Origin of the sequence: Bradyrhizobium sp. 521_C7_N1_3, assembly GCF_052075975.1 — a bacterium.
In the GTDB taxonomy this organism is placed as follows: Bacteria; Pseudomonadota; Alphaproteobacteria; order Rhizobiales; family Xanthobacteraceae; genus Bradyrhizobium; species Bradyrhizobium japonicum.
The window spans coordinates 7828097-7883219 of sequence record NZ_CP197232.1 but is presented as its reverse complement, the minus strand read 5'-3'; the positions used below and the strand labels follow the sequence as shown (position 1 = coordinate 7883219).

60 protein-coding genes and 3 pseudogenes (1 of these 63 only partly in view) are annotated in these 55123 nt (G+C 59.6%); 29 read left to right on the top strand and 34 right to left on the bottom strand.

What is annotated here, in order from left to right; all coding sequences use genetic code 11:
- A protein-coding gene (locus tag AB7008_RS37145; protein WP_212455391.1) for a vanadium-dependent haloperoxidase crosses the window boundary here: on the top strand, positions 1 to 1360 show its 3' portion. The gene continues 428 nt to the left of window position 1, outside the view; the window shows 1360 of its 1788 coding nt (coding positions 429-1788); its start codon lies off the left edge, out of view; it ends in the stop codon at positions 1358 to 1360.
- 575 nt (positions 1361 to 1935) lie between these two features.
- Entirely contained in the window at positions 1936 to 2112 is a 177-nt protein-coding gene (locus tag AB7008_RS37140; protein WP_264621393.1) for a hypothetical protein, read from the top strand.
- Between the two features lie 1354 nt (positions 2113 to 3466).
- Here AB7008_RS37140 and AB7008_RS37135 read toward each other — a convergent pair.
- Complete coding sequence (locus AB7008_RS37135) at positions 3467 to 3652, bottom strand: DUF3551 domain-containing protein (protein ID WP_441261273.1); 186 nt, start codon at positions 3650 to 3652, stop codon at positions 3467 to 3469.
- Between the two features lie 7 nt (positions 3653 to 3659).
- On the bottom strand, positions 3660 to 3794 hold the full coding sequence (locus AB7008_RS37130; RefSeq protein WP_441261301.1) for a hypothetical protein: 135 nt from the start codon (positions 3792 to 3794) through the stop codon (positions 3660 to 3662).
- 66 nt (positions 3795 to 3860) lie between these two features.
- On the opposite strand from AB7008_RS37130, the gene AB7008_RS37125 reads away from it, so the two are divergent.
- From AB7008_RS37125 to AB7008_RS37105, 5 genes are all read left to right on the top strand, one after another.
- A complete protein-coding gene (locus AB7008_RS37125; protein WP_212455390.1) occupies positions 3861 to 4082 on the top strand; it encodes a hypothetical protein in 222 nt (73 codons plus the stop codon).
- Positions 4083 to 4282: 200 nt separating this feature from the next.
- A complete protein-coding gene (locus tag AB7008_RS37120) occupies positions 4283 to 4528 on the top strand; it encodes a hypothetical protein (RefSeq protein ID WP_141379572.1) in 246 nt (81 codons plus the stop codon).
- Between the two features lie 91 nt (positions 4529 to 4619).
- Positions 4620 to 4742 (top strand): hypothetical protein, encoded by a 123-nt coding sequence (locus AB7008_RS37115; RefSeq protein WP_259221610.1) that lies wholly within the window; start codon positions 4620 to 4622, stop codon positions 4740 to 4742.
- 166 nt (positions 4743 to 4908) lie between these two features.
- On the top strand, positions 4909 to 5103 hold the full coding sequence (locus tag AB7008_RS37110) for a hypothetical protein (protein WP_014493341.1): 195 nt from the start codon (positions 4909 to 4911) through the stop codon (positions 5101 to 5103).
- 667 nt (positions 5104 to 5770) lie between these two features.
- Positions 5771 to 6271 carry a hypothetical protein gene (locus AB7008_RS37105; RefSeq protein WP_249156524.1) on the top strand — a complete coding sequence of 167 codons (501 nt, stop codon included), beginning with the start codon at positions 5771 to 5773 and terminating at the stop codon, positions 6269 to 6271.
- Between the two features lie 112 nt (positions 6272 to 6383).
- Here AB7008_RS37105 and AB7008_RS37100 read toward each other — a convergent pair whose 3' ends face one another.
- Positions 6384 to 6728, bottom strand: coding sequence for a hypothetical protein (locus tag AB7008_RS37100; protein ID WP_014493348.1), 345 nt, complete (start codon positions 6726 to 6728; stop codon positions 6384 to 6386).
- Between the two features lie 170 nt (positions 6729 to 6898).
- Complete coding sequence (locus AB7008_RS37095) at positions 6899 to 7912, bottom strand: AraC family transcriptional regulator (protein ID WP_441260399.1); 1014 nt, start codon at positions 7910 to 7912, stop codon at positions 6899 to 6901.
- Positions 7913 to 9075: 1163 nt separating this feature from the next.
- Between AB7008_RS37095 and AB7008_RS37090 the strand changes: the two genes are divergently transcribed.
- The 5 genes from AB7008_RS37090 (at position 9076) to AB7008_RS37070 (ending at position 14984) form a co-directional block, all read left to right on the top strand.
- On the top strand, positions 9076 to 9870 hold the full coding sequence (locus AB7008_RS37090; RefSeq protein WP_212097248.1) for a class I SAM-dependent methyltransferase: 795 nt from the start codon (positions 9076 to 9078) through the stop codon (positions 9868 to 9870).
- 251 nt (positions 9871 to 10121) lie between these two features.
- Positions 10122 to 10940 carry a BA14K family protein gene (locus AB7008_RS37085; RefSeq protein ID WP_212454132.1) on the top strand — a complete coding sequence of 273 codons (819 nt, stop codon included), beginning with the start codon at positions 10122 to 10124 and terminating at the stop codon, positions 10938 to 10940.
- 319 nt (positions 10941 to 11259) lie between these two features.
- Entirely contained in the window at positions 11260 to 11532 is a 273-nt protein-coding gene (locus tag AB7008_RS37080; protein ID WP_283840212.1) for a hypothetical protein, read from the top strand.
- A gap of 507 nt (positions 11533 to 12039) precedes the next feature.
- Complete coding sequence (locus AB7008_RS37075) at positions 12040 to 13785, top strand: adenylate/guanylate cyclase domain-containing protein (protein ID WP_312016794.1); 1746 nt, start codon at positions 12040 to 12042, stop codon at positions 13783 to 13785.
- Between the two features lie 224 nt (positions 13786 to 14009).
- A complete protein-coding gene (locus AB7008_RS37070) occupies positions 14010 to 14984 on the top strand; it encodes an ABC transporter substrate-binding protein (RefSeq protein ID WP_212454131.1) in 975 nt (324 codons plus the stop codon).
- A gap of 457 nt (positions 14985 to 15441) precedes the next feature.
- On the opposite strand, the gene AB7008_RS37065 is transcribed toward AB7008_RS37070, so the two are convergent.
- The 6 genes and pseudogenes from AB7008_RS37065 to AB7008_RS37040 all read right to left on the bottom strand — a co-directional run bounded on the left by AB7008_RS37065 (position 15442) and on the right by AB7008_RS37040 (position 20396).
- A complete protein-coding gene (locus tag AB7008_RS37065; protein WP_212097254.1) occupies positions 15442 to 15687 on the bottom strand; it encodes a hypothetical protein in 246 nt (81 codons plus the stop codon).
- A gap of 823 nt (positions 15688 to 16510) precedes the next feature.
- Positions 16511 to 16867, bottom strand: coding sequence for a PRC-barrel domain-containing protein (locus tag AB7008_RS37060; RefSeq protein WP_014493356.1), 357 nt, complete (start codon positions 16865 to 16867; stop codon positions 16511 to 16513).
- Positions 16868 to 17083: 216 nt separating this feature from the next.
- Positions 17084 to 17368 (bottom strand): annotated as a pseudogene (locus AB7008_RS37055) (hypothetical protein); the annotation flags it as partial.
- A gap of 9 nt (positions 17369 to 17377) precedes the next feature.
- The gene (locus AB7008_RS37050; RefSeq protein ID WP_011084514.1) at positions 17378 to 18442 is read right to left on the bottom strand and encodes an IS630-like element ISRj1 family transposase; all 1065 of its coding nucleotides are present in this window, start codon (positions 18440 to 18442) and stop codon (positions 17378 to 17380) included.
- Between the two features lie 19 nt (positions 18443 to 18461).
- On the bottom strand, positions 18462 to 19088 hold the full coding sequence (locus AB7008_RS37045) for a hypothetical protein (protein ID WP_441260398.1): 627 nt from the start codon (positions 19086 to 19088) through the stop codon (positions 18462 to 18464).
- Positions 19089 to 19778: 690 nt separating this feature from the next.
- The gene (locus AB7008_RS37040; protein ID WP_014493359.1) at positions 19779 to 20396 is read right to left on the bottom strand and encodes a LabA-like NYN domain-containing protein; all 618 of its coding nucleotides are present in this window, start codon (positions 20394 to 20396) and stop codon (positions 19779 to 19781) included.
- A gap of 220 nt (positions 20397 to 20616) precedes the next feature.
- Between AB7008_RS37040 and AB7008_RS37035 the strand changes: the two genes are divergently transcribed.
- Positions 20617 to 20886, top strand: coding sequence for a hypothetical protein (locus AB7008_RS37035; RefSeq protein ID WP_080593869.1), 270 nt, complete (start codon positions 20617 to 20619; stop codon positions 20884 to 20886).
- Positions 20887 to 21064: 178 nt separating this feature from the next.
- Here the strand turns inward: AB7008_RS37035 and AB7008_RS37030 are convergent, their stop codons facing one another.
- From AB7008_RS37030 to AB7008_RS37010, 5 genes and pseudogenes are all read right to left on the bottom strand, one after another.
- Positions 21065 to 21217: a hypothetical protein gene (locus AB7008_RS37030; protein ID WP_212454130.1), complete on the bottom strand. Its 153-nt coding sequence runs from the start codon at positions 21215 to 21217 to the stop codon at positions 21065 to 21067.
- A gap of 904 nt (positions 21218 to 22121) precedes the next feature.
- Positions 22122 to 22334: a hypothetical protein gene (locus tag AB7008_RS37025; RefSeq protein ID WP_014493363.1), complete on the bottom strand. Its 213-nt coding sequence runs from the start codon at positions 22332 to 22334 to the stop codon at positions 22122 to 22124.
- 322 nt (positions 22335 to 22656) lie between these two features.
- Positions 22657 to 23853 carry an MFS transporter gene (locus AB7008_RS37020; RefSeq protein ID WP_212505173.1) on the bottom strand — a complete coding sequence of 399 codons (1197 nt, stop codon included), beginning with the start codon at positions 23851 to 23853 and terminating at the stop codon, positions 22657 to 22659.
- Positions 23854 to 24165: 312 nt separating this feature from the next.
- A pseudogene (locus AB7008_RS37015) lies at positions 24166 to 24859 on the bottom strand (SOS response-associated peptidase family protein).
- Positions 24823 to 25066: pseudogene (locus AB7008_RS37010) on the bottom strand (hypothetical protein); the annotation flags it as partial. The pseudogenes AB7008_RS37010 and AB7008_RS37015, both read right to left, overlap by 37 nt.
- A 745-nt stretch (positions 25067 to 25811) precedes the next feature.
- Here AB7008_RS37010 and AB7008_RS37005 point away from each other — a divergent pair.
- Positions 25812 to 26093, top strand: a complete 282-nt coding sequence (locus AB7008_RS37005; protein WP_212454127.1) for a hypothetical protein — start codon at positions 25812 to 25814, stop codon at positions 26091 to 26093.
- Between the two features lie 302 nt (positions 26094 to 26395).
- Here the strand turns inward: AB7008_RS37005 and AB7008_RS37000 are convergent, their stop codons facing one another.
- The 4 genes from AB7008_RS37000 to AB7008_RS36985 all read right to left on the bottom strand — a co-directional run bounded on the left by AB7008_RS37000 (position 26396) and on the right by AB7008_RS36985 (position 28558).
- Positions 26396 to 26713, bottom strand: a complete 318-nt coding sequence (locus tag AB7008_RS37000) for a hypothetical protein (protein WP_312016793.1) — start codon at positions 26711 to 26713, stop codon at positions 26396 to 26398.
- Positions 26610 to 26852, bottom strand: a complete 243-nt coding sequence (locus tag AB7008_RS36995) for a hypothetical protein (RefSeq protein WP_376707379.1) — start codon at positions 26850 to 26852, stop codon at positions 26610 to 26612. The genes AB7008_RS37000 and AB7008_RS36995 overlap by 104 nt, the downstream gene beginning before the upstream one ends.
- Positions 26853 to 27433: 581 nt before the next feature.
- On the bottom strand, positions 27434 to 27796 hold the full coding sequence (locus tag AB7008_RS36990) for a hypothetical protein (protein ID WP_212454126.1): 363 nt from the start codon (positions 27794 to 27796) through the stop codon (positions 27434 to 27436).
- 471 nt (positions 27797 to 28267) lie between these two features.
- Entirely contained in the window at positions 28268 to 28558 is a 291-nt protein-coding gene (locus tag AB7008_RS36985) for a hypothetical protein (protein WP_212454125.1), read from the bottom strand.
- A 79-nt stretch (positions 28559 to 28637) separates the two neighbouring features.
- Between AB7008_RS36985 and AB7008_RS36980 the strand changes: the two genes are divergently transcribed.
- Entirely contained in the window at positions 28638 to 28868 is a 231-nt protein-coding gene (locus tag AB7008_RS36980) for a DUF6894 family protein (RefSeq protein ID WP_212097264.1), read from the top strand.
- Positions 28869 to 30175: 1307 nt separating this feature from the next.
- On the opposite strand, the gene AB7008_RS36975 is transcribed toward AB7008_RS36980, so the two are convergent.
- The 5 genes from AB7008_RS36975 to AB7008_RS36955 all read right to left on the bottom strand — a co-directional run bounded on the left by AB7008_RS36975 (position 30176) and on the right by AB7008_RS36955 (position 32994).
- Complete coding sequence (locus tag AB7008_RS36975) at positions 30176 to 30367, bottom strand: hypothetical protein (RefSeq protein ID WP_441260397.1); 192 nt, start codon at positions 30365 to 30367, stop codon at positions 30176 to 30178.
- 1071 nt (positions 30368 to 31438) lie between these two features.
- Positions 31439 to 31702 carry a hypothetical protein gene (locus AB7008_RS36970; RefSeq protein WP_212454124.1) on the bottom strand — a complete coding sequence of 88 codons (264 nt, stop codon included), beginning with the start codon at positions 31700 to 31702 and terminating at the stop codon, positions 31439 to 31441.
- A 118-nt stretch (positions 31703 to 31820) separates the two neighbouring features.
- Positions 31821 to 32333 carry a septal ring lytic transglycosylase RlpA family protein gene (locus tag AB7008_RS36965; protein ID WP_249156308.1) on the bottom strand — a complete coding sequence of 171 codons (513 nt, stop codon included), beginning with the start codon at positions 32331 to 32333 and terminating at the stop codon, positions 31821 to 31823.
- A 290-nt stretch (positions 32334 to 32623) separates the two neighbouring features.
- Complete coding sequence (locus AB7008_RS36960; protein WP_200890053.1) at positions 32624 to 32788, bottom strand: helix-turn-helix domain-containing protein; 165 nt, start codon at positions 32786 to 32788, stop codon at positions 32624 to 32626.
- Entirely contained in the window at positions 32785 to 32994 is a 210-nt protein-coding gene (locus AB7008_RS36955; protein WP_212454123.1) for a hypothetical protein, read from the bottom strand. The genes AB7008_RS36960 and AB7008_RS36955 overlap by 4 nt, the downstream gene beginning before the upstream one ends.
- Before the next feature lie 456 nt (positions 32995 to 33450).
- Between AB7008_RS36955 and AB7008_RS36950 the strand changes: the two genes are divergently transcribed.
- Positions 33451 to 33627 carry a DUF2934 domain-containing protein gene (locus AB7008_RS36950; RefSeq protein WP_441260396.1) on the top strand — a complete coding sequence of 59 codons (177 nt, stop codon included), beginning with the start codon at positions 33451 to 33453 and terminating at the stop codon, positions 33625 to 33627.
- 52 nt (positions 33628 to 33679) lie between these two features.
- Here the strand turns inward: AB7008_RS36950 and AB7008_RS36945 are convergent, their stop codons facing one another.
- Together AB7008_RS36945 and AB7008_RS36940 are read right to left on the bottom strand one after the other, a co-directional pair.
- Entirely contained in the window at positions 33680 to 34060 is a 381-nt protein-coding gene (locus tag AB7008_RS36945) for a hypothetical protein (RefSeq protein ID WP_014493378.1), read from the bottom strand.
- Between the two features lie 273 nt (positions 34061 to 34333).
- A complete protein-coding gene (locus AB7008_RS36940; RefSeq protein ID WP_212454121.1) occupies positions 34334 to 35239 on the bottom strand; it encodes a LysR family transcriptional regulator in 906 nt (301 codons plus the stop codon).
- 112 nt (positions 35240 to 35351) lie between these two features.
- Between AB7008_RS36940 and AB7008_RS36935 the strand changes: the two genes are divergently transcribed.
- From AB7008_RS36935 to fabG, 4 genes are all read left to right on the top strand, one after another.
- Complete coding sequence (locus AB7008_RS36935; protein ID WP_212454120.1) at positions 35352 to 36248, top strand: sterol desaturase family protein; 897 nt, start codon at positions 35352 to 35354, stop codon at positions 36246 to 36248.
- Between the two features lie 203 nt (positions 36249 to 36451).
- Positions 36452 to 36649, top strand: coding sequence for a (2Fe-2S)-binding protein (locus AB7008_RS36930; protein WP_212097288.1), 198 nt, complete (start codon positions 36452 to 36454; stop codon positions 36647 to 36649).
- 83 nt (positions 36650 to 36732) lie between these two features.
- The gene (locus AB7008_RS36925) at positions 36733 to 38178 is read left to right on the top strand and encodes a coniferyl aldehyde dehydrogenase (RefSeq protein ID WP_212454119.1); all 1446 of its coding nucleotides are present in this window, start codon (positions 36733 to 36735) and stop codon (positions 38176 to 38178) included.
- A gap of 54 nt (positions 38179 to 38232) precedes the next feature.
- Positions 38233 to 38913: a 3-oxoacyl-ACP reductase FabG gene (gene fabG / locus AB7008_RS36920; protein WP_041958798.1), complete on the top strand. Its 681-nt coding sequence runs from the start codon at positions 38233 to 38235 to the stop codon at positions 38911 to 38913.
- Between the two features lie 509 nt (positions 38914 to 39422).
- Here fabG and AB7008_RS36915 read toward each other — a convergent pair.
- Positions 39423 to 40262 (bottom strand): tyrosine-type recombinase/integrase, encoded by an 840-nt coding sequence (locus AB7008_RS36915; RefSeq protein WP_441260395.1) that lies wholly within the window; start codon positions 40260 to 40262, stop codon positions 39423 to 39425.
- Positions 40263 to 40769: 507 nt separating this feature from the next.
- Positions 40770 to 40970 carry a DUF6494 family protein gene (locus AB7008_RS36910; protein WP_028156512.1) on the bottom strand — a complete coding sequence of 67 codons (201 nt, stop codon included), beginning with the start codon at positions 40968 to 40970 and terminating at the stop codon, positions 40770 to 40772.
- A gap of 776 nt (positions 40971 to 41746) precedes the next feature.
- Between AB7008_RS36910 and AB7008_RS36905 the strand changes: the two genes are divergently transcribed.
- The 5 genes from AB7008_RS36905 to AB7008_RS36885 are packed head-to-tail and all read left to right on the top strand — an operon-like array spanning position 41747 to position 44770.
- Positions 41747 to 42373 carry a UbiX family flavin prenyltransferase gene (locus AB7008_RS36905; protein WP_441260394.1) on the top strand — a complete coding sequence of 209 codons (627 nt, stop codon included), beginning with the start codon at positions 41747 to 41749 and terminating at the stop codon, positions 42371 to 42373.
- Positions 42370 to 42861: a pyridoxamine 5'-phosphate oxidase family protein gene (locus AB7008_RS36900; protein ID WP_052435659.1), complete on the top strand. Its 492-nt coding sequence runs from the start codon at positions 42370 to 42372 to the stop codon at positions 42859 to 42861. Before AB7008_RS36905 ends, AB7008_RS36900 begins: the two co-directional genes overlap by 4 nt.
- 27 nt (positions 42862 to 42888) lie before the next feature.
- Complete coding sequence (locus tag AB7008_RS36895; protein ID WP_041958818.1) at positions 42889 to 44316, top strand: non-oxidative hydroxyarylic acid decarboxylases subunit C; 1428 nt, start codon at positions 42889 to 42891, stop codon at positions 44314 to 44316.
- Positions 44271 to 44573: a non-oxidative hydroxyarylic acid decarboxylases subunit D gene (locus tag AB7008_RS36890; RefSeq protein WP_369527465.1), complete on the top strand. Its 303-nt coding sequence runs from the start codon at positions 44271 to 44273 to the stop codon at positions 44571 to 44573. The genes AB7008_RS36895 and AB7008_RS36890 overlap by 46 nt, the downstream gene beginning before the upstream one ends.
- A complete protein-coding gene (locus AB7008_RS36885) occupies positions 44570 to 44770 on the top strand; it encodes a hypothetical protein (protein WP_152621396.1) in 201 nt (66 codons plus the stop codon). The genes AB7008_RS36890 and AB7008_RS36885 overlap by 4 nt, the downstream gene beginning before the upstream one ends.
- 778 nt (positions 44771 to 45548) lie before the next feature.
- Here the strand turns inward: AB7008_RS36885 and AB7008_RS36880 are convergent.
- The 5 genes from AB7008_RS36880 to AB7008_RS36860 form a co-directional block, all read right to left on the bottom strand.
- Entirely contained in the window at positions 45549 to 46043 is a 495-nt protein-coding gene (locus AB7008_RS36880; RefSeq protein ID WP_304490987.1) for a hypothetical protein, read from the bottom strand.
- Between the two features lie 6 nt (positions 46044 to 46049).
- On the bottom strand, positions 46050 to 46418 hold the full coding sequence (locus AB7008_RS36875; RefSeq protein WP_304490986.1) for a tyrosinase family protein: 369 nt from the start codon (positions 46416 to 46418) through the stop codon (positions 46050 to 46052).
- A 209-nt stretch (positions 46419 to 46627) separates the two neighbouring features.
- A complete protein-coding gene (locus AB7008_RS36870) occupies positions 46628 to 47455 on the bottom strand; it encodes a carbohydrate ABC transporter permease (RefSeq protein ID WP_152621398.1) in 828 nt (275 codons plus the stop codon).
- On the bottom strand, positions 47452 to 48300 hold the full coding sequence (locus AB7008_RS36865) for a carbohydrate ABC transporter permease (RefSeq protein ID WP_304490984.1): 849 nt from the start codon (positions 48298 to 48300) through the stop codon (positions 47452 to 47454). The genes AB7008_RS36870 and AB7008_RS36865 overlap by 4 nt, the downstream gene beginning before the upstream one ends.
- A 7-nt stretch (positions 48301 to 48307) precedes the next feature.
- Positions 48308 to 49648, bottom strand: a complete 1341-nt coding sequence (locus AB7008_RS36860) for an ABC transporter substrate-binding protein (RefSeq protein ID WP_041958824.1) — start codon at positions 49646 to 49648, stop codon at positions 48308 to 48310.
- Positions 49649 to 49725: 77 nt separating this feature from the next.
- Between AB7008_RS36860 and AB7008_RS36855 the strand changes: the two genes are divergently transcribed.
- From AB7008_RS36855 to AB7008_RS36845, 3 genes are all read left to right on the top strand, one after another.
- A complete protein-coding gene (locus tag AB7008_RS36855; RefSeq protein ID WP_441260393.1) occupies positions 49726 to 50781 on the top strand; it encodes a LacI family DNA-binding transcriptional regulator in 1056 nt (351 codons plus the stop codon).
- A 33-nt stretch (positions 50782 to 50814) separates the two neighbouring features.
- Positions 50815 to 52956 (top strand): ADP-ribosylglycohydrolase family protein, encoded by a 2142-nt coding sequence (locus tag AB7008_RS36850; protein WP_028156520.1) that lies wholly within the window; start codon positions 50815 to 50817, stop codon positions 52954 to 52956.
- Positions 52957 to 53561: 605 nt separating this feature from the next.
- Entirely contained in the window at positions 53562 to 53780 is a 219-nt protein-coding gene (locus AB7008_RS36845) for a hypothetical protein (RefSeq protein WP_304490982.1), read from the top strand.
- A gap of 102 nt (positions 53781 to 53882) precedes the next feature.
- On the opposite strand, the gene AB7008_RS36840 is transcribed toward AB7008_RS36845, so the two are convergent.
- The gene (locus AB7008_RS36840) at positions 53883 to 54263 is read right to left on the bottom strand and encodes a hypothetical protein (protein ID WP_155255949.1); all 381 of its coding nucleotides are present in this window, start codon (positions 54261 to 54263) and stop codon (positions 53883 to 53885) included.
- A 367-nt stretch (positions 54264 to 54630) separates the two neighbouring features.
- Here AB7008_RS36840 and AB7008_RS36835 point away from each other — a divergent pair, with 367 nt between their 5' ends.
- Positions 54631 to 54816, top strand: coding sequence for a hypothetical protein (locus AB7008_RS36835; RefSeq protein ID WP_041958831.1), 186 nt, complete (start codon positions 54631 to 54633; stop codon positions 54814 to 54816).
- The last annotated feature ends 307 nt before the right edge of the window (positions 54817 to 55123 follow it).

The following is a 55123-nucleotide window of genomic DNA, read 5'->3' as shown; positions in this document are numbered from 1 at the left end:
GCTCGGCGGCACTCGCAAGCTGGTCAATCCCTTGGGCACGCAGGCCGTCAGTCTCAGCGGCATAAACCCTACTCAGATAGGAATACCCCCGGCACCGGCTCTCGCAAGTGCAGAGCGCGCCGGCGAGGCGGTTGAGGTATATTGGCAATCCCTACTTCGTGATGTCCCGCTTACCGAGTTGCGCGACGACACCTCCAATCGGGACGTGCTTGCAGCAACCGAGGAGATCAACAAGCTTGCCGATTTCCGAGGGCCGAAGTCTGGTGGGCGGGTCACGCCCGGTACACTGTTTCGCGCCAATGCGCTGTATTTCGACGCAGGCGACCCGAAGGGCCGTTCCGTGACGCCTCCAGGCGTTTTGGACGGTCCGCTAATCTCGCAGTTCCTGCTCAGGGACGCGCCCTATGCCTCACAGTGGATCAGTGCTCAAATTCGTACCGCGTCGCCCGCCAGCGAATTCTTGACCGACTACGAGGAGTGGCTGGCGATTCAGAATGGCGCCGCACCGAAGCGCCAGCTGCAGTTCGACGCGACACCGCGATACATCACGACGGGAAGAGATCTCGCAGAGTATATCCACACTGGTCCTGCACTTGGGTGGGCGGCAGCGCTGCTCCTTGCAACCCCAGGAGGCGGGCCGGACAAGCGCTACTCCGGGATCTATCCACCGGCAGAGCCCGTGTCCTACCCCTCGAACCCGTATCGGAAATCGAAAACCCAGGGGCCCGGTGGTGGCACCTTCGGGTTGCCCTACGTGCAGGCACTGCTCGCCACGGGGATCAGTAACTCCGTCCGCGCGTCTTATTGGCAAAAGTATTTCGTGCACCGGGCTGTGCGACCGGAAGCCTACGGCGCTCTGGCGCACCATCGCCTCGCCAATGGCGTGAGCGACTACCCACTGCATGATGATTTTCTGAAGTCGGAGGGCGTCGCTCGTAGCAAGGCCAAATACGGCACTTATTTGTTGTCGCAAACCTATCCGGAGGGCGCGCCCTTCCACTCCACCTATCCCGGCGGGGCCACGAGCGTTGGTGCCGTCACGGCTACCATGTTGAAGGCGTTCTTCGATGAGAGCCGCGTCATCGCCAACCCGGTGCAGCCCGATCCGGCTGACCCGACAAGGCTCGTGCCCTATGACGGCTCACCGCTCACGGTCGGCGGAGAGTTGAACAAGCTCGCCGTGAATTTCGGTTTCGGACGGAATTGGGCGGGCATCCACTGGCGTTCCGACGCGTCCGCCTCGATGGCGATCGGCGAGGAAGTGGCTATCTGTATGTTGCGGGACGAGCGCGCTACTCTTCGCGAGCCGTTCGACGGCTTCTCCTTTACACGTTTCGACGGCAGCCGCGTGACGATCTGACAGCAGACGGGCGGCACCCTGCCGTGAGGCGCCGGTGCACATGAGCGGAAGGGTTTATGCTTGACGGCCTGCCGGTGAAGGCCCAGCGCCTCGGCTGCTAAATTGACGTTGGCCCCGAAGGCGGCCTCGTTCTGATCATCTTGCGATGCGCGTTGGATCGACCTGGCCCTTAACCCGTAAGAGCGTTTAAGACCAAATGGGGGTCTCGCTCCACGCGGGACCCGACACTAAGCGCGACATGACTACAAGATGATCGGGTGTGGCGAGCACTTCCGGTTATGGCCATAGCAGACCGATCGTGCCTCTTGGCGCGATGTCGGCTTATGACCCCCAACGGACCTCCCCAGCAAAGGTTCGCGCTGCCGATTTGATCCCAACAAGGCTGCGAGATGTCCGTATCCCCAAGTGCCCTAAGTTGAAATTTGGAGTGCAGTTTGCTGCACCGCAGCGACGATTGATAGCAACCGATCGGGTTCCCAACCGTTAGCAGCCATCACCGGGTGGCCCTTGGCATTTGCCGGTGACCGAGAGACCAATAGCGCTCCCGCTCCACTCTAACAGGGAAGGAGAGCGCCATGAGACGCCGCTCAAAGCCCCACACATTCGCAGAGAGACTAGCCGCCGAGAAAGTGCGCCTTGAGCAAGAGGCGGCGAAGCTGACAGCCGGCCGCGAACTGGAAGGCATTCTCAGCAAAATCCGCCAGATCGACGTAGCGTCCGACATCCATGAATGGCTCGAAGCGTCCGCCTAGCAAAGCAACGGAGGGTGTCATGACCGAGCAGCCCCATATCGATTTGTATTCGCTCCCAGCACGCATCTGTCTTGGCATTGCGATTTTTGGCGGTGCGCTGGCGATGGCAATTATGAGCGTCTATCTCACGCGGTAGGGTCTTCGTCACTCTGCCAAGTCGCCTGTTGGACCGAGCGGGCCTATGCATGTAGAGGAATAACCAAGAAATCGCTTCAATGGTGGATCGGCTTAGGCGTTCGTTAGAGCAGCTCCAGTCACCAGTCTGCCCTGACTGCCAACTCGAGATGAGATGGACACGATCCACGTTGGTGGGCGTAGAGCCAACGGAAATCATCCACGTATTTTCCTGTCCCGCCTGCCAGAGGGTTGATCAGCAAAAGTCGATAGTGAGCCCTCCCGATAGCTCATCGGCCGCTTAGAATAGCGTTGCCTCCTTCAGCTCCAATGTCGCTTCCTGGCCCTTTACGAACCTCTCGCAATGTCCGCTTCTTCGCCGCTGTTGGGGTACAAGCGGACCCAGCGGATTTATGAGCGCACGACCTAGCAGCAATCATCACCACGCTCGCCAATGCGGCTGGATAGGCGAGGGGGGCCAGCAGCCGATCAAGCATTGAGGTCTTCAACATTGTGCCCCTGTGCCTTCGGGCACAGGGACTTGTTTTTTGCGCACGCTGTCTTGCATTGGTGTGGAAGAAGTAACCGGGCGAGCGTGTTCAGAGGAACCTTGCTCATTACCCACAGTTTGCATCTCGACGGTCGGCATAATGCGATTTGAGACCACCTGACGACGCAATGCCCCGAGCTAAAGCGCGCGCCGCCGCAATTATGCGGGAATATCACAGTGCCGAGGCAGAACTGGTCGGCAAGGCTGTCGTGCTTATGGACGGTATAGCGGGGACGGTCGAGGGACTATTTTTGGACGAAGCGCACGGTTTGCGTCTCTCCGTCGCCGGCCATCCTGGGAAGTGGCCCGTCTCAAAAATCAAGTTCGTGCAGAAGTGACGAACACACGCGCCCATCGGATGCCGAATTACGTCCCTGTGCCTTCGATCTGAAAGGATTGCTGTACTGGCCCTCCATCAGATCGCGCAGCAGCGTGTCGCGGTCGGTGCGTTCCTCGTCGGTCTCGGCCCAGGCGCGCCTTGGTGGCGGCCGTAGGTGTCGAGGACGAGGTAGATGTCGTATTCGGTTTCGGGAATAATTGACGGGCCTGACGCATACTCACCTCCACCAAGCGATGATCGAAGCGGTTCGGGGAAGGGAGAGTCAAGGCTGCTTATTCAGGTCGAAATCGGCATGCGCCGCTGCGAGGGCTGGTCACGCCTCCGAACGGATCGCCCTGCGCCAGCGGTTTTCAGTAGAAGCGGCCGCCGGATGACCTCGGCTGCGCTCGGTTCCAATAAGGGTTGACCAAGCACATCGCCGCACGGCCACTCCCACTCGCTCGGCACTGATCCCATGTCGTGTAGGAGCAGTCAAAGTAGTAGCCGCCACCCCACTGCCAAACCTGAAGACAAACTGGAAAACTCGGATCGTACATTTGAGCTTTAGCCGGGGTCATCACCAGGATTGCTGCACTGAGGAATATCCAACGTTGCATCCGCATCGCCACCTCCACTTTGCGCTGTCCTTTGCTGCGCAAGATATCCCTGCGCGGCGGAGAGCGCCTGCTCCTCGGACATGGTGCCATTCACGACTCTGCGACCGGCACTGTCGTCGTAGTACACGCCTTGTGCTAGGGCATCGCCATGACCGCTGACCCAACGCGCGGCGACAACGACCGCCAGGAAACCTGGCACATCTATTTCAGCGATGTCCGCATCGGCACGATTGGCGTGCGCGGCGGCGTGCCGACCACCGCCGACGAGTGGGGGTTGGGACGTCGGCTTCTATCCCGGCATGGAACCGAGGGCACGGCGATCTGGTTCGGCCGCGGAACAGAAGTTTTGTTCAATTCGTTTAGCGTCTAGCGCAAACGCAAAGGACAAAGAATATGTTTGCTAACAGGCTTATGATCTTGGGCGCGGTGCTAGCCTTCAGTGCCAGCGCCGTGTATGCGGCTCCCTGCAATATGGCGAGCCGCGATGCAGGATCTGGGAATGTCCCAGGCTATACCGGACAAACCACTGGTTCCGCAGCAACTGATTCCAGGCATCCGCCGACATCTGTGATGAACAAAGCCTCGGAGAATGTCGCGACATCGTCGCAGGACGCGCAACGCCAGATGCAGAGCGAGCCTACCGCTGCCGAGCAACCGAAGAAGATCGAGCCCGCACCCTCCTCGCAGTCACCGGATCGGACGGCAGGCACGGTCGAGCAGACCCGTCCCGCACCCACTGAACAGTCAAAGAAAATGACAGCCGGTGAGGCCGAGCAAGCACCGTCCCAGCAAAAGGTGGGCCAGGACTGCGATTAAGCGCCGGGACCACGACTCGATCTGCGATTAAGGGACCGAAAGGCCCCTTTGAGAAGCTGATCGCGCTCCCGCGAGACCAAGCGGAGCGAGCATGATCGACCCTGCTCATTTCAATACGTATTCAATCCAAGCACGCGTCTGCCTTGGCGTTGCCGCCTTCGGCGCTGCGCTGCTGTTTGCTGAGGCGGTGGCGAGAATTTATTTCGTGCAGTAAGGCCGCGCGCGGCCTGCTGAGAGCCTCCACTTAAGTTTTGTTCTGGCGGCGTTCCGACTCCGGGTGCATACTGGTAGCATCACCGCACACGGCACCGTTGCTTCGAATCGGTGATCAGAACGCCGGTTGCGCTCCTGCCCAATTCACTTAGGGAAGGGAGAGTACCATGAGACGACGCTCACACTCCCACACATTTGACGACAATCTGAACGCGGAGAGAGCCCGCATTATCGCCGAACTGGAAAACACACAGCCGGGACAGCAACGTGATCTTCTAGAAAGCAAACTGCGCCAGCTCGAAACGGCGTCTTCTATAGACGGGTGGCTGACGTCGTCGGGCCTGCAACCTCCTGAAGAATAAGGCCGCCTCAGTTGGTGGCCTTTCGTTTGTGGCACCAGATGCACGAGTACCGCGCTTATCTCATGGGCCTCGACGGGCATATCGAGCGTCGCATCCAACTGATTTGCGAGGACGAAACCGAAGCCAGGAAGCGCGCCAAGGTCTTGGCTGACGGGTACGACGTGGAGCTATGGCTTCAAGATCGAAAGGTCGCGGAATTTAAGAGTGAGTAAGGCCGCGTCAGTTGGCGGCCTCTGTCGTGCTCGTCATCCTGCTATGTTACCTGTTGGCCCTCACGCGAAGTCCGGCTGGCTCTGAAATCGTCAGCGTATTGGGGTAGACCGGAAGTGACTGGCCGACTTCCAAACCGCCGCTCATGACCCGAAACGGACGTGGACTAGCCGGTCTTTTAGGGGGCGGCCGGGCCGTTCTCTCGAAGAGAGCCTAAGCGAAGAACGGATGGGGAGCGTCTCCCGTACCTTTCGCCTTCATAACGGCGACGCACTCATCGATTTGCTGATCGGACATGTTTAGTCCGAACTCGCCGCGCAAGACGTCCCTGAATTTCCTCTCGGTGGCCAGCCAGCGTTTCTCCGCGCGCCCGTCTGCGTGACGAACGGTGACGCGCGCGTTGTGTAGGCCATGAGGGCGGCCTCGGGTCATCAGCCCATTGTGGGCGACCGCCGCCTTGGCGGCACGAAGCCCCGCACCGGACGTGCTCGAACAACTATGCGGCTTGCTCGATAAGCTCCCCCCCGAGAACCAGTGCATTCAGATGCCGCTCTATCGAATTCTGCTGGCCACGGAATTCGGACGGATCGGGCAGATAGAAAGGGCCCGGAGCTTCGCCGCTTCGGCTGCGACCCTGATGAAGCAAACCGGCGAACGCTGGGCTGCTCCCGAGATCTATCGGATCCACGGCACGCTGCTGTCTCGCGAACCGTTGCGGGACGACCGGGCTGCCATGCGCATGTTCAAACGCTCGCTCGTCCCCGCCAGGCAGCTCGGGGCGGTCGGCTGGGAATTGCGCACGGCGATCAGCATCGCGCGCCTGGTCAGCGCAGGCGGGAGCGCATCCGGACGCACTGAGGCACAAGACCTGCTAATATCGACCCGGGCGAAATTCGCATCCGCGGAAACCTCCCGCGATCTGCACGAGGCTGATGATCTGGTGAGAGTGTTGAACTAGCATTGGCCTGAGATCGGACCGTTGGAGCCGGTGATGCGCAGAGCCTGGAGGCCAAGATTCAGCCCAATCGCGCCGCGTCGTGCTGATGCGGAGCGCGATAAAAGAGCCTGTGTCAATCGGTCAGGTTGAGCGTCTTATCGGCGCAGACGTTGATGCCGGAGGCATCCGTCGACTGGCCGTCGTCGAAGGTCCCGCGCAGATCGAAGCGGCAATCGCTGGCCTGTGGCAGTTTAGCCGACGCTTGCTTGCCGGATTTCAGCGGGCCCAGTACTTCCTTCCAGTCTGGCGACCCTGACTTGGCCGCCTCGAGCTGGACTAGATCCGCTTTGCGCGAGTTCGTCACGGTGACGGTGACCGCGCCCGCCTGTTTCGCCTTGGGCTTGGGCGCGGCCTGCGCGGCGGTAAGGCCGAACAGAGTTGCTCCCACGAGCGCTGCAGCAAGTGTCCGAGTGTTCATCGGATTGTCTCCGTTTGGCCCCCAGCAGCGACGGTCTCATTCTTCAACGCGAAGCGGTCTCGGTTATGGCCAGTTCGCGTGTTCCATAGATCAAGGTGAAGGAACTCTTTCAGCCCTGTAGCCCCGGTGCGCGCTGCCTGCCGTCCTGCGAGGTCGAACTGTCCGCGTTCTCAACGGCCGTCGCCCCCGCATTGTAAGGGGGCGCAGGATGACTTCTGCCGCACCATCGATGCGGCGCGCACGCCTGATGGCGTCTCGCCGAAGTGTCGGCGGAACGAGCGATTGAAATGAGAAACATCGCCAAAGCCGACTGCAAACGCGATATCGATGATGGCCAAATGCAGATGGTGCGGGTCAGTCAACATCGCGAAGGCACGCTCAAGCCGACACGCTGCAAGGTGCTCGGTGAACGACTTTCCGGTCTCTTCGAGCAACTTTTGCACGTATCGCCGCGACATACCGAGCGCTCCAGCAGCATTGTTCAGATCGAAATTGGGATCGCAGAAGCGTCGCGCGACCTCCGTCAGGATCGCCTGCAGCTTGGCTGCCTTCACACCACGCTCCGTAACGAGGTTTGCAGCTTCGACGGTCGGCCCGAGCGTCGCGGCCACAAGATCGAGGAGATGTGTGCCTACGGTGGAGGCGAGTTTTGATGACGGAGGTTCTTTGAAGGATGCGAGCGATTGCAGGTAGAGGTGGAGCAGGCGAAGCGCCGGTCCAGGACGCACCGGCCGACCTGATAGATCTTCCGGCTGTGCAACCAGCGACCTAAGGGCGGCAGCCGGCACGGTCACGAATTTGACGCTGGCGCCACGCGACCCAAATACTCGCAGCAGCCTTCCCCGGTCAACCAGACAAGCGGCGCCGGCATCATAGACATGTTCCTGGCCAGCATTTGCAAATTGGACCGGGCCAGCTTCGACGATGTTCAGTCCGAATTGGTCACGGCTATCCTTGAGGTGGCGTTTGTGACGGATAAACTCCACCGGCGTGGTGACAATGCTACAAACGCCAACCGGGCCGAGCGGCAAGTAGGTGACATTGATACGCGGGCGGCCGCCGCTGTGATCTATCACGTCCAAGGCGAGGTTCAGCCGCGCAAACTCTTCACGGAACGTGGAGAACCGTGTGCGCTCCGGCAGCATCTCAGTCGACCATCGCACAAGGGGAGATGACGTTGGCATGCCGGCCTCCCGTTTCGGTGCCCAACCAGGCAAGAACGACTGAGCGCCCGAACGAAATCTGCAAATTCCTCGAATGACGCCAAGACTGAGACAATATCGGACCGCAGCTTCGCTGCAGGTGTGAGGTGGATTACAAATGGAGGTAGGGACCTCAAGAAAATGATGAGGAATTTCCCGTCAGGCTTTCGATGCTGACACGGTTCGCATCGAGGTTGCTATGATGCGCGAAATGCCGCAAGGGCACGAAGAATTTGCGTGTGCAACTTTCAGGATGCGCATGTGTAATCCACAGCCGATACGACTGGCGTCACTCCTCAAAGGTGAAGAAAACGCCGTGCCTAAAGGCCGCCAACCGAGACGGCTTGCTTCTTTAGCAAGCCCACATCATCCGCGAGCTGCGGGCGGCCGGAAAATCCTGTCTACGTTCCATTGCAGAGGAGCGGAACGAAGCCGGCAAGTCGGTTGCGCGCGCGGAAGGCTCGGTTTGCTCGGTTCAGCGGTTGCGAGTGTCTTGACCATCGCAAGATCGAATGGGGTTGGGATAGAAGCAGCGATGCGGGCCCGAATGGGATCGCCCAAAAATGTCACTGCAATCGTGATCATAACTACAGATACTAGGACTACGAGCACATCAGTCATGATTCGCCTCGAAAAGTGCTTCGTCATGATTTGAACCCTCACAACCAATGACGCGCGCGTGCGCAGTTAAAATCAATTTCGCATGCAAATGGGTATGTGAATGGGAGTTCGCCGCACGTAGCGGATCGTCACCAACTATGTAGCAGCGATGCAGACCCAATTTAGCGGATGCGTCAAAACTGATGTCCTCGCAGGACGCTATAGCTTCCACGTCGTGCATCGCACGGACACGACAGGATGGTCGAGGGTTCTATGGAGGGCGACGAAAAGCGAGGGGACCGTGCGACCGAACCTATCGAGAATATCTGGCGCAAGAAAATTTGTGGTTGCAGTTGCAGAGGACATGCATCTGTTTCGGACGCGCGCTCATATCATCGCGCTAGGCGGTATACCTTGAACTGAGACATTGTGCCGCAACCGATTTGTAGACTGTGGTTGAGGTTCGTCTTGCGTGCCAATGTTCTCATCACGCCGGGCTCAAGCGACTGAGCTGATTATTCCATCGAGATCGAGGAGTAAATTTCATGGCGCAAATTCTTGCTCATAACCTTAAACCCGCCGCGACTTGGGGTTCCGGCGGCGCGTCCTACGATACCGTGAGCCAAAGTATAGCGGACGCCATTGATCACGTCGTGAATCGAATCTGGCCGCAACCGGGAGAGCGTATCCTTGACGTTGCGACAGGCACGGGCTGGACTGCGCGGCGGTTATCTAATCGAGGCGCAAAGGTGACTGGTATCGATATTGGTGAAGGCGTTATCGAGGCGGCGAAACTGATTGCACCGGAGATCGACTTCAAGGTCGGCGATGCCGAAGCGCTGGAATTTCCGGATCAAAGTTTTGACTGTGTGACTTCGACGTTCGGTGTCATGTTTGTCTCGCGCCCCGAGGCTGCAGCTGCCGAGTTGGCACGTGTCACGCGCAAGGGCGGGCGACTGGGGTTGGTCACTTGGCTGCCTGGCAGTGCGGTTGAAGAAATATTCCAGACAATGCGGCCATACATGCCGCCACCGCCTGACAATCCTCCTCCTTCGCCATTTGCGTGGGGCCGGGAAGGCCGCGTTCTGGAATTGCTTGGCGATACATTCGATCTGGCCTTTGAACCTGGCACCACGGTACTCCGCATGCCGAGTGGCCAAACGGTATGGGACATATTTGTGACTGGCTATGGCCCGACAAAAACGCTCGCCGCATCGCTCGACCCTGAAAGGCGCACGGCACTTCAACGAGACTTCATCGCGATGCATGAGAAGCACCGCTCGCCGGTCGGGCTAGCCATGCCGCGCGACTATCTCTGTACGATTGGAACTCGAAAATAACGCACCCGGCACTGCGTGCCCATCAGCCATCCTGCGCAACGCATACGCAGTCGACCAAGCGTCCCATCATCGACCTCGACGCGAGCGCGTCAACGCGGGGGCCTCTGTTGTGTCCGGCACGTTGTCCACCGCAATCGGTAGCGGCTTGCCTCTCCCGCTCGGGGCGGCGCATCGCCGCGCAGCCGGAGCTATCACCGAGGAGTAACACCAAACTTGAGGGGCACAACGGGTGGGGTTAGGCTTCCGGCGAAGTGAAGAAGCAATGGCCTGATAACCCGGCGGTGGTCTACATGCGCCATACGATTAAGACCGCTCCAAACGTCGTCATCCTCAAGGCGTCACACGCGCGGCGGGGATTTGCAATTTCCTGGATCGCCCGAACCCTCGTCGCGGCGGCACTCATCGGGTTCTGTCTCAACGCCGATGTCGTCGCGTATGTGGCGCGATACGCCACTCAGCAGGAGTTATCTAAGCTCATCACGATCGTCCCGCCGGTCATGGCGCAACAGACGCCATTGTCGAAGGACGGCGAGGCGGCGCAGCTCAAGCAGGCGGTCGACAGCGCGACAGCGGAACTGCGGCAGTCTCTGCAGCAAGAGCACGCCAGGGCTGAGGCGCTCGAAAAAGAACTTGTGAAGGCATGGCGGTACGTCGGGAAACTGCTGTCGATGCCCAACGGCGAGGCGCACCAATTCAGCCAGGCGGTCGACAGCGCGACGGCGGTACTGTGGCAGTCTCTGCAGCAGGAGCACGACAGGGCCGAAGCGCTTGCAACCGAACTGGCGGACGCGCGGCGCTCCATGGAACAGAGACCTGCCGTTATGGAAGAGAGGCCTGGTGTCTCCTTGCCTGCCTGGGCAAACAGCTACGCCGCCTTCGTGAACCCCGCCCAGACCGCACGTCAACCGGACGTGGCCACGGAGAACAGCAAATCGGCAATTAAACCAGGCGAACCAGCTCGCGTTGAACACAAGCCGCGCGGGGGCTACGGCTGCCAACACTTTCAGACCTACGATCCGGCGTCCGGAACTTACATCGGCTATGACGGACGGCGGCGTTCCTGCCCATAAGTGCGGGGCGGTGTTTCGGCAACAAGTCTAGCTGACCTGCCGCTATGGCAGCGAGATGCAGCCGCCCTCACTCGGCTGCTGCGGCTTTCGGAAGCAAAGCGGTAGTCTCCATGCGTAGTCGTCAACGACGGCTCGTGACCCATCGCGGACTTACCGGTCCGGTCGCAACCGCCCGCTTTCGTAGAGCGGACTCGGCCAACCTGTCGAGGGGCCGGCATGAGCAGGGAGTTACCGCGCGTCCGCCGTGAACGTCACGAAAGTCGCTTATGCGTCAATTTATGCTGCTATGCTGCGATGCCCATGACAGGAGAAGCCGCTGATGATGAACCGCAAGCTCGTCGCCGCGCTGGTTGCGTTTGGCCTGGCCTTGCCCGCCGTCACCCGCGCGCAGGACGCGCCGGTCGAGGAGCAGATCGTCAACCAGATGAACAAGGTGTTCGGTGTCCACGCCGAGAGCACTAGCGACAGCGTACTCATCATCGATCGGGACTGGCGCGTCAGCTATCTCAACGGACCGGCCTGGGCACAGGTCGCCGAGGGACGCGATAGTGGGGCGAGAAGCATTGATCCGGCATATCGCCGACTTCCATAAACGTTTGCCGGGCACGACGATCGTCTTCGCCAGTGGTATCGATCATCACCACGGCAAATTTCACTTCTTATGGAAGATGATCGGGCCCGATCGACGGGTTACCGTCTAAGGTCGTGATTTCGGCGAATTCGATGTCGATGGTCGCATATGCCGCATTGGGGGCTTCTTTGGTCAACCCCCACCACTTCCGGTCGCTGACTAGTTAGTGAGGCTAACAATCGTCCGAGACGGACTTCGGCTCATGGCCCATCGCTTCCGTTGACGCGGCACAGCTACATGTCGGTTCATAGGCGCAGACTGGAAGTTTGCAGCCGAGCGCCAAACCGACGCTTTTTGACCCAGCTCGGAGCTCCTAGATTGACGGACGCTCCGCCGTGCCGCGGGCCCAGCAAATCACACTTGTGGCAATTTGGGCTCCCCTGCAATTACTGCTCACAGTTCTCTGTCAAAGTGCTAGGCTCCCCCTAGTCCCAGCGGCGTGGTCAGTCTGGCCGTTCGGAGGGCGCTGTGACCGAGCAGCGGGTTCAGAGACGATTAGCGGCGATCTTGGCTGCCGACGTGGTCGGTTACTCTGCGTTGATGCAGCGTGCTGAGGAAGCCACCTACGCCGAATTCGATCGGCTCCAGCGAGAATTGGTTCAGCCCAGCCTCTCCCGCCACGACGGGCGATTGATCAAGACTACAGGTGACGGCGCGTTGGCCGAGTTCGCAAGTCCGTCGGCGGCGGTGCGATCCGCGGTGGAGATACAGGAAGGCATCGCGTCAGGTCGAAGCTTCCTTCAGCTACGCATCGGGGTCAATCTCGGAGAGGTCATCGTCGCGGCCGACGGCGATCTTTTTGGCGACGGGATCAACATAGCTGTGCGGTTGGAGGGGGTCGCCGATCCAGGTGGCATCCTGATTTCCGAAAAGGTATATAGCGAAATCGAAGGCAAGTTGGACGTTGGCTTCGAGGATCGCGGTGAGCAGCAGCTCAAGAACATCGCCAAGCCGATCCGTGCTTACGCCGTATGCGCGGGCGCGCGCAGCGCACCGACCGAGGGGCTCAGTGCGGTTCCTCCGATTCCCGACAAGCCTTCCATCGCCGTGCTGCCGTTTGAGAACATGAGCGGCGATCCCGAGCAGGAATACTTTGCGGACGGAATGGTTGAGGAGATGATCACCGCGCTTTCGCGGTTCAAATGGTTGTTCGTCATCGCTCGCAATTCGAGCTTTACATTCAAAGGCAAAGCCGTCGATATCAAGGAGGTCGGACGCAGGCTTGGCGTCCGTTATGTTCTAGAGGGGTCCGTGCGCAAGGCGGCGGGGACAATTCGTATCACAGGGCAATTGATTGATGCGTTGAAGGGCACGCATATTTGGGCGGATAGGTTCGAGCGTGATTTGTCGGACATCTTCGCGCTCCAGGACGAAGTGACGGTCGCCGTTGTTTCAGCCATTGAACCAAAGTTGCTTCAAACAGAAATCGCAATGGCTGCGCGGCGGCGACCGGAGAACCTCACTGCCTATGATTGTTTTCTCCGCGCCTTACCGCACTTTTACCTGGCGACCCGCGAAGGGAATACCGAGGCGATAAGGCTGGCCCGTCGCGCCTTGGAGCTGGATCCTCGGTTCGGCCCGGTCGCGGCTCTGGCAGCTAACTGTCATATGCAAAACGTCCTTCAGGACTATGCTGTCGATCCTCAATTCGAGCGCAAGGAAGCAGTTCGGCTTTCGCGCTTGGCATTGAGCGTCGACGATAGTGATCCGGACACGTTGGCAAGAGCTGCCGCAATCTTGGCGTTCATGGAAGGCGATTGTGAAAGTGAGAGCGAGATGGCAGACCGGGCGGTCGCCCTCAATCCGAATTCATTCTGGGCATGGCACTGCAGAGGCTGGGTCTATAAAGTTGCGGGGCTGCCGGAGGAGGCGGTCCGGAGCTTCGAACGCGCCATTCGCATGAGCCCGGTAGACCCGCTGCTGCATCGATCGTTTACTGGGATGGGGTATGCCTTCATCGAGCTTGGTCGGTTTGACGAGGCCATCGCTGCAGGGAAGAAAGCTCGACGTCAGAACCCTTCCTTTCCGACAGCTTACCGCTGTCTGGCGTCTGCCTTCGCGCATCTCGGACGCGACGAGGAGACGCGTGAGGCGGCGGCGCACCTGCTTGAGGTCGATCCCGCCTTTACAATATCTGGGTACATTGCTCGGGGTGGGCAATCGAACTCGAAGCTGCTCATTGAGGGTCTTCGGAAAGCGGGGTTGCCCGAGTAGCTCTCCAATGTCCACGAGATGATCGTATCTTCTGCGGCGCATGAGTCTGGAGTTGGCCCAAGGCGAAGAGAGGCAATATCTGCGGCACGTCAGCAGTCGAGGCAAGACCGGACTCGGCGGAGGTACGGCTGAATCGGCGCGAATGACCGAAGGCGACATTTCGGTCTCTTTCCTAACGGTGCATCGGCCTGCTACAATGATGATGGGAGGACTTCTAAAGTGACATGAAGCGGCGCAAGTTCATCACGCTTGTTGGTGCAGCGTCTACGTTCCCTTGGTTCTCAGCGGCGCGGTCACAAGTGTCGAGGAGAAGCTATCGCATTGCGGTTTTGGCTGATGACCGGGTTTTAAGTGACCCCGACGGTAAGCCTGTCTGGCGAGCTTTTTCTGAAGAACTCGCTGCCGGTGGCTTTGTTGAAGGCAGCAATCTTCGGGTCGATCGGCGCGGATTCGGCCAAGCGGACCAACTGGATACCATGGCTATTGAGTTGGTACGCACACGTCCCGATGTGGTTTTCGCGCTTGCGCCTGCAGCCGGCCACGCCGCACAGCGGGCAACCCGCAACATACCGATTGTGGTGCTCGCCGACGACTTGGTAACAAGCGGGCTCGTCGGCTCCATGCCCCGTCCCGATGGAAACCTGACGGGTGTGTCGATCTTCGCGTTCCACCTCGACGTCAAACGGCTGGAGTTGCTGCATGAGGCGCTGCCCAGCGCCCGGCGCATTGGTATCCTCGCCGAATCTGACCGAAGTTTTGACGCACTGGAGCGCGCTGCGCGCCTTCTTGGTGTTGAGATTATGCTGTTTAAGGCTGGGGCCAACAAGGAAGTCACTGATGCAATCGACGCCATGAAGGCAAAATCGATTGATGCCGTCAATGTGCTTGCATCGGCGAAGTTATGGAGCATTCATTCGCTAATCATTGAACAACTAGCTTTGCATAGGATGCCTTCAATTTGGCAATGGCCGCAGGGGGCGGAGGACGGCGGTCTGATTGCGTATGGCCCTCGTCTGGATGGTGTGCTTCGGCTCTGTGGTCGGCAAATTGTGAGGCTGTTGCGAGGTACAAAAGTGGCAGACGTTCCTGTGGAACAGCCCACCGAACTCATTCTCGGTATAAACATTAGGGCAGCCAAGGCACTCGGTGTTGGAATTCCGCCCACGTTGTTGAGCCGCGCTGACCAAGTACTCGACTGATCGTTCGGTGTTGGCTGACCTGCCGACTACCTCCGAGGATGCCTGCTATCAGGGATGAGCGGTAGAACTGTTGATGTATCTGACTGAACACTGGGCGCAGCTTACTCTGCGAAACATAAGTGTTTGCGAAGTGATCAAACACATAGCCACAAGCATGCTTCATCCGCACGACGCCGGTCAGGGATCGGGGCAGACCCCAAGGGGGATCTCCTCGGAAGGCATGCTTGTGTTTGCCAGTCCCCTGACGAAGTCGCCCGACGCCCGCTATTGCCGAATGAACGCGGTGGCAAGCGGTGCTCGCGGTGCGACGTAGAAACGCGCTTTGCACGCAACGCAAGTCAAGTGCTCCGCGATATCAACCCGCAGCCCGGATCGCAATTTATTCGATCCGCAATCTGGACACTTTCCGACGTTTAGTGCTTCAAGAATATCCGTCTCGCTCATGACGCCACGAACATCAGACGCCGAACGAACGCGTGATGTGCTTCGCCATGACGATAACTGCGTCGGTATACTTGCCATTTGATACTTGCTGATCGCACAGCATCAGGAAGAGCAGGGCGAGAGCAGCAATCATGCAACCCTTGAGCATTACGGTCTCTCCATGAAGAGACTGCCAACCGAGCAGGTCCAGATGATAGTTAGCGAAACGGGTGTCGCCGCCGCGACGATTGCAACGGTCCCAACGTTGGCAATGATGCATTAACTTTCCGTAAAGCAGAACTAGAGAGGCAAGCGCCCCTGATCTTCGGACCAATCAATAATCTCGAAGAACATGCCCCGACGAAGCATCTCGGCCTCTAGATTGGCGGCATGCTCCCGCCAGTCAGGCGTTTCACGAACTTGGAAGCGAGGTTTCTCTCCGGCAGCCTTCTGGGCCTCGTCAGACGCGAGAGCGCCGCGAACACTCTCATACATCATGGTGATGCTATCGTTCGTGAAAGCTCGATAGTCCATCGGTCCAACAAAAATTCCGTCGCGGGGTTGAGTTCAGCGACGGCTCAGGTGTGAGTTCGTAGATATCGACTATGCGCTAGCCGGGATAATGATGGACGTTGGGGGTTAACGGGCCGTTGCTGCAAAACTAGTGGCAGGCGCAATATCGGAGAGCGGGCCCCGGCGTACACTCGCTGCCTCGCCATGTGCTAAGCCTAAGCTCCGTGCCAGACGTTCAACGCGCCTTCGCGAAAGCCTTCAACGAACTGATCAGATACGTCTGGTGGCATAATTTGGGCTAAGATCATCGCGCTGTCGGAAAGCCTCGTCGGCAATGTTCGGCGATCTACCATCCGTCGATGCCGCCGGGCAGCCTGTCGTCGGTGATAATGCCTCTGCGCCATTCGTTGCGTGGACGGCGTTGTATTCTTCCTCTCGCAAGGCCTCCACGACGAACTCGCATATGAGAGCGTCGTCCTCGACGAGAGGTATTCGCACTAGCGGCTCCTTCAACCAAAGGTGGAGCGCTTCTGCCAGCAGGCGCGTTGACCGCCGCGGCAGGCCCGCTCTCGCGGGCTTGCCGGTAACCGTCAGAACCCGGAATAGTAGTCGTTCACGGCTCTCGCGCGTCCCGGGTCGTTCCAGTCCCAGGCATTGTCGTTGCCGTACTTCGGCGCACCCTGAAGCCTGTCCGCCGTGAGATTGGTTCGGTAGCCGCCGAGACCCGTGTCATACTTCAGCGATTGCCAGGGCAGCGGGTAGTGATCGTCCCCGATGCCGAGGAAGCCGCCGAAGCCGAGAACCGCGTACGACACTTGGCCGCTGACCTTGTCGATCATGACGCGCTCGATCGAACCGATCTTCTGGGCGTCTGACCCATAGACCGCCGTGCCTTCGACCTTGTCGCTACCGATCAGCGTACCGGTTTCACGCCTGTCCGTTTCCATTGTCGTCTCCTCCTAAAAAACATGACGCACGACAACTGTGATCGAGAGGCGATCGTTCCTACGTTTTAAAGGTTTCGGCGGGAGGCTATGGAAAGCGAGCGACGCGACAAAACTGATCTCGTACTTCGCGCGTCGCGATGAATTCACCACCCCGACAACCGGTGCAGCGGAAGGTCACAGGATTTCCAGCCCGTGACCCTGAGCAGCAAAATGAGGTTAAGGTAGTGACCGGGGATCCGCGACGCGGCCTTTGTGCCATCGATTGGAATGAGTCATCCACTCGGAAATCGGCTCGCCATCGCGATGCCGGCCTCCAGCTTCTGCGCCAGCCCAAGCCGCCGCGGCCCCGAACAGCAACGCTGCAGCCGCTGAGAAAGCGATGATGATGCTCGCCGCGCGAGCCCTCGAGATCGCGCTCTTTGCATTTGCCAACGTCGTGTCCACCCGCCTTTCAGCGTCCGATGCCGCAAGACCGGTCAGTGCCGTGACCTGCTGAACTAGTACCCGGAATCAGAGCTGAGTGATACGGCGGCCTTTGAAACGGCGTTGACGGACCTTTTTCTTGGTCCAGACGAAGGGCTCGGCTCTGTCGTTGTATGCGTTGACGTAGGCATCGATGTGTTCCTGAAGCTGCTTGAGGCTCGTGAAGGAGGTGCCGCTGAGCGACTGCCCCTGCAAGATGGAAAACCATACTTCGACCTGATTGAGCCATGACGCACTTGTCGGCGTGAAATGAAATTGCACGTTGGGGTGGGCCTTGAGCCAGTCCTCGTTCTTTTTATGGGTGTTGAGGTTGTCGAGGATGACGTGAAGCTTGCGGTTCGGAAAAGTCGCGGTGACGCTGTTCATGAAATCGAGAAACTCGACGCGGCGCCGGCGTTTTGAATGGGTCGCGATGATCTTTCCGGTGGCGACTTCGAGCGCCGCAAACAATGTTGTGGTGCCATGCCGCTTGTAATCGTGGCTTTGGCCGGTTAAGGCGCGGCCATTGGGCAACTTCAGATAACCCTGCGCTCGCTCCAAAGCCTGGATCGAGGGCTTCTCGTCCACGCACAGCACAATGGCCTTCGCCGGCGGCGCGACATAGAGGCCGACAACATCGGCGGCTTTGGCCGTAAAGTTCGGGTCGTTGCTCTCGCACCAGGACTTGCGAGCCACCAGGTCAATCTTGTGGCTGCGCAGGAACCGCCAGACATATTGGACATCGACATCGCCCAGCGCCTCGGCCAGCAGGGGGCCGGTCCAGCGCGCAAACCCTTGCGGTGGCGGCTTATCCAGCAGCTTCAGAATCCGCTTGTCGGTCGTCTTCGTATAGATCGGCTGCTTGCCAGGCCGCGGCTTGTCTTGCAGCCCTTCAAGGCCATGGTCGGCATAGCGATGCCGCCAAAGGCTGACAATCCGCGGCTGGACCCCAACTTCCTTGGCGATCGACCGGGTGCTGCGCCCATCCGCCGCCAACAGAACTATCCGCGCCCGCTTCAAATCGCGCTGCAACGTCACCGGTGAGCGACAGCACGCCTCAAGCACCTTGCGATCTTTCCTCGAAAGGTGGACTTCTCTTGCTTCGGGTATCATCCCGACCTTGAATCACGACTCACGTTCCAAGAAAAGTGGGTACTAGATAAGTGCGATCTTCGGGAAGGACGCCGCCGTGGCTCGAGGCAGTTGCCAGAATGCGGGCGGCTTCAGCACGCTCACCTGTCAGGTCAACGTTCGGCGGCCTCCGGGGCGCACGGAAGAGATGATCAAGCTCGTAACTGAGGACCGACGGTTCGGTAGCGGACGGCGGCTGCGTCGTCGCGGACGGACGGTTTGCGGCGCCTGCTATCAACGCAGTTAGAACCGCTCCCATCAAGACCGCGAGCGCCCAGGCAGCAACGCCATGCAGTCCGTCGCGCGTCTCGATGTCATCGGTCGCGGAAGCGTAAGGCGGCCGCACGCGCCCGGCAAAATAGCCGCCGCAGCCAAAACTGATAAGGGACTGAAAGATCAGGTAGACGCCCGACAACAGCCATAGCGCAACGGAAGCATCTCTCCAGGTCGGCGCAGCGGAGGCCATGCCCAGTCCAAGCGCTGTTCCAAAGGAGATCAGTATCAGGGACAAACTCGTAGCGACGAAGGCTCCAACAACGATGGGTGTCCACTGCAAACCCCAGGGCCTGGTTAAGTTGGACGCGGTGGCTGTTTCGGATGCGATCCCGGAGATTGGTTCAATGGCCATGGCGTCTACCGGAGACCGAGTAGAGACAAAATGAACATGACGATTACGATCAGGCCAACGAGATAGATGATTCCATTCATGCGAAGTCCTCCTCTTCGCCATTTCAATGCCAGGCGTGCGTAAGGGTTCCTCGATCCAGACCCGCCAGGTGGCGCATCCGCGCGACTCCGGTCATAAAAAAACAGCCGCGTTGCCGGGGCAAGACAACGCGGCTGGGAAGCAAATCCCCGGAGGAGCCAAGCTTACTTCCTGTTGCTTTTGGGGCCGGCCTGATCGCTGTCGGGAACCAGAGCCACCCTGGCCGGACGCGTCAGGCTTCATCATTCCGCCCTTGGTCATGCCGTAATTGTAAAATCCTCACATGCCGTTTCTCAAGGTCGGGGAGACGGCCCGGTTGGGGGGCTTGGGGGCAAGTAGACCGGGGCCGCTCCGCCAGCATTGGCGGCGATGCTTGGCAGGTTCTCAATTGGCCTTCGGCGCTAGTTGTTCCGCGCCGCCCGATGCAGACGCAGATTCGGCGTCGGTCGCCGGTAGGAATGCGAAGCTGGCAGTATATTTTCGCGTCTGGGATGCGCCGCGCATTGTCGTATCTCGGAATTGGTCTATGCGCGTCGCTGACTGCTTGGATGTCGATGATGCTGTTCTATTGAAGTGGTTCTGCCGCAAATTTATCGATGCAGGCAACCCTTACTAGCCAGGAGGGTCGTTTCCTTTCGGCTCTTGTAAGAGTTTCAGCATGTGTCCCCGCGGTTCGCGATCACGTGGGGCAGGGCGCTCGGATGGGACGCGGCCAAGCTTCGGCTGCAGCTCGACGAGATCGGTAAAGACGTCGGCCTGGCGGCGCAGCTCGTCGGCGATCATCGGCGGCTGGGTGGCGATAGTGGAAATCACCGTGACTCGCACGCCGCGGCGCTGCACGGCTTCGACCAGTAAGCGGAAGTCGCCATCGCCCGAGAACAGGACCATCTGGTCGATGTGTTCGGCGAGCTCCATGGCGTCCACCGCGAGCTCGATATCCATGTTGCCCTTGATCTTGCGGCGGCCGGATGCATCGACAAACTCTTTAGTCGCCTTGGTGACGACCGTGAACCCGTTGTAGTCCAACCAATCAAGCAGGGGACGAATCGAGGAAAACTCCTGATCCTCGATGACTGCGGTGTAGTAGAAAGCTCGAAACAGTTCCCCGCGGCTCTGAAATTCCTCCAGCAGACGTTTGTAATCAATGTCGAAGCCCAGTGCTTTCGCCGTCGCGTAAAGATTGGCGCCATCGATGAAAAGCGCAATCTTGTTAATCGAAGCGGATGACATGACTTGCGGGCTTTCCAGAGCGCCGATTTAGGTCTTGGTCGAAGACCAGCAATTGAATCCTTGGCTCAATCTCGAAGGACTACGAAACGCGCGAAAAATACTTTAAGCTTCAAGCAATCGCATGGCGAGGAGGAACTCCGCCGCCACCAAAGAAGTTAGCCGATTTAAAATCGTTGAGTAATGTGGCTATTTTAGGTGGTCGTTTTGGAGTATGCGTCCCATGAGCGAGATGGATTTTCCTGTCTTTGATAGTTCGATCACACGGCGCGGTCGCGGCTGGCGTTGGTGTGTTTCTGGCGAAGCCGGTAAAATCTTCCTGCAGGGTACTGAGCGCAGCCGACCTGCGGCACAGTATATGGCTGCGCGAGCGACTTTTTTGCTGCTCCTCACCGCGCCCTACTGGAGCCCCAGCAATGAGCTGCTTCCGGTTAACGGATATCCAGTTAAGCCAATTCCCACCGTGCGCCCGAACTCAACTGGCCTGAGATAGCCAAAGGCCGTGTGCGCTTGGATGCTCTCGGACTCTCGGAAAAGGCTCTCCATCGCGGCGTTCATGAGAGGGCTCGCAGTGTGGCGTGGCGCGTACGGATCTTCAAGAACCAATTCGTTGATTGGAAAAACGCTTCCTGTGAGTAAGCGCTGGGAGTTCTTGCGTCTGCGAGAACGAACTACGCCGGCAACCCTATCACGTCGTACTCAAATGCCCCCCCTTGGGGGCATTCTCCTCGAACCGTTTCTGCGGCATCGACACTCGCGAATACCTTGATTTGGTCGACGTCGCCGACATGTTTGGCGGTGTTCACGTAGACGAAGACGGTCATTGATCCCTCTTCAGCTTGCGCCGGCTTGGGTCTTTGGAACGGATCGGACTTCCTGCGGGTTAAGCGCGACAACTCTGGGAGTTTGCCGTGAAACTAATCCTACTATTAGCAACCGGTTTGGTTGTCTCTATTGCTGCCGTGTCGGCGCAGCCTTCCGGCTCACCAAGCGGACGTGGGGCGGTCAATGGTGATCCCGCAGCCAGCTCGACGGCGCCGAGCAGAGACCCGCGTGGCACCACTGGCATGTCGCCTGGTTCGAGTAGCGGAAGTGGTACGTCCACTTCTGGTGGCAAAGACGACAATGGTGATCAGGGTCGAGACAAAATGCCGGACAGCAACAGGACTGTCCGGCCCGAGAACCAGCAGCCGGAAAAGCCGCACTAGCGCTTAAAATCCCGTGTGGATCGACTCTCGTCGAAGTTCTGGCGTCGCAATTCGGACGGAGCAAGATGAGCTGAGGCCGCTTGAGCCTCGGAACGGAGGCGAATCCAACCGACGCTCAGCGAGGGTAGGCGGCATCCACTCCCACGCATGGTCCACTTGTGAACAACGCCGCCGCGATGTTAGCGCGCGTGCTTTACGTCTCGTGAATGTCCTCCGTCTTGCGCGAAGGGCCTCGCGTTGAAGCTGGCGAATTTCGATAGGCTTCGGTATTTCACGGGGGTGTGCTTGGCGTCACCCAAAACTATGTTGCCGCGCTCTGAGCGAGTCTGGAAATGACTGGCCGCCGCAACAAATACAATCCGCCTATCCTCATGTGCCAAGAATGTAGGCGACGGATGGCGTATCTCGCTCCACTTCCAAAGATTGCTAGCCTGCCCGCAGCACACGCTTACTTGTGTCGACCATGTCAGCGGGTCGATAGCATTACGTTGAAGTAGGGCCGACGCAGGCATCTTTTAAGCTAGCCGTCCTGGCACCGAATGCCGAAATTGTCGCAGGTCAGCGCAAAGGCTTCCTTCGCCTTTGCATCCTCAAAGCAGAAGCGAGTGCCGATGTCTGCGCGATCGGCCCACCACCCCAATTTGCTGCCCTTCGCAATGCGAGCAGCCTCTCCGCGCAGCAAATCCAACTGTTTTCCAGCCGCGTGAACGACTAAGCAATTTTCCTTTGTCATGAATGCGGTCCTCAAAAATGAAGCAACGACACCATTTTGATTCCGACAAAAAATGAAAATAGTGTGGCGGCTCGGGTGCTAGAACGAAGGCCGCACCAGGGGGACTGCTGCGACCTCATTCTCGAAAAAATTCGGGTGGAATGATCTAAGTGAAATATGCAGCCATCCCCGGTGATCAACAACCTACCGCAGCTCGGTCGCAGCGCAATGTCAGCTAGGTCACACCTGGAAACCTATTTAATGCGCAGGCACGACTTACTCAGAAGCCCTTCGCTTAGGCAGTCTGGACTGCTTCGTCGCGCGCTCCTCGTCATGACAATCCCTAATAATTCTTGACGGTCGGGCTAAACACCAGCCACAGTGCGATTGACACCAGCCCAAAGCAGCCGAGCAGCAGGAAGGTCGGGCCGTAGCCGATCCATTGCGCGATCCAGCCGCCGAGTGCGGGACTGAGGCTTGCGCCGATCCCCTGCACGGTGATCACGGCTCCCTGGCCGAGATTAATGCGCCCGCTGCCGTTGAGCGAGCGCGCGACCATGCCCGGGACAGCGACAGTCTGCAGTCCGGTCCCGATGCCGTCGAGCACCTGCATTGGTACAACACCCCACCATCCCATGACGAAGAAAGCGAGCACGCCGCGAACAGGCAGCATCGTGAAAGAGACCAGCAGCACTGGCCAGTAGTTGCGCTTGCCCGCGACTTGCATGCCGACTAGCGATGTCGCGATCATCACGCCCTGCGCGATCACCACCGTGATTGCTACGAAGCTCGGACCGTCGGCCTGTGCTTCTGCGACGGCCGCAAGGCCATAGAGCGGAACGATCGCGGCGTTGCCGAGATGGAAGATCGCCAGCGCCAGCGCCAGCACGAGCAGCGGCTTGTGCTTGAACAGGATGGACAGACCACTCGGCGGGCTATCCGGATCGTCCTCCTTGCCGCCGCGCGCGGCGCGATCGTCGATCGCCTTGGCCGGGATCATCAATACGCAAGCCACCGCGATGGCGCCAAAAATCGCGGCGAGTACGAACACGGTCACGTAGCCGAATTTGTAACCGAGATAGCCCGACAGTGCCGCGCCGACCATGTTGCCGGCATGGTTGAATGCCTGGTTGCGTCCGTTCAGCGCATTAAAACCTTTTTGATTAGCGATGCCGAGCGTGATGCCGGTTACTGCCGGCACAATCGCGGCACTCGCCAGCGATTGCGCAACCTGCGAGAACGTCACCGCCCAGAAATTCTGTGAGATCAGGATGATTGCGGATGCCAGAACGACACAGATGCCAGGGATGACGACCCACAGCCGCTTGTTGCGGCTAGAATCGATGAAGCCGCCGATCGGTGTCGTTACCAGCATGCCCGCGACATTGCCGAACGTCATCGCGGTGCCGATCAATCCGGTGGCCCAACCACGCTCCTGCAGGAATACGCCCACGAACGGCCCGATGCCGGACTGCATGTCGGCCATGAAAAAGTTGACGGCGTAGAGGGGCCAGATGCGGGAAGGCGAGCGCGATATCATTTGAGAGGCCGAGCGTGAAGCTGCCGATCGAATAGAGTCTCGCGCAAGCGGACATGGCCCGCCGATTGGCCGGACTGGAAAATAACCTGTGCCCATCATGTTAGTTCCGCCGACCTTGGCGGTTAGAGCGCAACGACGTCACCTCGCTAATGCCTCGCGCTCATTTCTGGATCTCTGCCATGCCTCTCTGGACCTGCGCGGCCCCTCCCATGCGCGGTCCGTTTCCCGGCGAGAGTTAGCTTATGGCGGCGAGCTCGAGGAGCTTCCGCGCGGTGGCCTTGGGTTCGGCGTTGGGATGTTCCCCGACGAGTTTTATATTGCGGCCAAATCTTCTTTCACGCCACGTGCCACGATTCGCAACGCGCCGTCTGCAAGCGGACGCTGAAGTTCTTTGGCTTCATCCCAAGGCGCCTTCATCCAGGTCTCAACTGCACCCGGCGTCGTCAAAACAACGGGCATCGCTTTCGGGTGAATGGCGTTTACCTCAAAGCTTGGTTTGGTAGTTAGAAATCCATAGAGGTCGTTGGTCGTCTCGCCTTCCCTGACTTTTCGCACCGAGGTCCAGTTTGCCCAGATGCCAGCGAAAGCAGGCGAGGGGACGGGTTTCGTCGAGCGCAAACCAAATGTCGCCGCCTTCGGCTTTGTTGAACTCGCTGAAGCTGGTGAACGGCACCAGACAGCGATTGTTCGGCCCGAGCCAGCGCTTCCAGTGGTCGCTATTTGTGTTGCGAATGTTGGTCGTGCCGCTGTCCGGCTCCATCCGGAGCAACTCCTTGAAGTGCACCGTTTTACCTTTGGCCTCGAGTTTCTGGGCACGTTTCTTTGTCGCTTCCATAAGAGCCTTCGAGGAAGAAGGCATTCTCCATCGCGCCATGACAATCTCGCGTCCGTCTAGGGCATTGCGGACGATGGGGGCAGGGTAGTCGGGAAATATGCCGGGCATGCTGGGCAGATTGCCGACGCGACTGTTCAACGCTCCGAACAATTGACGGAGTAGAGATTGCACATCGTCACATCTCGGAAGGAGCAGGCCGGGCGGTGCGCGAGCTGCAGCAGCGCCGCGGACGGCCGACGACCCGCCTTAGCACACCGTAGCACCGGAGCCTGCCAGCTAGGTCATGGACAAAGGTCGTGGGAGGGTGCCGCAATGCAGCGAAATCAACATCACGCCGGTCTTGCAGCGGGAGCATTCGATCTCCAGCCACGGATATACACGATGGCTTTCTCGGTCGATCACGCGGGCGATCAGGTAGTGATCGCCGGACGTCTTAAACGACCCTAAACGTGTGGCGTCGATCGCGAGCTCTGACCTCCCGAGCGGATAATATCTCCGCAACTACGGCGTAGGCGCGCTCTTTGGGCACGCCTAGCGCGACCTTGCCCTTGATGAACTCTTCGAGGCCGACCAAGTTTACGTTCAGCCTCTGTCGTCTGTTGAATAGCGTCCGTTTCCTGCTTGAGTGCGTCGTCGTCAGACATCAGTGCCTCATCCTAGTGGTGGCTGCGGCGAGCCGGGACAAGTACGGCGCCGGGCTTAAATTGGCCCGGCGGCGGTAAGGTTCAATCTGTTGGGATGCCAACTCAAAGGCCCGCTGGTTCACTGGGGGGCCTACCACCAATAAGCAACCCCTGCCGGTTTACGACAGGGGCTGCCGCGGATGGATGGCCTGAGGCTAGCGCCGGGGCGTCTAGGTGTCACGCCAAGGACCCGCTGAAAGTCAACGCCGCTCGGCGCCTCGCAGCTAGCAGATTTGTTAAGCAGCGCGCACAAATAAGCGGCTTGTTAGACCGTGCGGGGTTTGATCACGTGCATCAAGATTGAAGACACGCTTTAGTTGCATCGATTGTTCTGCAGTACGCATTGCGATCACCATTCACGCTTAGCGGTTCGCCAGCTTGACCGATCGAAAAGCGGTCGCGCAAGCCGTGGTCCACCGACACACGGGCTTTTTAACTCAATGGTGCTGCGCTATTTTAAAGCCATGCCGCGTAGCACAAACCGTAACCTGCCGAGATCTGCGGACCTATTGGCCGCCAAGGACGAGCTTCTTGCTGGTCGACGGATCGTCATTGCTGCTTTGGCTGGACCGCGTCTTAGCGGTAAGAAAGGCATCGTTCTTGGTCAGGGAGCGACGGCCACTCAGGTCAAGGTGCTCTTAGACGGTGCCAAGGGCTACGTGATTCTCCATGCGCGATACGTTGATCTATTCGAGGATCGATCCGCTACCAAGGGGGTCTAGAATGACCGAAACGAAGGCGCGGTACGTTGTTTGGTATGAGCGACCGGCAACCGGCCGGTTCACCGTACTGGATCTTTCACTAGATATGCCCGCGATCGGAAAAGGCGGGAAGCCTCTGTCTGGCTTGTCGCACTCCACTGCTGAAGCAGAGTCCGATAGACTGAACGCTGCCCGCAGCCGACCGAGGGGCCCAGAAAGGGGATGGACGGAAAGGGGCAATTGAACCGCGGGCCCCGATTGGGCAGGAGGCGCGCGACCAAACGCTCAGAATTCTCGCGTCATTGCCGGATGGGTCCGGTTCTTCAACTTGATCCAGTCTTTCGAGTGGCCGGCGCCATAACGCCGGTCGCGGCGTTTCGAGACCAGGCCCTCGAGGCCCATGCCACAGGCTGCCTTGAAAAGGTTCGGCCCAATCTCTCCCCCTCAAATGGTGCAATGAAGATGCCATCCGGTCGGCCGCGTAGCAGCCGCGACAGGTTGGTCTTGCGCATTGTCAGCGGCAGCTGGCGCAGATCTTCACCGCCGAGCGCCAGAATGTCGAACGCATAGAGCTGCAGCTCTCCATCGTGCCGGCGCGAGTGCAGGGCGTTGAAGTCTGAGACGCCGTCCACGCCGAGCACTACAGCCTCTCCGTCGATGACGGAACTGCTGCTCACGGTTCTTCAGCGCCGCCTCGACGATCCAGGGGAAGCGGTCCGTCCGGTTGTGGCCGTTCTTGGTGAGCAGCCAAACGTCGCGCTCTTTGCGCTCGACGCGCAGGCGGTAGCCGTCATACTTGATTTCGTGGATCCAGTCGGGGCCGGCCGGCACCACCTTGGCGGCCGTGGGCAGGCAGAACTCAAACGCTTTCGACATAGTCGACAGATAGGCGCGGTTTCATAGATTGCGAATCCGGAACCGTCCTGAATCGATATCGGCTTGACACTGTTAGTGGCGGCGGGTGTAAAAAAAACACGCGCAGCGTGCTGTTCGCCGGAGGCTACGAAACCGGATGGACTGGATCGCTTATACGGTTATCGGGCTGTTGCTGCTCTTTGTGGCAGGTAAGTTGTTTTGGAAATGGCTCAACCGAGGGATCTGGCGAAGTTAAATTCCGAAACGACATCAGTGCCGCCAGCCGTCCTTGTCGACCTCCACCTGAAATCCTTTCGGCATCCGCGGCACTTCACCTTCGCCAGTCATGTTTCAGGCCGGGCAGGGCGCGCCAGCGCCGCCACAGCTGCAAGCGCGCCGGCCATCCTAGGGGCGATCCGGGTGGTTCTCGCAAACCCAGCCAAGATCGTCGCAGTTGGTGCACGTTGTGGCGCATCCGCCGGCCAGCTGCTTTTCATCGCTGGACATCAAGCAACCCCGCGCAAGGGAAGCGCTAGCTGCATGTCGAAGCGCCTTGTGGCGTTAGCGGCGATGAAGGCTTGTAGTGCAGAGGAGACCTCAGCGTCGGTGTCGGCTGCGCGCTGGGCCAGTGCGTCGGCGACCTCGGAAGTCGCATCCCGCGACCATCCCTCGACGGGATTGAAGGATACAATTCGGACCGGATAGGCGTACTGGCCGGACACGAGATTTTGCAGGATCGTCTCGAGGTCGGTGTCAGCCTCGTCCGTCTCGTGCCAAGCGCAACCGGCGCGCGCGCCGAAGTCTTCGAGTACCAGATAGATGTCGCGGTCGAGGCGGTCGGCCGGCACGATCGATGGCGAGGAATGCATACGATACTCCGATACTACAAAAGCGAAGAGAACGGCCCCAGCTCCGGTAGGATCAGAGGGTAGGCCGAGGCCATTCTGCCGGCCCGGCTAGGCAAGCGAGCCGCGACGATTCAAATTTTCGGCTGCTCTTGTCGTTCCCCTTGAGTCCGCTGTCTCCGAAGAAAAGGGCCCCAGCTCAAATGAGGGATGAGCCGGGGGCCTAGAGGTTACCCTCGACGAGCCTCGAGGGCGTCGGGGAAACTTGGCACTAACCGCGATGTTCCTGCGCGATGGCTTGCTGGCGCCCGTGGCCGGACTCGAACCGGCAATACACTGATTGCAGGTCAGCCTCTCTACCACTGAGCTACAAGCAGCTCCAGCCAGGCAGGGGGAGTGCAAGCTGGGGACGTGGCTTGTCGGCCACACGTCCGACTAAACCGAGACGGTTTGTCGGGATTCGGACAGACGAGCCAGCGCCATTTATTCAGCCTGTCAGCCATTGAAGTGGTGTGATCGGCGGATCAGCCCGGCGGTCTCCTCCAAGGGCCGCCAGGCTTTTCCGGTTTGCCAGTGGCCAGGGGCTGACGCCGCTGAGCGAGTGGAGGCAAGTGTTTGGATAAGGATCTTCATTTCAAAATTGCTGTCATCGCCCTTGGCGCGTTTACGACCGTCTTGGCCATCAGGCTGATATATCCTGTCTGAGGTGTTCCTTCGATGGCGGTGCTTGTTCAGCCGCATCGATGGAACCGTGACTCCAAGCTGCATATCCGCATGCAGCACCACGTCTGCACCCAACCGTGCAGACAATCGGCAGCCGGGAAAAATAGGAACCCCTAGTACTTATGCCGGTTCTTTCCGCCGCATGCCCACCATCTATTTCGATATTCTCAATGATGCCGACACGATCATCGACGACGAGGGCGTCGAATTGCCGGACACCTGCGTGGCCCCGCAGATGGCTCTGGAATTGCTAGGTCAGGCGATTTTGGATGGATCGCGCCGTGGCACTCCGGGCGTGACCAAAATCGAATTGCGAGATCAGAACGGGCCTTTTCTGCGCGTGTCAGCCGCTGTCGTGATCGAGAAACTGTAGCGAGATCTCGGTGATCGCGCGCCTCTAAACGGACATTCATCAATGAGCGATTTTCTAAGTCATTCTTCAGCCGATATGTCCGTCTTTCCGAGACGGGACGACCTGCTTAGTAGGACTGAGCAAACCTCGCCGGTCAACGACCGTCGATGGACTGATGGCTATCTGTTGCCTGTCGTATTCTTATCCGTCGCCGGCGCGGCCTCGGTTGTGTGGTTCTGCGCCATCGGATGGACCAGTTGGCGCCTGATCAACTGGGTGATTTCATAAGCCGTCCAGCAACGATAAGCCGCGCCGCCACCCGGCTGCGAGCCCTCGAATTCGTGACCGTTGCAGCCTGGCCACGAACGGCTCGGCGAGGAACGTTGGCCTCATTCCCCGATTGAGCAGCAAAAGGGAGGACATCATGGTCCGTGACCTTTTGCTCCTGCTCGCCGTTTCAATCGTGTTGAGCGCATTTATTTGGAGCATCTTCGGAAATTCGAAAACAAGGCCTCGGCATCCGCGAGGTGAAGCATCACTTTCATTGAATGCCGCTCCGGATTTTTTTCAACCGAGGTCTGAGTTCATCCGTATATGAGGAGCGAACGCTGACGCGTCCGTCGCCCGGCGCCCACTTCAGCGCAGGCAGGCCGGTCTTAAATCTCCTGCGCGCACTCTCGTGCGCCCAGCACGTTCTGCATAGGGTCAGCGGAGGATGGCTGTCGGGGTAGCTCCGGACCTCTCCTGCGGAGTAGCGGCACTTGCCGCTGTCGCAATTTGGATTGTTGTTTGGATTCTTCACATGGGCCCCGGTCAAGTCGCGATCTGTCTAAAGTGAACGAAGATTGTGACGAGTGCATGCATGGGAAAAGCCTCGGCGCGTCGAAAAGGCGGCTCCAGCGGTAGGGTTGCGAGCTTGCTGGAGCCGCGCAGTCGCGATGTGCAAAGCGCTCTGGGACGAATTGGACTGGCCCGAAGCGTGATTCAAATGCTGTTCGAGCGCCAGCGTTCCTATTGAAGACGTGTTGGGCGGGATACAACAACGCCCGGCTTAAAAGATCGGGAACAACCGGAAATGCGCGCTGATTCAACTGCGCCGAACGGCGTCAGCGTCCGGTTCCACCCCCGGCGATCTGCGAGGCCGTTTCGTTGTGTGGCGCTGAGAAAAGCAAAAACGCCGCCCACTTAAATATACCGCGGGCGGCGGCTTCTCAGCAAAATCCCGGATACCCACTAAGAGATGCGCGGCGAAAAGGTTCAGCCGCACCAAGCGGGTGTTTGCGGGGATGGCGGATTTGGAGCGAGGCTTGCCCCAAGATGGCGGGGCGTCATTCGCGACGGCTCGCGGGCGCATAGTGCGTAGTCTTGGCAGCGCTCTCAATGTTGTGGTTTTCGGCCTCTGCTGGAGTTTCGAATGGCACCGCTACGACTTCGCCGTTCGGCGCAATCATCACGGCAAGGTACGAGAGCCCCAGCTGGGGCGGATTGTAAACAACGAAAGTTATGCCCGACATTTTCATGTATCTCGCATCCGAGGTAACGGCTGAGCGCCATCTTCCATCCGAAGCGATCTCCCGCTATTGCCCAACCGGCCGTATCCCTAGATCAAGGTTAAGGAACTCTTGCGAAACTTTTCGCCGTGCGGGCGCCTAACAATTCCCAAAAAAAGGCTCCAGCGCAAATGGGATGAGCCGGGGCCTAGAGGTTACCCTCGGCGAGTCCGAGGGCATCGGGAAAATTTGGCAAAAACCACGATGTTCCTGGCTCGGCAGAATCCCCGCGGCGCAAAACGTCAACGGTGCAGGGTAGCACCAGCTGGCCCCCGATCGGCCGAGCGCGCGCTGTGTGAAACAAGCCACACGCAGGGGAGATGTAGAACTTGGCTGGGAACGTCTATGTCGCGCCCGGCTTGTGTTATGCGGTGACGGTCTCGGTCCCACGAGACAGAAGCCTGTCCGGAAGCCCCAGCATCATTACGCCCCCCGGCCCGATGCTGGGGCCTCCACGGACAGAGGATTCAAAGATAGGTCCCAATGCCAATACGGTTTTGGGCGTCCTGCTGGCGGCAGCCCTCCTGTACCTCATTTTGTTCATTAGCCGGTTTCCGGGCTCAGTGGCCTAGTTTGAAATTGTCGCCTAATTTCGATAGCGTTCCTGCTCCGGAACGAGGCGGTGTTTTGGGCGGAGTCATGCGAGAGTTTCGCGCATACATAATCGATGACGAGGGGCACATAACGCTCCGAGTTGACCTTGAGGTACACGATGAGGCGGAGGCTAGGGAGCGAGCCAAATTGCTTGTAGACGGGTACACGGTAGAGCTTTGGGAAGGCGCAACCAGGCTCGATAGATTTGAGCCGATCAGCAGGCATTAAGGTAGGCCGCCTCGGTTGGCGGCCTCTTTCATGCTGCAGTGGCGCGCGGCGCAAGAAGCGCAACGATACAACTTCAGATTCGTTGTCATCGGCCGACCGCCATGAAAGACTGACGGCATATTTCGCGTCTCGGAGGGAATACCCGATGCGCCTTGCATTGCCTTATGTGGGAATTGGTTTTTGCGCGCTTCTCTCGGGCTGGTTGTCCTTTACCCTGATCTATTGAGTGAGTAGGCCGCCCGGGCCTAGCAAGCGCACGTAAGTCGCGCTCTCGTGCATCTGGAGCCAGCCGCCCTCGATCGCGTGTTTGAGCCCGGCGCCAAACTCGCTGCCACTGCCCTTCAGCTTGAACAAGAAGGGCGCGTTGATCCTCTCGATATAGATGCGGCCGTCCTGGACAGCCGCGACGATCGCCGCGAGCTCGACAAGCTTGCGCGCGGCCGCTTCCGGGTCAGCATAGGGTCGTTCTTCGGTGTGCTTCATCGGCGTATCCCATTGGCCGCCCGCGCGGCGGTGATGTGTGCGCGGTGCTGGTAGCTCCTCGTCACCTATCTATCTGCACAAGCGATCCTGTCCCGATACTCCTCGAGTGGTCGAATGTTCACAACACCTCCGCATGAACCTGAGCCACGCCACGATCCGTAATACCCAAGCTCCGCGCCGCGGCCAACGAAAGGTCGAGGACACGACCGCGGACGAACGGACCGCGGTCATTGACGATGACGATGACGCTTCGGCTTCCGTGGGTGACGCGCAACTTGGTACCGAAGGGCAGGCGGCGGTGCGCTGCTGTTAGCCGATTACGATCAAACGATGAGCCGCTCGCTGTCTTGCCTTTGGAATAAGAATAATAGGAGGTCGTGCCTGAGAAGACTCGATTCTGAGATTGAGCTCCCGAACGATCTTTCGAGGGATATTCCGAAGTCTGAGGTTGCGTTTGCTGTGTGGTCGAAGGTTGCGTTTGCGTTTCGTCCTTCTTTGTCTGGTCGCTTCCTTCAGGAGCTGGCTCCGCGTGAGCTCTTGGAATGATGGACCACCTGTCATCGAAGTTTTGTCCGACAGCAGGAGTTGAGTAGATCGCCATCCAAGCTGGGATTGTTGCAATCGCGATCATTCTACAAGGAACTTGCATGATCGGCCTCACGCACAAATGAAACTGATGGACAATGCGAACTCATCGGCCTGTGTTCCGGCACGCGCATCCACGTGCAGAACAAAGGTGAATGCATACCGATGGTCCGATGGGTGGTTCCAAGAGTGTTTAGACGCAGCGCAGCAGGCAGCCATCGCTGCGCCGCATCACGCCGTAGAAGCCGCAAAACCGAAGGCACAAATCATATTCGCCTCCAGCAGCCGCTGCTTGGCTTCTACTCTGGTGGTGCAGTCTTTCGATCTCGAAATTGCTCAAGCGTTCGCTATTGCATTGGCCGCCACGCCACGTCTGGCGAGGTAGAGATCGATCACCTTCTGCGCCTTGTCGACGCTCCAGCATAGCGCCTCGGCGATCTCCGGGGCCGTTGCGCCGGCCTCAGCGAGCAGCGTCGCGGCTGTGCCGCGGTTATCGATCAACGGCGCGCCAATACATATCCAATCAGGAAGGCGATTCCGAGCGATGCGAGCGGAGCCTCGCGCGTTAGGTCGCTGACGATAGCCTTCCACTGGCCAGGCGGCTTGCCGTCGCCGAGCCCCTCGCGGACATCGTGTGCGACCTCGCGGACCGTTTCGTTGGCGGCAGCGAAAGTTGAGGTTTTGGTTTGGGATGGCGTGTCAGTCATCGCTTCCTCCTCGGGCGACAATGAACCGTGGAGAGCCTAGTTCCTCCAAAACTGACGGGGTCTGCTTTACCGTGTGCGACAAGACGGCATGCTGTTCGTCTCACGCTTTAGGAACGAGGCAATAACGCAACGTATTGTCAGAGGAAGTGGCGGGCGGAGCCTTACAATGATCAGCGTGTCAAGGAAAGATCTGGAGCTGATAGCACTGCAGGAAATCCGGAGCTTTCCGGGGGGCGAGTCAGTCATCGCGGTCGAAATCGAATGCGACGAAGGCTATCCGAACGACATGAATTGGCGTTTGGACGTTACTGCGGCCGATAACGCCGACATAGATCGCATCGAGTATGCCGCTCGGACGACAACCGCAAGACTAAAACGTCGATACGTTTTCCGGAGGCACTGAAGATCGATCGCGAGAACTTATGGAGCAAGGTTTGCGCAATAGGAGAAGCGACCATGCCAAACCTAAGTCAGGAAGACGTTCGTATTCGTGCCTACGAGCTTTGGCGTGCTGCGGGCGAGCCAAGCGGCGACATGGAGGCCTTCTGGTTTGAAGCCGAGAAACAGCTTCTGGCGGAACGGTCGCAACCTGATGAGCTTCCGCCCGGCATGACCGATAATTTGCCGGTATAAGAGCAATCAAGGCGCGTGGCGATTACGCCACGCGCCTTCGAGCAACGAGCCGTCAACGTTTGGCGGGCGGGCCGCTCTTGTTTCCCGGCAGACCTTTGATATTCGATGAGTCCTGTTGCTGGGTCGTCGTGTTCTGACCGACAGTACCTTTAGGAGAGGGGCCGCTTGTGCTACCCGGTGCTCCGGCAATTCCTGTTCCCGAATTTTGAGCGCTTGGTGCCGTCGTCGTAGAATCGGCGCGACCCGAGCTGCTGCCCGGCATCTGCGCTGCGGAACCTGGTCTGTCCTGTTCACCGACGTAACCCGACGCACCGGAGTTTTGAGTCTTGATGCCTTTATCGGCTTCGTTTTGCATGTTTGGCGAGGTCTGTTGAGCCGCCACTGGCGTCAAGCCAACGGCAACAACGATTGCTGCAAGTGCGATGCGACGCATGAGTTCCTCCTTGGGTTGTTTCCTCAACAACGTGAGAAGGGCTCGCTGGCTCCTAAGTTCTTTTTTTGATTCTTTGAAGGCCGATCGTATTCGCGCGCATTGCAAGAAGCTGTTCTTTGACTGATCGCAAGTGCCCGAACTATTTCGGCCTCGGCATTTTGAGCGACGAGTTTTTGTTTTTTTGGTTATGATTGCGCAATGCACCGTTGCTTATTGACCGCTTCAGGAGGTCGGTATTCCGCACCGGAGCATGCGTCGGGTGATGTAAGGCGCCTACACGTTGATCTCGCCGGCGGCCCGCACAATCGCCGCGATGGCTGCCTTGGCCGCAGGCGACGAGGTTCTCCCTCGTAAACGCACGATGCCCGTGCTCGACGGCGGCGACAGCCACCCCCGCACGACAGGCCGAACGAGAGCGCCGGATTCCAGCTCTTCCCGTACCGCCGCGTCCGTCGCACCCAGAACGGTATCCGTGGTGAGGGCGACTGTCTTGAGCATGCCATAGTTGTCGCACTCGAGTGCAATAGTGGCCTCCTGGCCCTCAGGCAGGCCCAGCAGGGCGGCCAGTTCAACCGTTGAGGGGCTCAGCAGCCTAGGTACCGCAAGCCCGTAGGCCCAGACTTCCTGCAGCGTGTGCTCGCCCGCAGCTAGCGGATGGCCTCTCCGCACATACAGATTGGCCGGTTGTCCCCCGATCAGCTGGATGTCCAGCGCAGCATCCCCGGGCATGTCGCGCACATCGGCGGCAAAGAACTCGATGTTCTCGGTACGCAGACTCTCCAGCAACTGCGCCCAGTTGCCGACCTCCATGCGCAACGCCACCTGCGGGTGCTGACGGCGTAGCGCCACAAGAGCGCGTGGCATCAGGGTGGCCGTCAACAGCGGCCCTACGCCGAAGGCCGTGTCGCCGAGCTGGCCGTCGCGGTAAAGATCCACGTCGCGCTGCAGGCAACGTGCCTCGAACAGCAGCTTGCGCGCCCGCTCGATGACGAATTCGCCGGCCGGGGTGGGGCGGACATCACCAACGTCGCGGTCGAACAGGCGGATTCTCAAGTCGCTCTCGATGGCCTGGATGCTGCGGCTGAAGGCCGGCTGACTCAAGTGGACGGCTTCGGCGGCGCGGGCGAAGTGCAGGGTGTCAGCAAGAGCGACGACGTGCCTCAGGCGGCGCAAATCCATGGTATTGCGCTCCATGCATCAAGATAATGAGAATTATGCATTGGACGCATTGGTGATGACACTTCTAAATCGCCCTCACAATCAAAAATGTGAGCGATAGGAAACACCCAACATGAGCTTGCAAGTGCAATACCTCCTGATCGGCGCCTGCATCCTAGGCTTTGCCGCCATGGAGTTTATCACCCGGCGGTATCAAACCACCGTGCAAGACAACGCGACAGCCAACGACGCCTGGCTTGAAGTGCTGATGTTCGTCAGCCTAATCGCCGTCACCCAGCCGATCGCACTGTTGGGTAGCAACGCGCTGTGTAGCTGGCTCATGCCCGCGCAGCACAACGCCTGGGCCAACCTGCCGTGGTGGGCAATGTTCGGCCTGCTGCTGATCGGCGATGACCTCACGCAGTATCTCTGGCACCGCGCCTCGCACACGCCGCTGCTATGGCCGTTGCACCGCGCGCACCACAGCGCAGCCTACATGAGCGTGCGCATTACCTACCGCAACAACTTCTTCTACTACCTGATGATGCCGGGCCTGTGGATCGGCGGCGTGGCGGTGTATCTTGGTTTCGGCCCGGTCTACGCGGCGTACCTGGTGATCAAGCTGGCGGTCATCCTGGGCGCGCACTGCGCCTGGGCGTGGGACGCGCCGCTGTACCGCATCCGCGCGCTGCATCCGCTGATGTGGGTGCTGGAGCGCACCATCTCCACGCCGGCCACGCACCAGGCGCACCACGCGCTCACCAACGAAGACGGCATCGGCCACTACAAGGGCAACTTCGGCAACCTGCTGTTTTTCTGGGACGTGCTGTTCGGCACCGCGCATATCACACGCAAATATCCGGCCAAGGTCGGCCTGCAGGACGACATCTTGTTTGGCCCGGAGCGCTGGACGACGCAGATGTTCTACCCGCTGGTCCATTCCGAGCGCGAGCATTCGGCGCTGCGCCCCGGCGGCTATGGCTTCACCGAAGCCGACCTAAGGACCGAAGCTAAACAGGAGGCAGCCTGAACGACCGAGCCAGGTTCGACTTGCCCCCGTGGGTAGCGCACTCGAGGCACTGCAGCAGGCGTTCGCGGTGCCTCGGAAGGAGCCGAAATGCGACACCATCTGGTCCGCGAGCGGCCTCTTGACTACGCCGAGGTGACCCGAATGGAAACTATCATGCTTGCGGCTGGGTGGAGCGCCGCGTTGGTATCGGTTGGGAGAAGGCGATGATCGTCTGTTCTTGCAATGTGTTCAGCGACCATCAGGTGCGGTCAGTGGTTGCAAAAGAGGCACGATCGCCCCGTATGAGCGAGGTCTATGCCTGCCTCGGATGCAGCGCCCAGTGCGGCCGCTGCGCTCACGCTATCAAGCGGATCATGGGTGAAAGGCCCAGCTCCGCTCATGCGAATGCAAGCATGCATTGACTTGGAGTTGATAAAGTCACGGTTACGCGCGCCTTCGTTGTTCGCGTGGAGGACACGCGAACAACAATGAGGAAGGGAACATCATGAACGTGCCTGTCAATTCCCGTTCGATCGACATTCCCACTGAATTTCAGTCCTGCTTTGACAAGCAGCGTGCGGGTTATCTGGCGACGCCGGAGCCATCCTATGCTCAGCGCATGGCTGACTTGAAGGCGCTGACGCGGCTCCTGAAAGACAACAAGGACGAGTTGGTCGCAGCGATCAACGCCGACTATGGCAACCGGTCTGAATTCGAGACCCTGTTCGCCGAATACTTCGTTGTCCTCGAAACAATCGCCGACGCCGCCAAAAATTTGAAGAAGTGGATGAAACCACAGCGCAGACACGTCGACTTCATGACCTATCCGCTCGCGCGCAACCGTGTCATCCCGCAGCCGCTTGGCGTCGTCGGGGTCATCGTTCCCTGGAATTTTCCGCTTAATCTTAGCTTCTGCCCGCTTGCAGCGATTTTGGCCGCCGGCAATCGCGCGATGGTCAAGATGTCGGAAAATTCAAAAGCGCTCGCCCAGGTTCTGATGCGCGTTTCCCCAAAGTATTTTCCGATCGAGAAGCTTGCCTTTTTCGAGGATGGCGGCGGACGAGGACCGGGATTCTCGTCATTGCCCTTCGACCATCTGCTGTTCACGGGATCCGGTGCTACCGGTCGCTCGGTCATGGCCAACGCGGCCCGCAACCTCACCCCTGTCACGCTTGAACTGGGCGGCAAGGCACCTGCGATTGTTGGGCCTGACTTCCCGGTCAAAACAGCGGCGGAGCGCATTCTCTGGGTGAAGATGTTCAATGCCGGTCAGATCTGTACGAATGTCGACTACATGTTTCTGCCCAAAGGAAGTGAGGACGAGTTCGTCCGCCATTGCCGGCGACTGTTTGCCGACCGCTTCCCGGACATCAACGGCCCGGACTACACGTCGATTATCGATGAACGCTCTTTCACACGGCTGCAGGCGACGCTGCGGGATGCCCGTACAAAGGGCGCGGTCCTGGTCAACCTTGCGGAACAGCAGATTCCGGACGCGAAGCGTCGCAAATTTGCACCGCATCTCGTGCTAAATCCGACGGAAGACATGATTGTCATGCAGCGCGAGATCTTTGGTCCGATCTTGCCGATCAAGACGTATGCAGATCGGCAGGAAGTCGCCGACTATATCAATAGTCACGACCGCCCGTTGGCAATCTATCCATTCACTCACAATGCCGAGCTGCGCGACTTCTACATCTCGCGGGTCATGTCGGGTGGCGTATCGGTTAATGAAGCTCTCCTGCACGTCGGCCAGCACGACTTGCCATTCGGTGGGGTCGGGGCGAGCGGCATGGGCCATTACCACGCGCGCGAGGGGTTCAACACCTTTTCAAAATTGCGCCCGGTCTTCTACCAGGGCCCTCTCTCGCCGATCCAAATGCTATTTCAGCCGCCCTACGCGGGCCGCCCAATGAGCATCCTGCAGAAGATGATCAAGTGGAAGACGTGATGCGTGAAGTGAGCATTGCGGCCTTGATTCATTCTCGTTCACGCGGAGACCACCATGAAGGGTAAAGTCGTTGTTATCACCGGCGCGTTAGGTGCGCTTGGCAAGGTGGTCGCCGAAGAAGCCCTTTCGCGCGGCGCGCGCGTCGCGGGCATCGATCATGCTGCGTCGCAGCTCGCGGCAACAGCCCAGCGGATTGAACTCGGCCGCATCGACTTGACCGACGCGGCACAGGCGAAAAAGGCGATCGATGCCGCCGCCGCTCATTTCGGCGCGATCGACGCGCTGATCAATATTGCCGGCGGATTTACCTTCGAGACTATTGCCGACGGCGATCTCAACGCCTGGCAGCGTATGTTCACGCTCAATGTCGAGACCGCGCTGAACGCCTCGCGCCCGGCGATCCCGCATCTTCTCAACTCGCGGGCGGCCCGCATCGTCAATATTGGCGCGATGGGCGCACTGCAGGCCGGCTCCGGCATGGGTCCTTATGCGGCGTCGAAGGCGGGCGTGCATAAGCTGACGGAGTCACTTGCCGCCGAGCTGAAAGGCAAGATCACCGTGAATGCGGTGCTGCCCTCGATCATCGATACCACGGCAAATCGCGCCAGCATGCCGGAGGCCGATCCCGCCAAATGGGTCGCGCCGAAGGAACTCGCCGATGTCATCCTTTTCCTGGCAAGCGACGCCGCCAGTGCCGTCACCGGCGCGCTGCTGCCGGTCAACGGACGGGTCTGACGCGCGGTTACGCCGAAGCACGGCAGAAACCGAGTGCTCCGCTTGCCTGGGATTCGTCCGCCAGCATCTAGCCGAACGTGTCCTGCCTCCGTTCCGTGCGTATAAAAAGCCCCTTCAATGCGGGCCATGGACGTAGGGTTCGCACAGGACCGGCGGTTTTTGGCTAGGACGTGACCATCCGAACTAGGCTGCTCGCCAGTAAAAAATAGAGATTCCGAAAGAATGGGTTTCGCGGTGTGGCGGACCTAACTCAAACCCCCGACGATTTACGATCCGCCCGCCCCCGCGCTATAGTCAGCCGAGCCCCGTCGTTCCGACAAAGAGAAAATCCAATAAGGGTTCAATGCAGGTCTGACGGCCCAGTTGTCGGAATGGGCATTGAGTTTCCTAGCAAATCATACGCCTCTTAATCAGCGGGTCCCAGGTTCGAGCCCTGGTGCGCCCACCATATAAATCAAGCACTTAGCATCCGGCTTGGTTGAGTAGGCGACCTCATTTTACAGGTCGTTTTACAGTTTTGTTCTCGCTTCGAGCTTTAGCACCGCAGCCTCTGCAAGCTGAATGTCGCGACCAAGATAGTGCGCATCCAGAATGGCCTCGACGTCCTTTAGCGAGTGGCCGGTCACAGCCGCGATCTGCGGTACGCTTGCGCCGGCAATCGCAAGCCGAACAACCGCCGTGCCTCTCAGGTCGTGAAACGTAAGGTCGCAAATGCCCGCCCGTTCGCAGGCCTTTGCCCACGACGAGCGAAAGCCATCAGACGTCCAGGGGCGGCCGAGCGTGTTGGTCAGGATGAGAGGTCCGCGACGCTTCGTGTCGTCGAGCAGGGCCCTCAAGGGCGTGCCAGCAGGCATCACCACGCGCCGCCCGCCTTGCGACTGGCGGAGGCGAATGTGAGGACTCTCATAGGCCGACCAAGGCAAGCGCAAAAGGTCGCCTTGTCGTTGACCGCTCCATAAGGCCAAGATCAGCGCCAGCCTGATCTCTTCGGATGCAACTGATAGAACCGCGGCAATGTTCTGTTCGGTCCAGATCTTGTCTCGCCGGTCTGCGACGTAAAGCCGACCTCCGCGCTCACAAGGGTTGCTGGCGATAATGCCACGATCTTTCGCGAAAGACAGAATGCGCGCCAGCACCGTCCAGGCAAGATCAGCTTTGCGTGGCGTGTTGGCGTACTTATCGCGCCAGCTTTTGAAGTCGCCGCGAATTCTGCGATCGGCGAGAGCGGCGATCGGCAGGTCAGCGAATTCATCCTCAATGAGCTTGATGTACCTCAAATAGTCACGGCGGGTGGACGCCGCGATCTTGGTGAATTCCGGTGCCGCTTTGTATCGCGCGATGACTGACATGAAGGTGCCGGCCCGAGGCAGCAGCTACGTTTAAAGAGGTAACGAAACGAAACTAGCTGCTAAGAATGCCGAACGCGCGGCAACGATTACGTTGAAAAGTGTTGGCGCCTGAGATCGGACCGCTGGAGCCGGTGATGCGCAGAGCCTGGAGGCCAAGATTCAGCCCAATCGCAGGACATAGCCTCGAACTTGGCGCCGACGCACAAAGTTAGCCGAATGAAGCGCCGCGCAATTCGAATCGAATTGCAAGGTTCGACTCCCGATGATACTCGCGCGCACTGATAAAGTGATCGGCAGAGTGCGTATCTTGTTGCGCTGCATGAGTCCGGATGTGACCCTTCGCGGACCTGAACCGCGGATCCGGTGATGTCCGCTCACAGTGGCAGAGCAGACCATCTACCATGGACCCGCCGACGTCCGAGCTTGACAAGGCGACGTTCGGCCGGCGACCGCAATGGTAGCCTTCGTGAGGATCAGGGCCATGGCTTCCCACAGCCGGGACAATCGTCAGAGCGCGACTGTTTCCTCGACCACATGGTTCAGCGGCGTCCCCTCCGCGGACAAGGTCATTCGCAGTTTGAGCTTGCCACCCTTCACCTCTCCGCTACGCACTAGGTTCTCAATTTCACGCTGCGATGTAACTCCGACATGCTTCAGAAATTTACGGATAGCCATATTGAAGCGGTCTTCATCGAACTCGGCGGTCATGGCTGTTCTCCCTGATCGGGCAGGCAAAGTCTAGCACGAGGCGAGCAATGACGAAACATCGAGGCCTCGCTCGTGTCGCCACTGACTTCCTCCTCAACCTGATTGCCTGCAACCTCGGCCCGAAGCTGAAGACTACACCTGGAAGCGAAATCTCTCAGTGGAGTGATTCCGCTTCTGGGCCCTTAGCGGACGTGATTAACGTTGTGGCTAACTTCCGCTTTACCGGAGATAACCGAGATCATCACCAAATGCAGAGATCGCTTCCGTCGGCCGGAAAGGCGAGGATCGTAGATGCACTGCCGTATCCTCTCGCCGGCATAGGAGCTTGCTCGACGCCTTCGCGAACTCGCGCGTGAACGAACAGTGGATGTATCTGGTGCGCTCGTCGCGCTGAGGGCAGCGGAGAGCAAGCAAGATATTGATATTCTTAGTGGGCCCGGCAGGACTCGAACCTGCAACCAGACCGTTATGAGCGGCGGGATATCGACCAGTTTCGTTGATTTTGCTGCGTTTTAGTTTGAGTTCGAGCGCGTTTGTCGCACTTCGGTGAGGTCGTTTCTGGTGCGAAGCCGGAGCGGAGCGCGCACGTCGACGAGAGCGGAGCATTGATCGAGGCGCGTGAGTGGGCAGAGCGCCGAACCTGAAGAAGATCGCATCCGTCTGTTTCGGCCCAAATGCATCAACGGTGGCGTCGTTGCAACTTGCCACGTGAAATTGTATACTTTTTCGTTCCCAGGAGCCGGTCGCGGCGGGGCTCCTCCAGGAGTACGGCGGCGATGCGTGTTGTCGTTGCAATGACAGGGGCGACTGGTGCCGTGTACGGTGCACGCCTGCTCGCCGTGCTTCGCGAACTGAGCGTAGAGACCCACTTGGTTCTGAGCCGGTGGGCTGAAGTGACGATTGCCAAGGAAACCGGGCTTTCTGCCCGCGAGCTTGCATCCACCGCCTCAGTTACTCATTCACGCGATAACCAGGGTGCATCGATCGCAAGCGGTTCATTTCGCCACGACGGCATGGTTATCGCGCCGTGCAGCATGAAGACGCTGGCGGCAATCCGCTATGGATTTGCTCAGGAATTGATTGTTCGGGCGGCCGACGTCACGCTCAAGGAGCGGCGTCGCCTGGTCTTGCTGACCCGGGAGACACCGCTCAACGACATACATCTCGAAAATATGTTGGCACTGAGCCGCATGGGCGCGATCATTGCGCCGCCCGTGCCGGCGTTCTATGGCAATCCGAAAACCATCGATGATCTCGTCGATCACACGGTCGGCCGCGTACTGGACCTTTTTGGACTGGAGTTTCCGAAACTCAAGCGATGGGACGGCATGCGTCGGGCCAACGAACTGCCTTCACTTTCCGCAGAACCGCGGATCATTTCCGGGGGAGGAGGTCCGAAATGAAGGAAGCCGAGCACACTTACATGGCTCCAGCGAGCAGCAGCGGGATTCCCGATGCGCTGGCGCGCTATCTCGATGGCACCGAACTGCTCACGAAAACGCAGGCGCTGCGTCTGTCGACGGTCGATGCCGACGGATGGCCTCACGCCGCTCTGCTCAGTGCCGGCGATATGCTGGTGACGCCCTCCGGCCGCATCCGCCTTGCGCTGTTCCCGCAATCAAGCATGACGTCCAATCTTGAACGCGACGGGCGGTTGGCGATTGCACTTTCGCTCGATGGGGGCATGTGCGAGTTGAGGCTCCGCTGTCGGCGCCTTGCTCATTCCTCTCCGGAGGTGCCGCTGGCGTTCTTCGAAGCGGAAGCTGAGACGGTGCGTCACCATGTGGCGCCCTACGCAACCGTGACGACCGGAGTGACCTTTGCGCTACACGATCCCGGAGCCGTGCTCCCACGTTGGCAAAGGCAGATTGCTGCTTTGAGGTCAGCTTGAAACCCGTTTCAGCAGAGTGGGGCGACGATGCGAGCCTACAAGGACCTTCGTGAATTCCTGTCGTTGCTCGAGCAGGAGCGGCAATTGCTGCGCATCCATGATCAGGTTCTCCCCGAGCCTGATATGGCGGCCGCAGCCTGCGCCCTCACGCAGATCGGTGAGAACAGTCCCGCAATTTTCTTCGACAACATAGCGGGCTTCAGCAATGCTCGGGTAGCCCTGAATGTACATGGATCATGGTCCAATCATGCTCTCGCGCTCGGCATGGACAAGGACGCCAGCATGCGGGACCAGTTTTTCGAATTCGTCCGGCGTTTCCAACTTTATCCGGGCACGCTGGAGCGCGTCGAGAGCGCGCCCTGGCAGGAGGTTGTCGCCGACAAGGATCTGAGCCTCTATGAGCTTCTGCCGCTGTTTCGTCTCAACCGCGGCGACGGCGGCTATTTTATCGACAAGGCCTGCACGATCAGCCGCGATCTTGACGACTGGAACAACGATGATGTCGAGAACGTCGGAATATATCGCCTGCAGGTGAAGGGACGAAACCGCCTGGGAATCCAGACCGTGCCGCAACATGACATTGCGATCCACATGGCTCACGCGGAAGAGCGGGGGGAGGACCTGCCGGTTGCGATCGCGCTGGGAAATGAACCCATCATTACGCTGATGGGCGCCACACCGCTGTTGTATAATCAGCTCGAGTACAAGATGGCGGCGGTGATGCAAGGTGCGCCATACCGGGTCGTCAAGACGTCCAAGGGCCTGGATGTTCCCTGGGGCTCCGAATACGTGCTGGAAGGGCGCGTGCTTTGCGGACAGCGCGAGACCGAGGGGCCGTTCGGCGAATTCCCCGGCTACTACTCGGGGTGTCACAAATACCCTGTGATCGAGATCGATCGGGTGTCGCACCGGAAGGACCCTGTTTACGACGCGGTCTATGTGGGCCGGCCCTGGACCGAGATCGATTTCCTGCAAGCCATGACGACCAGTGCGCCGATCTTCCTTCAAATCAAGTCGACCTTTCCCGAGGTCGTCGCGGTCAATGCACTCTACACGCATGGTCTGGTGGTCGTCGTCTCGACCAGAATCCGCTACGGTGGTTTTGCCAAATATGTTGGCCTGCGCGTCCTCACCACAACACACGGTCTCGGATATGCCAAACTGGTGATCGTCGTCGACGAAAACGTCGATCCGTTCGATCTGAAGCAGGTGATGTGGGCAATGTCCGTGAAGGTCAATCCTGCGGGCGATATTGTGACCATCCCGAACCTCGCGGAGAATCTATTGGATCCGGCGTGCAGCCCGGGAGGCATCGTCACCAAGATGATCATCGATGCCACCACGCCTGTCGCGCCGGATGTCCGCGGCGATTACGGCGAAGAGCTGGACAGGCCGCTTGGCACCGATCAATGGCAAACGAAGCTCGTGGGCCTGGTGAAGGAGATGCGCAAATGACGGAGTCCAGCGTTCGAGTTGCTCCGACCGCATGCCCACGGTGCCGATCGGGTACAATCGCGGTGATTGGAAAATCTTCCGTTGCCGGCGTTTGGACCATCTTCAGTTGTTCAACTTGCTTCTATGCCTGGAGATCAACCGAGCCCGAGGAGAACGTAGACCCTGAGAGATATCCCGTCGCATTTCGGCTGCGCCTCCAGGATCTTGCGAATCTGAAGGTCGTACCGCCTGTTCCGCCGCGCCGATCGTCCTCGTGAGCTGGCCGAAGGTCGAGCCCATCATAGCGGCGTTCATCCTCTCGGCGATCTCGGCGCTTTGCCCGGTCGTTGCGGTCTGCTTTCCGGGCGATATCAGTTCTCATTTTAACGCCGCCATGACACTTGCTTTTCGCCTTGCCTTGCGACATGGGGCGGATGATGTGCGCGGTGATTACGGTGACAGTGCACTGAATTAGGGGGGCACGGGTCTTCGAACCCGCGCAAGTGGCCGGAGACATTGAGTGGCACTGTCACCGTAATCTTAGGGCGACGCAATCAACGTCATCCTCACCGCCGTCGGCTACAACCTTTGCCGCTCGCTCGCTTGGCTGAGAGCTTTGCTGACCTCATTCCTAGTCGTCCTTTGGCGCTCAGGCGCCTGCTGTTCGCTAGTCAAAACGGCTTCTTAACGGACGACCAGATGGTACCGCGGCGATTACATCTTCTTGGATCCGCGCCTTCAGCATCGTCGAGCCAGCCGAGGAGAATGATACGGATGCTGTCTAGGTGCTTCGGCTTCATCGTCCGGACGGCGCATCCCCAGCTTGATTCAAGCGGTTTCGCGTATACCCTTGCTCCCGAGCTGAGTGCGCTTGCGAACGGCGCCTCCGAGCGTTGTGGTCGGCCTGTTCGTCGCCATATCGGACTATCGAGAGATATCAGGTGCCTTGTCCTCCCATTTTTGCCGACTACGATGCGTCGGCGCGCCACCGAATAGCGGCGGCCTAGCTTATCACTGCAAGGGACCGTCGAGGTCTTGACGGAGATCGATGCGACCTTCACAAACTGCTTAGGCGGCTCACCTGGCTTCTCCTTGTGCAACGCCTGGAAGACCACCCGCATTCCGTTCGCGAGCTCCTCGGGGCTCGGAAAGCACGTCCTTCAGAGGCATGGTAAGCGTGACAGGCGCCAGATGCCCTCCGTGGGCTCCGTGACCGCCATCGTCGCTAGGCCACGTGAACGTACCCAGTTGCCCTATTTTGACCTGCCGCGATCTCTGCTGGCCGTCCGGTAGCGTTGCCAGGATGTTGAAGCTGGAGCCGCGTCCTTGCCGTCAGCCCCGATCGCGACGTCATCGAGGACAAGCCACGCTGCGGTAATCGCCCCGGGCCCGGTCGGGGCACCGGCGGTCGCGAGACTATGGAGTTGCGTTTGTGCCGATTGCGGCAGCTTCAGGTCGACCGCAACCGAACTGGCGCCGAGCGTCACGGGCTTAGCTGTGGCGACGGTGGCCAGCGGTGAGTTGGCCGTGGGGCCGGGCAGGGACATCGGCGCTTCGCTTTGGATCGTGGCTGCTGCGATGACCGCGGGTTGAAAGGCCGGAAGCGGCTTCTCGCCGTCGTAACGATACCCGAGCGCGCCCTCGCTATCTACCGCGGCACCAGCCGTTTGCTTCATGTCTCCGGCCTGGTCGTAGGTGAAGGTCCTTTGCTTCCAGCCCGCGTCCTTTGGATTGGCGTGCCGGACCATCTTGGTTCAGACCGTCCAGAGCCGATCGATATTCGCGTGATGAACCCAAAAGACAGGATCTCTGGCAGAAGCCAGGATATTGCCCATGTCTCCGCCGACAAGATTATGCACGGCGCCGTGCGGATCGAGCTCCAGTGGGATCGAAAAGCACTTCCGCCATTCCGACGTAGAGGGCGGCAGGAGGACCTTCTGCTCGAACGGTGATCGAGACAGCGCGCCACTGTTGAGGCGGTCGTTCACTCTGGGGTGCCGCAGCGGATTCGACGCGTCCGTCCCTTCCGTGAAGATCTTAGGGACGTCGCCGTCTTCGTACCAGTTTCCAGTAGGGGAGTTCGAACGCAGTCGTCGCACCGGCTTCCTGGGCGGCGACGGCATCGCCCGTCTCCTACGTGTTTTCAACGAGGCAATCGAACAGCGGGCGATTCCGCTGGAGCAGGTTCCAGGCCTTCTCTCCAACCTGGCTCAGGTCAATGAGAAAATCTTGAGTGCGTTCGAAGTCCCTTTCGGGCGCTCCAACAACTGGGGAAGGCAGAACACATCCTGAAGAAAATGCGAGGGCGCTTGCTCTTCTGGATTGATCCCTTTCATGACTTCACCGCACCGGATGTCATGCCGTCGATAAACTGGCGCTGCAGTAGTACGAAGATCGCGACGATCGGCAGAACGATGGTGACGGCGGCGGCGAGCATCTCGCCCCAATCGGTCGAGTACTGGCCGGTCAAATTGTAGAAACGCACGATCGCCGTAACGTTGCTGTCGTTCTGCAGGAACGTTACGGCGATGACGAACTCGTTCCAGGCGTTCAGCCCGACGATGATCGCGACCGTGAGCAATCCCGGCCGCATCATCGGCAGGATCACGTAGAAGAAGGTCTGCCACGGCTTTGCGCCGTCGACCTGTGCAGCTTCCTCCAGTGCGACGGGAATCGCCAGCGCGTAGGTACGCAAAAGGAAAATCGCGAAGGGCGAGAACATCGCCGTGTAGATCAGCGCCACGGCCGGGATCGAATTGACGAGGCCGAGCTTGGCGAAGATGAAATAGAGCGGGTACAGGTACAGCTGCACGGGCACGGTAATCGTGGCCATGAAGTAGAAGGTGATGAAGCGCCAGAACTTGCCCTTCTGTCGCGCCAGCACATAGGCGCAGGGCGTTGCGGTGACGCAGACCATCACGATGGTCAGGATCGCGACCTCCGCGCTGTGCAGCAGGCTCGGTCCGAGCTGGGCGTTGCGCCAGGCCGAGGAAAAATTCTCCCAATGCAGCTGGGTCGGCAGCGCCAGCGGGTTGCTGCCGATCTCGACCGTCGTCTTCAACGCGTTCATCACGGCAAGCACAATCGGCAGCAGCGAGCTGAACGACGCGACGCCGATCAGCCCCAGGGCGAACGTCCTGCTCCAGCGATCTCCGATCATGTCGATTGCGCGTCGTCGGTGATCTGGAGCCAGAGATAGACGGCGGTCGCGCACAAGCCGAACAGGCTCATGACGCAGGCGGCTGCCGCGGCCTGGCCGACATCGCCCTCGAAGAAGGCGTGCCGGTAAGCGAACGTCGCCAGAACCTCGCTGCCATAGGCCGGGCCGCCACGGGTGACAATGAAGATGAACTCGAACACCTGGAACGACCAGATCACGGTCAGGATCAGCATGAGGGTGAGCGTCGGGCGGATGCCCGGAATCAGCACGTAGCGGAACAGCGCGAAAAAGCCGGCACCGTCGAGCCGCGCCGCCTCGATCTGGTCGACGGAGATCTGCCGCATCGCCGACAGGAACACCACGGCGAGAAAGCCCCACCAATGCCAGATGTCGACGGCCGCAACCGCATAGAGCGAACGATCAGGATCGGCGAGGGGGTCTGAGATCGAAAAGCCATGCTCGTTCAGCCACGCGACGATGCCGGTGGCAGGGCTGAATATCATGCCCTGGAAGATGCGCCCGGTGACTGCGACCGCGATGATACGCGGCAGGAAGATGATGGACTGCACCACGATGCGCGCCTTCGGCGCCATCAGCAGTGCGGCGGCCATCACCAGCGCGAGGCAGACCGGGACGGTGAGGAAGATCGCGGTCCAGATGAAGTTGTTGGTCAGTGCTGACCAGAACACGGGATCGGCGCCCATATTCTGGAAATTGGCCAGTCCCGCCCACATCGGCGTGCCGACACCATCCCAGATAAAGAACGCCGCCGTGAATGTCAGTACGGCGGGCACCAGGATGATGCAGATATTGATCAGCAGCGCCGGGAGCGCGAACAGCCACATTGTGGGATCAGGCCGTCCGCGGCGGCAGCGGCGGTACTTTGCCTTCCTTCGCTTCCTGGCTGAACAGCGTCTGCATCCGCGTCAGGTAAGCGTCCGGCGTGATCTTGTTGAGCCAGACCTGCTCGATGCCCTCGATCAGGTAGGAGTTGGTCGCGCCCGGCCAGAACGTCCAGGTGGTGAAGCCATACTGCCCCCTGCTGAAGGCATCGTGCAGATTCGCGATGGTCTTCTCGAACAGCGGATAGCCGATACCGCTCAGCATCTCCGGCGGCAGGTCCTTCACCGGGAGAGCCCATTTACCGGGCCAGTCGCGGTTCATGGCCTCGTAGAACTTGCGGGTCAGCATGAATTCGAACACGGCGGCTGCGCCTTCGGCGTTCTGCGACGTCTTCGCGATCGACAGCGTCGCGCCGCAGGCCAGATGAACCAGCGAACCCGAAAAGGCCGAGCCGAGCGTCGGCGTCGGCGCCACGTCCATCACCGTGTCGGGTTTCGACATGCCGTAGGACTTGGTACCAAACGACCAGGTGCCGCTGAACGCCATCGCGGCCTTGGCATTCACGACCTGCAGAAAGCTCTGCTCGATCGTCAGCGAGAAGTAGTTCTTGCCGAAATAGCCCTTGTTGTACCAGGCCTTCGATAGCTCGACCGCTTCGACGAAGGGCGGCGCGGTCCAGGGCAGCTCGCCCGAAAGGGCCTTACGGACATTGTCGGGGCCGGCGACGTTGTTGAAGAACACCGTCATCAGCCACTCGTTGACGCCCTTCCAGTCGGCATTGCCTGCGCCAAAGGGAATGATGCCCTTGGCCAGCGCGGCGTCGGCGACCTCTTCCATTTCCTTGCGGTTGGTCGGCAGCTTCCAGCCGTTCTGCTTGAACAGCTCCTTGTTGTAGAAGAGGTGCATCGACTCATAATCGCGCGGCAGCGCGTAGAGCTTGCCTCCATAGACGCTGGTGTTGAGCAGCGGCGCGAGGAAGCGGTCCTTCCACTTGTAGTTTTCGGCAAAACCGTCGAGCGGCAGCACCTGGCCGGCATTGGCGATCGCGGTGAGATAGGCGGGTCCTGCGGTCTGCACGATATCGGGGCCGTTGCCAGCGACGAGAGCGACCTTCAGGAGGTTGTTGACCGCCGCGCCCTTCACCTCGAGCTGAAGCAGGTACTTGTCCTGCGAGGCGTTGAAAGCCTCGACCAGATCGTTGCGCAACGCGGCCTGACCATCTGAATTGGCCTGGCCGAACCAGAACGTCACGACCTTGCGCCCGTCCTGGGCGTACGCACCGCGCGGCAAGCCTGCCGCGAGGGCTGCGGCGGGAATGGAGGCAACAAGCTGGCGTCGGGTCATGGTCATGGCGATGAACCTCGGTTTCCTCGGGGTACGGGTAACGGTTGTTGATTTTGCTTTAGTAATACGTATAACTATGCGCAATGACGGCGTCAACAACGAGGACGAAGCGGGGGAAAGGGCGCGACAAAGCGGCGCCGTCCCGCCCCACGCAGAAGGACATTGCGCTTGCGGCCGGCGTTTCGCAGGCCGCGGTGTCGCTCGTCCTGAACAAGGCGGAGACGCCGTCCGTCCCACCGACGACGCGCACGCGCATTCTCGAGGTTGCGCAAGAGCTCGGCTACCGGCCGAACCATCCGGCGCGGATGCTGCGCAGCGCACGGACGATGACTTTTGCCTGCGTCATCCCTGACATTACCAACCCGTTCTATCCCGGCCTCGTCCGCGGCCTGCAGACGGTTGCGGCGCCGGCCGGCTATGACGTGCTGATCTTCGACACCGACGGGCGGCCCGAGCGGGAGGCGCGCGCGATCGACTGGCTGCTGCAGGGGCGCGCCGACGGCGTCGTCGCGACGTTCTTTCATCTGCGCGCACCGCAGCTCGCCGTGCTGGCGCGCAAGGGCATTCCGCTGGTGCGGCTGGAGAGCCAGCACAAGCCGGATGGGCCGCTTGCGATCGACAGCGTCTATATCGACAACGCGGAAGCAGCTGCCGAAATGACGCGGCTCCTGATCGCGCGTGGGCATCGCCGCATCGCCATGATCCAGGCCGAATTTGGTCCGAGCCAGCGCCGTGCGCTGGGCTATGGCACCGTGATGCGTGAAGCCGGGCTATCGCCCGACTTCATCACGGACAGTGCTTATTCTGAAGAGTCCGGCGCGCGAGCGATGAAGCGTTTGCTCGAACGCAAGGGCGAGCGTCCGACCGCCGTGTTCGGTGCGAGCGATGTGCTGGCGCTCGGCGCAATGGTGACCGCGCTCAATGCCGGGCTCTCGATTCCCGATGACATCGCGATCGCCGGATTCGACGACATTCCGGTTGCCAAATTGCTTGGCCTCACGACGGTGCGGCAACCGGAGTTCGACCTCGGCGCGCTCGCGGCGGAAACGCTGGTCAGGCGGTTGCTGCCGGGTGGGCTCGAGACACCCGGTAGGAGCCACGAGCTGAAATTCGAGATCATGAAACGCTCGTCTGTCTGATCGGGCGAAGCTATCGAACGAGGGGGTGAACAAGTGACGGCAATTCCTCATGATTACGCGGAGCGCGTCTATGCCGGCGTGCTCGGCAAGCTCATCGGCGTCTATCTCGGCCGGCCCTTCGAGGGCTGGACCTATGAGCGCATCATGAAGGAGCTCGGACCGATCAACTATTACGTCAACGAGCGCCGCGACGTCGCGCTGCGCTCGCATCATCTGGTCGTCACAGACGACGACGTCTCCGGCACATTCGCATTTCCGCGTGCGCTGGCCGACAATGGCTTCCCAAAGCAGCTTACATCAAAGCAGATCGGGCAGGCCTGGCTGAACTACATCGTCGAGGAGCGCGCCATCCTGTGGTGGGGCGGTATCGGCAATTCCACGGAGCATACCGCCTATCTCCGGCTGAAATCCGGCATTCCCGCGCCGAGGAGCGGGTCGATCGAGCTGAACGGCAAGACGGTGGCCGAACAGATCGGCGCGCAGATCTTCATCGACGGCTGGGCTATGGTGAGCCCCGGTAATCCCGAGCAGGCCGCCTATCTCGCAGACCAGGCCGGGCGCGTCAGCCATGACGGCGAATCCGTCCACGCCGCAAAGCTGCTTGCGGCGATGGAAGCGCAGGCCTTCGTCGAGCGCGACGTGCAGAAGCTGATCGACACGGGCCTTGCCTTCGTCCCGAAGGACGCGCTGATCCGACGCGTCGTCAACGACGTCCGCGACTGGCATGCCGGCGATAACAGCAATGACTGGGAGCGCACCCGCGCCCTGATCGCCGAACGCTACGGCTACGACAAATTCCTCGGCAATTGCCACGTCGTGCCCAACCACGCGCTGATCATCCTGGCGACGCTGTACGGCGAGAGCAGCTTTCAGGAGGCGATGCGGATCGCCAACACCGCCGGTTGGGACACAGACTGCAATGCGGGTAATGTCGGTTGCCTGTTCGGCATCCGCACCGGCCTCGCCGGCCTCGACGCGGGGCCGGACTTCCGCACTCCCATCGCCGACCGCATGTACATATCGACAGCCGACGGCGGTGCCGCGATTACCGATGCGGTGATCGAGACGCAGTCGCTGGTCGCGGCGGGACGCGCGCTCGCTGGAGCACCGGCCATCGCCGCCAAGAACGGCGCGCGCTTCAATTTTGACTTTCCAGGCAGCTTGCAAGGCTTCCATGTTCATGGCGGCTCGCCGGCTAGACTGCACGCGGTGGAACTCAGCAACGTGTCCGGCCACAGCCGAACTGGTGAGCGGAGCCTCGCGATCGACTTTCGACGCCTGGCGCCCGGCCGCGTGGCGCGCGTCGCAACCCCGACCTTCTTCGACAAGGAGGTCTTCACCATGCCGACCTACCAACTCGTGGCCTGCCCGACGTTATACTCGGGCCAGCGGGTGGAATGCCGGCTGGAGTCGGACATCGACAGCGGACCGGTGACCGTCCGGCTGTTCGCCAGTGTTTATGACGAACACGACGAGTTGGTGCAGATCCGCGGCGAAGCGCAGGCGATCGCCACCGGAAGCGAGGCCGTGTTGAGCTGGCGGGTGCCGGATACCCACAGCTATCCGATCTTCGAGATCGGTCTGGAGATCGAGACGAGCGATCCACGCGGCGTCGACGGTGCGCTCTATCTGGATTACCTGACCTGGACCGGGGCACCGGACACTATCCTGAAGCGCCCGGACGACAATCTGAGTACGATGTGGAAACACGCTTGGGTCAATGACGCCAGCCAGTTCCAGACGCGTTGGGAAGGGCTGCGCGTCACCAATGGGAGCGGACTGGGGTTCATTGCCCAAGGTTCGCGCGACTGGAGGGACTACCGCGTGACTTCGCAAATCACTCCTCTGCTAAAATCCGCTTGGGGATTGGCCGCCCGCGTGCAGGGGCGCGAGCGCTATTACGCGTTGATGCTCGACGTCGGAGGGCGCATAAAGCTCGTTAAGCGGGATCACGAAGAGATGATTCTCGCTGAGGACCGCTTTGAGTGGGAGTTGGATGAGGCCTACACCCTGGAGCTTCGACTACGTAACACGGAGATCCGGGCTTTCGTTGACGGCAGGGAGGTGTTTTCGGTTCGCGACGAGGACAAGCTGTGGCTCCAAGGGGGGGCGGTCGGACTTCTCGTCGATACCGGATCGATCTCGACTCGGGCGGTACAGATCTCTCCCCTTTGAGAGAGGTCGATAAGGCCCACCTCCAAGGTGGAGATGCGAGCGCCCGGGGCCGTCCTACGAAGTCACGCGGGGAGACTCCGGCGCGATGCGCTTTCCGATCAGGCTAACCGCCCTGCTTAGGCGGAAGATCGGATAAGATACCGTAGATTGGGGTGATGTGGGGAAAGGAGGTCTCCCCGCTATCTAACGTACGATTTTCTACGCCAAACTACGATTTCCTGCGATTTTGTACTCCTGACGGCAGCGGTCAGAGCCCGCTGGCGTGAATTGTGTTGCCTCCGAAAGACGGCAGTGAAGGTCTTGTTTGCCTCGCGAGAGCTGACCTCTCGTGCGAGTGAGGCGCTTCGGATCGGCCGGCATGTTCGAGAGGCATGAGTTCTTGCTGGATTTTGCGCTCCTCCGACAAGAAGCTGGTCCAAGAAGGGGTCGGAGTGGTCTCCGGACCCAGCTCCCTGGTTCTCAGGGAAGAAGTTCCTCCTAAAACAGGAGGCTCACTCTTTTCAGAGCGCTTCAAAGGCGACAAATCATTCGAACGAAGCCATTCTTCCAGTGCCCGATTTTTTTGCCGCGAGGACTAACCTCTAAGCGGAAATTCACCGCTCGCCATGTCGAGCGGCATCGAAGACGCGATTCGTCGCTCCCCCGGCTGCAATGCGGTCGCATACGGCGATCGCTTTTCTGCTGATTCAGTCCGGCGAAGTGAGCTGGCGCTTGCCGCAACCCTCACCACCGTACCCTTCGGAGGAGATACCATGATCGAGATCCGGCTCGCCTCGTGGCAGGGCGGGGCAATTGCGCTTGGAAGCGATACCTACCGGAACTGAGCTGAGGGAGGTGCCAAATTGTTATGAGAGGCGTTACCGAGTGGCTCGAGTTGGTCAGCTTGTCAGAGTACGCCCAGCAACTCCGCCGACTTTAGGGGCAAACTACCTCACCTTGGACGGATCGCCAGCAGTCCGCATTAGGCGATCCGCCTTTACCAGCACGCGATCGTCAGCCGCCTGCGGCCGCAATGAGAAGCTAACGGCGACAAAAGCGACGCAGAGCACTATGCCCACCGCCATAGCGCGCTGAAAGGTTGGCCTATCAGCATTTTGAAATGTGGGGGTGCTGCTCCTCTTTGCCAGCTGTTCAAATCCAGCTTGGGAAAGCTTTTGTAATTGTTCGGCTTCGCGATGCTCGACCGAAAGCGCGCAGTAGTGAGCGGCCATCTCTCGATAGTGTTCTCGTGATGAAAGATCGATCGCCTTCGCAGCGCGTTTTTCAAACGCTTGGGCTCGGTCGGCAAGCTCTTTTGCCTTTGACATCGGGCACCTCATTCTAAGGTGGTCCGCTGGCACCAATAAGTTGGTCGGCCGGCGCGTCAATTCGGTTCAACGCCTCGACGGCCTCCCGTCCACGTTGGCGGACCTATTAGCTGGTACCGTTCAATCGCTTCAGCCAGGCGGCCATCGGGGCCACGGGCCGTGTCGCGGCGCATTTTGCTTGCGAACGAGCTCAAAAATATCTCCAGCTTCGATTGCTCTTCGCCCCGATAGGGCTTGGGCGTCTGTCCCGCGCTCGTCCGCCGCTGGCGGGGTTGGGGCAGGGACTATGCCCCATCGCGTCGCAATAATTTCACAGTTTGAGGAACCAATACCCATGCCCGCTGGGGGATCAGCGCATGGGGGAGCCATGACTGACAGCGAGTGGAAGGAGCGCTGGCACGAGGTCGAGCGCTTTCGATTGATGGCGCATGAAACGACAGACCCAGTGGCGGCGGCTCTGCTTCTCGATATCGTGTTGGACTTAGAAGCGGACCTGAATGAGTTGGTCGACGTAGAGGCGCAAGGGCCGCCATGGCTTGGAGCAGTGGCATGAGTGCAGGCCTCGTCGATTGATTCAGCTAGGCAACCGTTGCCTGCTCGACCAGCAACTCGCCACAGCTTCGCGAAGTTGCTCGCGCAGCTAGACTGAGGAACGGCGAGGGCGCCGGCCCGCCGGTTCACGCTGGCGGGCCAATTTCTAAACATGGACCCAAGAAATCGGTTGCCGTGGCTGGTCTGCGTAGCCCCAATGCGCGTGCGCTCCGCCTCGGTGCAATCGTCAGCTGACCAATGATCTTTCCCGAATGAAAGCTCGGCGGAAGCGTTCAGGTCGAAGACGCGCGTCGATCACGGTCCGATTC

Excerpts from the sequence above, each read along its gene's own strand:
- AB7008_RS37140 (WP_264621393.1), top strand. The coding sequence starts at position 1,936 with ATGAGACGCCGCTCAAAGCCCCACACATTCGCAGAGAGACTAGCCGCC.
- AB7008_RS37135 (WP_441261273.1), bottom strand. The coding sequence starts at position 3,652 with ATGTACGATCCGAGTTTTCCAGTTTGTCTTCAGGTTTGGCAGTGGGGT.
- AB7008_RS37130 (WP_441261301.1), bottom strand. The coding sequence starts at position 3,794 with ATGTCCGAGGAGCAGGCGCTCTCCGCCGCGCAGGGATATCTTGCGCAG.
- AB7008_RS37125 (WP_212455390.1), top strand. The coding sequence starts at position 3,861 with ATGACCGCTGACCCAACGCGCGGCGACAACGACCGCCAGGAAACCTGG.
- AB7008_RS37120 (WP_141379572.1), top strand. The coding sequence starts at position 4,283 with ATGAACAAAGCCTCGGAGAATGTCGCGACATCGTCGCAGGACGCGCAA.
- AB7008_RS37115 (WP_259221610.1), top strand. The coding sequence starts at position 4,620 with ATGATCGACCCTGCTCATTTCAATACGTATTCAATCCAAGCACGCGTC.
- AB7008_RS37110 (WP_014493341.1), top strand. The coding sequence starts at position 4,909 with ATGAGACGACGCTCACACTCCCACACATTTGACGACAATCTGAACGCG.
- AB7008_RS37100 (WP_014493348.1), bottom strand. The coding sequence starts at position 6,728 with ATGAACACTCGGACACTTGCTGCAGCGCTCGTGGGAGCAACTCTGTTC.
- AB7008_RS37095 (WP_441260399.1), bottom strand. The coding sequence starts at position 7,912 with ATGCCAACGTCATCTCCCCTTGTGCGATGGTCGACTGAGATGCTGCCG.
- AB7008_RS37090 (WP_212097248.1), top strand. The coding sequence starts at position 9,076 with ATGGCGCAAATTCTTGCTCATAACCTTAAACCCGCCGCGACTTGGGGT.
- AB7008_RS37080 (WP_283840212.1), top strand. The coding sequence starts at position 11,260 with ATGATGAACCGCAAGCTCGTCGCCGCGCTGGTTGCGTTTGGCCTGGCC.
- AB7008_RS37070 (WP_212454131.1), top strand. The coding sequence starts at position 14,010 with ATGAAGCGGCGCAAGTTCATCACGCTTGTTGGTGCAGCGTCTACGTTC.
- AB7008_RS37065 (WP_212097254.1), bottom strand. The coding sequence starts at position 15,687 with ATGCATCATTGCCAACGTTGGGACCGTTGCAATCGTCGCGGCGGCGAC.
- AB7008_RS37060 (WP_014493356.1), bottom strand. The coding sequence starts at position 16,867 with ATGGAAACGGACAGGCGTGAAACCGGTACGCTGATCGGTAGCGACAAG.
- AB7008_RS37050 (WP_011084514.1), bottom strand. The coding sequence starts at position 18,442 with ATGATACCCGAAGCAAGAGAAGTCCACCTTTCGAGGAAAGATCGCAAG.
- AB7008_RS37045 (WP_441260398.1), bottom strand. The coding sequence starts at position 19,088 with ATGGCCATTGAACCAATCTCCGGGATCGCATCCGAAACAGCCACCGCG.
- AB7008_RS37040 (WP_014493359.1), bottom strand. The coding sequence starts at position 20,396 with ATGTCATCCGCTTCGATTAACAAGATTGCGCTTTTCATCGATGGCGCC.
- AB7008_RS37035 (WP_080593869.1), top strand. The coding sequence starts at position 20,617 with ATGAGCGAGATGGATTTTCCTGTCTTTGATAGTTCGATCACACGGCGC.
- AB7008_RS37030 (WP_212454130.1), bottom strand. The coding sequence starts at position 21,217 with ATGACCGTCTTCGTCTACGTGAACACCGCCAAACATGTCGGCGACGTC.
- AB7008_RS37025 (WP_014493363.1), bottom strand. The coding sequence starts at position 22,334 with ATGACAAAGGAAAATTGCTTAGTCGTTCACGCGGCTGGAAAACAGTTG.
- AB7008_RS37020 (WP_212505173.1), bottom strand. The coding sequence starts at position 23,853 with ATGATATCGCGCTCGCCTTCCCGCATCTGGCCCCTCTACGCCGTCAAC.
- AB7008_RS37005 (WP_212454127.1), top strand. The coding sequence starts at position 25,812 with ATGGTGCTGCGCTATTTTAAAGCCATGCCGCGTAGCACAAACCGTAAC.
- AB7008_RS36990 (WP_212454126.1), bottom strand. The coding sequence starts at position 27,796 with ATGCATTCCTCGCCATCGATCGTGCCGGCCGACCGCCTCGACCGCGAC.
- AB7008_RS36980 (WP_212097264.1), top strand. The coding sequence starts at position 28,638 with ATGCCCACCATCTATTTCGATATTCTCAATGATGCCGACACGATCATC.
- AB7008_RS36975 (WP_441260397.1), bottom strand. The coding sequence starts at position 30,367 with ATGAAAATGTCGGGCATAACTTTCGTTGTTTACAATCCGCCCCAGCTG.
- AB7008_RS36970 (WP_212454124.1), bottom strand. The coding sequence starts at position 31,702 with ATGAAGCACACCGAAGAACGACCCTATGCTGACCCGGAAGCGGCCGCG.
- AB7008_RS36965 (WP_249156308.1), bottom strand. The coding sequence starts at position 32,333 with ATGATCGCGATTGCAACAATCCCAGCTTGGATGGCGATCTACTCAACT.
- AB7008_RS36955 (WP_212454123.1), bottom strand. The coding sequence starts at position 32,994 with ATGACTGACACGCCATCCCAAACCAAAACCTCAACTTTCGCTGCCGCC.
- AB7008_RS36950 (WP_441260396.1), top strand. The coding sequence starts at position 33,451 with ATGCCAAACCTAAGTCAGGAAGACGTTCGTATTCGTGCCTACGAGCTT.
- AB7008_RS36945 (WP_014493378.1), bottom strand. The coding sequence starts at position 34,060 with ATGCGTCGCATCGCACTTGCAGCAATCGTTGTTGCCGTTGGCTTGACG.
- AB7008_RS36940 (WP_212454121.1), bottom strand. The coding sequence starts at position 35,239 with ATGGATTTGCGCCGCCTGAGGCACGTCGTCGCTCTTGCTGACACCCTG.
- AB7008_RS36935 (WP_212454120.1), top strand. The coding sequence starts at position 35,352 with ATGAGCTTGCAAGTGCAATACCTCCTGATCGGCGCCTGCATCCTAGGC.
- AB7008_RS36930 (WP_212097288.1), top strand. The coding sequence starts at position 36,452 with ATGATCGTCTGTTCTTGCAATGTGTTCAGCGACCATCAGGTGCGGTCA.
- AB7008_RS36925 (WP_212454119.1), top strand. The coding sequence starts at position 36,733 with ATGAACGTGCCTGTCAATTCCCGTTCGATCGACATTCCCACTGAATTT.
- fabG (WP_041958798.1), top strand. The coding sequence starts at position 38,233 with ATGAAGGGTAAAGTCGTTGTTATCACCGGCGCGTTAGGTGCGCTTGGC.
- AB7008_RS36915 (WP_441260395.1), bottom strand. The coding sequence starts at position 40,262 with ATGTCAGTCATCGCGCGATACAAAGCGGCACCGGAATTCACCAAGATC.
- AB7008_RS36910 (WP_028156512.1), bottom strand. The coding sequence starts at position 40,970 with ATGACCGCCGAGTTCGATGAAGACCGCTTCAATATGGCTATCCGTAAA.
- AB7008_RS36905 (WP_441260394.1), top strand. The coding sequence starts at position 41,747 with ATGCGTGTTGTCGTTGCAATGACAGGGGCGACTGGTGCCGTGTACGGT.
- AB7008_RS36900 (WP_052435659.1), top strand. The coding sequence starts at position 42,370 with ATGAAGGAAGCCGAGCACACTTACATGGCTCCAGCGAGCAGCAGCGGG.
- AB7008_RS36895 (WP_041958818.1), top strand. The coding sequence starts at position 42,889 with ATGCGAGCCTACAAGGACCTTCGTGAATTCCTGTCGTTGCTCGAGCAG.
- AB7008_RS36890 (WP_369527465.1), top strand. The coding sequence starts at position 44,271 with ATGGCAAACGAAGCTCGTGGGCCTGGTGAAGGAGATGCGCAAATGACG.
- AB7008_RS36880 (WP_304490987.1), bottom strand. The coding sequence starts at position 46,043 with ATGGTCCGGCACGCCAATCCAAAGGACGCGGGCTGGAAGCAAAGGACC.
- AB7008_RS36875 (WP_304490986.1), bottom strand. The coding sequence starts at position 46,418 with ATGCCGTCGCCGCCCAGGAAGCCGGTGCGACGACTGCGTTCGAACTCC.
- AB7008_RS36870 (WP_152621398.1), bottom strand. The coding sequence starts at position 47,455 with ATGATCGGAGATCGCTGGAGCAGGACGTTCGCCCTGGGGCTGATCGGC.
- AB7008_RS36865 (WP_304490984.1), bottom strand. The coding sequence starts at position 48,300 with ATGTGGCTGTTCGCGCTCCCGGCGCTGCTGATCAATATCTGCATCATC.
- AB7008_RS36860 (WP_041958824.1), bottom strand. The coding sequence starts at position 49,648 with ATGACCATGACCCGACGCCAGCTTGTTGCCTCCATTCCCGCCGCAGCC.
- AB7008_RS36855 (WP_441260393.1), top strand. The coding sequence starts at position 49,726 with ATGACGGCGTCAACAACGAGGACGAAGCGGGGGAAAGGGCGCGACAAA.
- AB7008_RS36845 (WP_304490982.1), top strand. The coding sequence starts at position 53,562 with ATGTCGAGCGGCATCGAAGACGCGATTCGTCGCTCCCCCGGCTGCAAT.
- AB7008_RS36840 (WP_155255949.1), bottom strand. The coding sequence starts at position 54,263 with ATGTCAAAGGCAAAAGAGCTTGCCGACCGAGCCCAAGCGTTTGAAAAA.
- AB7008_RS36835 (WP_041958831.1), top strand. The coding sequence starts at position 54,631 with ATGACTGACAGCGAGTGGAAGGAGCGCTGGCACGAGGTCGAGCGCTTT.